The 57,671-nt window shown below is 70.1% G+C and carries 50 protein-coding genes and 2 pseudogenes (2 of these 52 running past the window's edge); 34 read left to right on the forward strand and 18 right to left on the reverse strand.

Annotated elements, in window-relative coordinates:
- The 6 genes from iolD to RWE79_RS31035 form a co-directional block, all read left to right on the forward strand.
- Positions 1–1,606, forward strand: partial view of a 3D-(3,5/4)-trihydroxycyclohexane-1,2-dione acylhydrolase (decyclizing) gene (gene iolD, locus RWE79_RS31010; protein WP_475943390.1) — the 3' portion only. It extends 269 nt beyond the left edge of the window; 1,606 of the gene's 1,875 nt are visible here — the last part of the coding sequence; the start codon falls outside the window, past its left edge; it ends in the stop codon at positions 1,604–1,606.
- Between the two features lie 147 nt (positions 1,607–1,753).
- A complete protein-coding gene (locus RWE79_RS31015; protein ID WP_475943391.1) occupies positions 1,754–2,509 on the forward strand; it encodes a GntR family transcriptional regulator in 756 nt (251 codons plus the stop codon).
- 96 nt (positions 2,510–2,605) lie between these two features.
- Positions 2,606–3,742 (forward strand): ROK family glucokinase, encoded by a 1,137-nt coding sequence (locus RWE79_RS31020; protein ID WP_475943392.1) that lies wholly within the window; start codon positions 2,606–2,608, stop codon positions 3,740–3,742.
- Positions 3,739–4,281 (forward strand): hypothetical protein, encoded by a 543-nt coding sequence (locus RWE79_RS31025; protein WP_475943393.1) that lies wholly within the window; start codon positions 3,739–3,741, stop codon positions 4,279–4,281. The genes RWE79_RS31020 and RWE79_RS31025 overlap by 4 nt, the downstream gene beginning before the upstream one ends.
- Positions 4,282–4,358: 77 nt before the next feature.
- Positions 4,359–4,961, forward strand: a complete 603-nt coding sequence (locus RWE79_RS31030; protein WP_475943394.1) for a DJ-1/PfpI family protein — start codon at positions 4,359–4,361, stop codon at positions 4,959–4,961.
- 78 nt (positions 4,962–5,039) lie between these two features.
- The gene (locus RWE79_RS31035) at positions 5,040–5,594 is read left to right on the forward strand and encodes a GNAT family N-acetyltransferase (RefSeq protein WP_475943395.1); all 555 of its coding nucleotides are present in this window, start codon (positions 5,040–5,042) and stop codon (positions 5,592–5,594) included.
- Positions 5,595–5,675: 81 nt separating this feature from the next.
- Here RWE79_RS31035 and RWE79_RS31040 read toward each other — a convergent pair whose 3' ends face one another.
- From RWE79_RS31040 to RWE79_RS31060, 5 genes are all read right to left on the reverse strand, one after another.
- Positions 5,676–7,442, reverse strand: coding sequence for an RICIN domain-containing protein (locus tag RWE79_RS31040; protein WP_475943396.1), 1,767 nt, complete (start codon positions 7,440–7,442; stop codon positions 5,676–5,678).
- A gap of 188 nt (positions 7,443–7,630) precedes the next feature.
- On the reverse strand, positions 7,631–8,464 hold the full coding sequence (locus RWE79_RS31045) for a carbohydrate ABC transporter permease (protein ID WP_475943397.1): 834 nt from the start codon (positions 8,462–8,464) through the stop codon (positions 7,631–7,633).
- Positions 8,461–9,459, reverse strand: a complete 999-nt coding sequence (locus RWE79_RS31050; protein ID WP_475943398.1) for a carbohydrate ABC transporter permease — start codon at positions 9,457–9,459, stop codon at positions 8,461–8,463. Before RWE79_RS31050 ends, RWE79_RS31045 begins: the two co-directional genes overlap by 4 nt.
- A 67-nt stretch (positions 9,460–9,526) precedes the next feature.
- The gene (locus RWE79_RS31055) at positions 9,527–10,771 is read right to left on the reverse strand and encodes a sugar ABC transporter substrate-binding protein (protein ID WP_475943399.1); all 1,245 of its coding nucleotides are present in this window, start codon (positions 10,769–10,771) and stop codon (positions 9,527–9,529) included.
- Positions 10,772–10,874: 103 nt separating this feature from the next.
- Positions 10,875–12,833, reverse strand: a complete 1,959-nt coding sequence (locus RWE79_RS31060; RefSeq protein WP_475943400.1) for a glycoside hydrolase family 127 protein — start codon at positions 12,831–12,833, stop codon at positions 10,875–10,877.
- 268 nt (positions 12,834–13,101) lie between these two features.
- On the opposite strand from RWE79_RS31060, the gene RWE79_RS31065 reads away from it, so the two are divergent.
- The gene (locus tag RWE79_RS31065) at positions 13,102–14,121 is read left to right on the forward strand and encodes a LacI family DNA-binding transcriptional regulator (protein ID WP_475943401.1); all 1,020 of its coding nucleotides are present in this window, start codon (positions 13,102–13,104) and stop codon (positions 14,119–14,121) included.
- 45 nt (positions 14,122–14,166) lie between these two features.
- A complete protein-coding gene (locus tag RWE79_RS31070; RefSeq protein WP_475943402.1) occupies positions 14,167–14,643 on the forward strand; it encodes a hypothetical protein in 477 nt (158 codons plus the stop codon).
- Positions 14,644–14,747: 104 nt separating this feature from the next.
- On the opposite strand, the gene RWE79_RS31075 is transcribed toward RWE79_RS31070, so the two are convergent.
- Positions 14,748–16,637 (reverse strand): ABC transporter ATP-binding protein, encoded by a 1,890-nt coding sequence (locus RWE79_RS31075; protein WP_475943403.1) that lies wholly within the window; start codon positions 16,635–16,637, stop codon positions 14,748–14,750.
- A 196-nt stretch (positions 16,638–16,833) separates the two neighbouring features.
- Here RWE79_RS31075 and RWE79_RS31080 point away from each other — a divergent pair, with 196 nt between their 5' ends.
- The 4 genes and pseudogenes from RWE79_RS31080 to RWE79_RS31095 all read left to right on the forward strand — a co-directional run.
- A complete protein-coding gene (locus RWE79_RS31080) occupies positions 16,834–17,388 on the forward strand; it encodes a DUF3455 domain-containing protein (protein WP_475943404.1) in 555 nt (184 codons plus the stop codon).
- Between the two features lie 134 nt (positions 17,389–17,522).
- Positions 17,523–18,872, forward strand: coding sequence for a pectate lyase family protein (locus RWE79_RS31085; RefSeq protein WP_475943405.1), 1,350 nt, complete (start codon positions 17,523–17,525; stop codon positions 18,870–18,872).
- Positions 18,873–18,929: 57 nt separating this feature from the next.
- On the forward strand, positions 18,930–19,256 hold the full coding sequence (locus RWE79_RS31090) for a TetR-like C-terminal domain-containing protein (protein WP_475946197.1): 327 nt from the start codon (positions 18,930–18,932) through the stop codon (positions 19,254–19,256).
- A 16-nt stretch (positions 19,257–19,272) separates the two neighbouring features.
- Positions 19,273–19,404 (forward strand): annotated as a pseudogene (locus tag RWE79_RS31095) (lipase); the annotation flags it as partial.
- Between the two features lie 826 nt (positions 19,405–20,230).
- On the opposite strand, the gene RWE79_RS31100 reads toward RWE79_RS31095, so the two are convergent.
- From RWE79_RS31100 to RWE79_RS31110, 3 genes are read right to left on the reverse strand one after another with little or no spacing between them, the layout of a single operon-like run.
- A complete protein-coding gene (locus RWE79_RS31100; RefSeq protein WP_475946199.1) occupies positions 20,231–20,524 on the reverse strand; it encodes a helix-turn-helix transcriptional regulator in 294 nt (97 codons plus the stop codon).
- The gene (locus tag RWE79_RS31105) at positions 20,470–22,713 is read right to left on the reverse strand and encodes a hypothetical protein (RefSeq protein WP_475943406.1); all 2,244 of its coding nucleotides are present in this window, start codon (positions 22,711–22,713) and stop codon (positions 20,470–20,472) included. The genes RWE79_RS31100 and RWE79_RS31105 overlap by 55 nt, the downstream gene beginning before the upstream one ends.
- A gap of 13 nt (positions 22,714–22,726) precedes the next feature.
- Positions 22,727–22,894, reverse strand: coding sequence for a hypothetical protein (locus RWE79_RS31110; RefSeq protein WP_475943407.1), 168 nt, complete (start codon positions 22,892–22,894; stop codon positions 22,727–22,729).
- Positions 22,895–23,706: 812 nt separating this feature from the next.
- Here RWE79_RS31110 and RWE79_RS31115 point away from each other — a divergent pair.
- On the forward strand, positions 23,707–24,513 hold the full coding sequence (locus tag RWE79_RS31115) for a DUF559 domain-containing protein (RefSeq protein ID WP_475943408.1): 807 nt from the start codon (positions 23,707–23,709) through the stop codon (positions 24,511–24,513).
- Positions 24,514–24,997: 484 nt separating this feature from the next.
- Positions 24,998–25,362 (forward strand): annotated as a pseudogene (locus RWE79_RS31120) (transposase); the annotation flags it as partial.
- A 12-nt stretch (positions 25,363–25,374) separates the two neighbouring features.
- On the opposite strand, the gene RWE79_RS31125 reads toward RWE79_RS31120, so the two are convergent.
- The 3 genes from RWE79_RS31125 to RWE79_RS31135 form a co-directional block, all read right to left on the reverse strand.
- Positions 25,375–25,554, reverse strand: a complete 180-nt coding sequence (locus tag RWE79_RS31125) for a transposase (RefSeq protein WP_475943409.1) — start codon at positions 25,552–25,554, stop codon at positions 25,375–25,377.
- 75 nt (positions 25,555–25,629) lie between these two features.
- A complete protein-coding gene (locus RWE79_RS31130) occupies positions 25,630–25,878 on the reverse strand; it encodes a transposase (RefSeq protein WP_475943410.1) in 249 nt (82 codons plus the stop codon).
- A 52-nt stretch (positions 25,879–25,930) separates the two neighbouring features.
- Complete coding sequence (locus RWE79_RS31135; RefSeq protein WP_475946201.1) at positions 25,931–27,373, reverse strand: NF041680 family putative transposase; 1,443 nt, start codon at positions 27,371–27,373, stop codon at positions 25,931–25,933.
- A 359-nt stretch (positions 27,374–27,732) separates the two neighbouring features.
- Here RWE79_RS31135 and RWE79_RS31140 point away from each other — a divergent pair, with 359 nt between their 5' ends.
- From RWE79_RS31140 to RWE79_RS31180, 9 genes are all read left to right on the forward strand, one after another.
- On the forward strand, positions 27,733–31,065 hold the full coding sequence (locus tag RWE79_RS31140) for a helicase-related protein (protein WP_475943411.1): 3,333 nt from the start codon (positions 27,733–27,735) through the stop codon (positions 31,063–31,065).
- Positions 31,062–32,873 (forward strand): hypothetical protein, encoded by a 1,812-nt coding sequence (locus RWE79_RS31145; RefSeq protein WP_475943412.1) that lies wholly within the window; start codon positions 31,062–31,064, stop codon positions 32,871–32,873. Before RWE79_RS31140 ends, RWE79_RS31145 begins: the two co-directional genes overlap by 4 nt.
- 10 nt (positions 32,874–32,883) lie before the next feature.
- Positions 32,884–33,813, forward strand: a complete 930-nt coding sequence (locus tag RWE79_RS31150; protein WP_475943413.1) for a hypothetical protein — start codon at positions 32,884–32,886, stop codon at positions 33,811–33,813.
- Between the two features lie 55 nt (positions 33,814–33,868).
- Positions 33,869–36,865 carry a DUF499 domain-containing protein gene (locus RWE79_RS31155; RefSeq protein WP_475943414.1) on the forward strand — a complete coding sequence of 999 codons (2,997 nt, stop codon included), beginning with the start codon at positions 33,869–33,871 and terminating at the stop codon, positions 36,863–36,865.
- A 126-nt stretch (positions 36,866–36,991) separates the two neighbouring features.
- Positions 36,992–37,285, forward strand: coding sequence for a hypothetical protein (locus RWE79_RS31160; RefSeq protein ID WP_475943415.1), 294 nt, complete (start codon positions 36,992–36,994; stop codon positions 37,283–37,285).
- A gap of 490 nt (positions 37,286–37,775) precedes the next feature.
- Positions 37,776–38,864, forward strand: coding sequence for an IS110 family RNA-guided transposase (locus RWE79_RS31165; RefSeq protein ID WP_475943416.1), 1,089 nt, complete (start codon positions 37,776–37,778; stop codon positions 38,862–38,864).
- 32 nt (positions 38,865–38,896) lie between these two features.
- Positions 38,897–40,150 carry a bifunctional 3-oxoadipate enol-lactonase/4-carboxymuconolactone decarboxylase PcaDC gene (gene pcaDC / locus RWE79_RS31170; RefSeq protein ID WP_475943417.1) on the forward strand — a complete coding sequence of 418 codons (1,254 nt, stop codon included), beginning with the start codon at positions 38,897–38,899 and terminating at the stop codon, positions 40,148–40,150.
- A gap of 106 nt (positions 40,151–40,256) precedes the next feature.
- The gene (locus RWE79_RS31175; RefSeq protein ID WP_475943418.1) at positions 40,257–40,913 is read left to right on the forward strand and encodes an MBL fold metallo-hydrolase; all 657 of its coding nucleotides are present in this window, start codon (positions 40,257–40,259) and stop codon (positions 40,911–40,913) included.
- Positions 40,914–41,083: 170 nt separating this feature from the next.
- Positions 41,084–41,863 carry an exodeoxyribonuclease III gene (locus RWE79_RS31180; protein ID WP_475943419.1) on the forward strand — a complete coding sequence of 260 codons (780 nt, stop codon included), beginning with the start codon at positions 41,084–41,086 and terminating at the stop codon, positions 41,861–41,863.
- Here the strand turns inward: RWE79_RS31180 and RWE79_RS31185 are convergent.
- On the reverse strand, positions 41,830–42,684 hold the full coding sequence (locus RWE79_RS31185) for a hypothetical protein (RefSeq protein ID WP_475943420.1): 855 nt from the start codon (positions 42,682–42,684) through the stop codon (positions 41,830–41,832). The two genes, RWE79_RS31180 and RWE79_RS31185, sit on opposite strands and share 34 nt — an antisense overlap.
- A gap of 100 nt (positions 42,685–42,784) precedes the next feature.
- Between RWE79_RS31185 and RWE79_RS31190 the strand changes: the two genes are divergently transcribed.
- Positions 42,785–43,237 (forward strand): DUF6278 family protein, encoded by a 453-nt coding sequence (locus RWE79_RS31190; protein WP_475943421.1) that lies wholly within the window; start codon positions 42,785–42,787, stop codon positions 43,235–43,237.
- Between the two features lie 16 nt (positions 43,238–43,253).
- On the opposite strand, the gene RWE79_RS31195 is transcribed toward RWE79_RS31190, so the two are convergent.
- A complete protein-coding gene (locus tag RWE79_RS31195; protein WP_475943422.1) occupies positions 43,254–44,150 on the reverse strand; it encodes a helix-turn-helix domain-containing protein in 897 nt (298 codons plus the stop codon).
- 141 nt (positions 44,151–44,291) lie between these two features.
- Between RWE79_RS31195 and RWE79_RS31200 the strand changes: the two genes are divergently transcribed.
- The 3 genes from RWE79_RS31200 (at position 44,292) to RWE79_RS31210 (ending at position 45,615) form a co-directional block, all read left to right on the forward strand.
- Positions 44,292–44,795: an ATP-binding protein gene (locus RWE79_RS31200; protein WP_475943423.1), complete on the forward strand. Its 504-nt coding sequence runs from the start codon at positions 44,292–44,294 to the stop codon at positions 44,793–44,795.
- Between the two features lie 29 nt (positions 44,796–44,824).
- Positions 44,825–45,076 (forward strand): TfoX/Sxy family DNA transformation protein, encoded by a 252-nt coding sequence (locus RWE79_RS31205; RefSeq protein WP_475943424.1) that lies wholly within the window; start codon positions 44,825–44,827, stop codon positions 45,074–45,076.
- 176 nt (positions 45,077–45,252) lie between these two features.
- On the forward strand, positions 45,253–45,615 hold the full coding sequence (locus RWE79_RS31210) for a hypothetical protein (protein ID WP_475943425.1): 363 nt from the start codon (positions 45,253–45,255) through the stop codon (positions 45,613–45,615).
- A 69-nt stretch (positions 45,616–45,684) separates the two neighbouring features.
- Here the strand turns inward: RWE79_RS31210 and RWE79_RS31215 are convergent, their stop codons facing one another.
- Complete coding sequence (locus RWE79_RS31215) at positions 45,685–47,298, reverse strand: CocE/NonD family hydrolase (RefSeq protein ID WP_475943426.1); 1,614 nt, start codon at positions 47,296–47,298, stop codon at positions 45,685–45,687.
- 173 nt (positions 47,299–47,471) lie between these two features.
- On the opposite strand from RWE79_RS31215, the gene RWE79_RS31220 reads away from it, so the two are divergent.
- Positions 47,472–48,374, forward strand: a complete 903-nt coding sequence (locus RWE79_RS31220) for an SGNH/GDSL hydrolase family protein (RefSeq protein WP_475943427.1) — start codon at positions 47,472–47,474, stop codon at positions 48,372–48,374.
- On the opposite strand, the gene RWE79_RS31225 is transcribed toward RWE79_RS31220, so the two are convergent.
- Positions 48,355–49,548, reverse strand: a complete 1,194-nt coding sequence (locus tag RWE79_RS31225) for a low temperature requirement protein A (RefSeq protein ID WP_475943428.1) — start codon at positions 49,546–49,548, stop codon at positions 48,355–48,357. The two genes, RWE79_RS31220 and RWE79_RS31225, sit on opposite strands and share 20 nt — an antisense overlap.
- Positions 49,549–49,552: 4 nt before the next feature.
- Positions 49,553–50,302: a hypothetical protein gene (locus tag RWE79_RS31230; RefSeq protein ID WP_475943429.1), complete on the reverse strand. Its 750-nt coding sequence runs from the start codon at positions 50,300–50,302 to the stop codon at positions 49,553–49,555.
- A 154-nt stretch (positions 50,303–50,456) separates the two neighbouring features.
- Here RWE79_RS31230 and ggt point away from each other — a divergent pair, with 154 nt between their 5' ends.
- From ggt to RWE79_RS31260, 6 genes are all read left to right on the forward strand, one after another.
- The gene (ggt, locus tag RWE79_RS31235; protein ID WP_475943430.1) at positions 50,457–52,241 is read left to right on the forward strand and encodes a gamma-glutamyltransferase; all 1,785 of its coding nucleotides are present in this window, start codon (positions 50,457–50,459) and stop codon (positions 52,239–52,241) included.
- A complete protein-coding gene (locus RWE79_RS31240) occupies positions 52,238–52,978 on the forward strand; it encodes a hypothetical protein (RefSeq protein WP_475943431.1) in 741 nt (246 codons plus the stop codon). Before ggt ends, RWE79_RS31240 begins: the two co-directional genes overlap by 4 nt.
- Positions 52,979–53,051: 73 nt before the next feature.
- A complete protein-coding gene (locus tag RWE79_RS31245) occupies positions 53,052–53,699 on the forward strand; it encodes a CGNR zinc finger domain-containing protein (RefSeq protein WP_475943432.1) in 648 nt (215 codons plus the stop codon).
- 82 nt (positions 53,700–53,781) lie between these two features.
- Complete coding sequence (locus RWE79_RS31250) at positions 53,782–55,245, forward strand: hypothetical protein (RefSeq protein WP_475943433.1); 1,464 nt, start codon at positions 53,782–53,784, stop codon at positions 55,243–55,245.
- A gap of 97 nt (positions 55,246–55,342) precedes the next feature.
- Positions 55,343–56,185, forward strand: coding sequence for a nitrilase-related carbon-nitrogen hydrolase (locus tag RWE79_RS31255; protein ID WP_475943434.1), 843 nt, complete (start codon positions 55,343–55,345; stop codon positions 56,183–56,185).
- 79 nt (positions 56,186–56,264) lie between these two features.
- Positions 56,265–57,584, forward strand: a complete 1,320-nt coding sequence (locus RWE79_RS31260; protein ID WP_475943435.1) for an aspartate aminotransferase family protein — start codon at positions 56,265–56,267, stop codon at positions 57,582–57,584.
- Between the two features lie 16 nt (positions 57,585–57,600).
- Here the strand turns inward: RWE79_RS31260 and RWE79_RS31265 are convergent, their stop codons facing one another.
- On the reverse strand, positions 57,601–57,671 hold the final stretch of the coding sequence (locus RWE79_RS31265) for a VOC family protein (RefSeq protein WP_475943436.1). 313 nt of this gene lie beyond the right edge of the window; 71 of the gene's 384 nt are visible here — the last part of the coding sequence; its start codon lies off the right edge, out of view; it ends in the stop codon at positions 57,601–57,603.

The raw sequence follows: 57,671 nt of genomic DNA on the forward strand, positions 1-57,671 counted from the left end.
GACGACCTCCATCGGCCCCGGCGCCACCAACCTCGTCACCGGCGCCGCGCTCGCCACCGTCAACCGGATCCCGGTCCTGCTCCTCCCCGGCGACTCCTTCGCCACCCGGGTCGCCGACCCCGTACTGCAGCAGCTGGAGCACCCGGTCTCCGGCGACATCTCGGTCAACGACGCGCTGCGGCCGGTGTCGAGGTACTTCGACCGCGTCGTACGCCCCGAGTCGCTGATCCCCGCCGCCCTGAACGCCATGCGGGTGCTGGCCGACCCCGCCGAGACCGGCGCGGTCACCCTGGCCATGCCGCAGGACGTCCAGGCCGAGGCCTTCGACTGGCCCGAGGAGTTCTTCGCCGAGCGGATCTGGCACGTACGGCGCCCGGCCGCCGACCCGGCGGCGCTCGCGGACGCCGCGGCGGCGGTGCGCCGGGCGCGCCGGCCGCTGATCGTCGCCGGTGGCGGCATCCACCACAGCGAGGCAGAGGACGCGCTGAAGGCCCTGGCCGACGCCACCGGCATCCCCGTCTCCTCCACCCAGGCCGGCAAGGGCTCGCTGCGCCACGACCACCCCGCCGACCTCGGCGGGATCGGCCACACCGGCACCGCCGTCTCCGACGACCTGGCCCGCACCGCCGACCTGGTCATCGGCGTCGGCACCCGCTACAGCGACTTCACCACCGCGTCCGCCACGCTCTTCCAGAACCCGGACGTGCGCTTCCTCAACCTCAACATCACCTCCTTCGACGCCCACAAGCTGTCCGCCCTCTCGCTGGTCGCCGACGCCCGCTCCGGCCTCGAAGCCCTCGCCGCGGCGCTGGCCGGCCACCGTGTCGACCCGGCGTACGAAGCCGAGTACGCGGCCGGCAAGCAGCGCTGGGGCCGGGTCGTCGAGGCCGCCTACGCCGCCCCCGACCAGGAGGCCCGCCCCACCCAGACCCAGCTGCTGGGCGCCCTGGACTCCGTCGTCGGCGAGGACGACGTGGTCATCAACGCCGCCGGCTCCCTCCCCGGTGACCTGCACAAGCTGTGGCGCGCCCGGGGCCCCCGCCAGTACCACCTGGAGTACGGCTACTCCTGCATGGGCTACGAGATCCCGGCCGGCATCGGCGTCCGGATGGCCGCCCCCACCACGCCGGTCTGGTCGCTGGTCGGCGACGGCACCTATCTGATGATGCCGACCGAGATCGTCACCGCCGTCCAGGAGGGCGTCAATGTCAACCTGGTCCTCATCCAGAACCACGGCTACGCCTCCATCGGCGGACTGTCCTCGCAGGTCGGCGGCGAGCGCTTCGGCACCGCCTACCGCTACCGGGCCGCCGACGGCACCTTCAGCGGCGAGCCGCTGCCGGTCGACCTGGCCGCCAACGCCGCCAGCCTCGGCATGGACGTGATCCGCGCCGCGACGGTGCGCGAGCTGCGCGAGGCGCTGGCGGCCGCCCGCGCCTCCGACCGTCCGACCTGCGTCTACGTCGAGACGGACCCGGCCGCGACCGCCCCCGCCGCCCAGGCCTGGTGGGACGTCCCCGTCGCCGAGGTCGCCGCCCGCCCGGCCGCGATCGAGGCCCGCAAGACATACGAACGCCACGTCGCCGACCGCCGCCACCACCTCTAGCGAGGGCCGTCCGGCGATCGAGGACAACCGTTTACCGGGCCACGACCGAGTGACCGAGGACACCGGCCATGTACACAAGGAGCAGTATGTTCGGACAATGTGATGTCTGAGTTCCATGACAGCGGCGCGGGCCGATACGCTCCCCCCGTGCCCAAGCCACAGTCCGCTCTCATCGACTTCGCCGTGGACCGCTCCAGCCCGGTGCCGCTCTACTACCAGCTCGCCCAACAGCTGGAAGGCGCGATCGAGCACGGCCGGCTCGCCCCGGGCAGCCTCCTGGGCAACGAGATCGAACTGGCCGGACGGCTGGGCCTGTCCCGGCCCACCGTCCGCCAGGCCATCCAGTCCCTGGTCGACAAGGGGCTGCTGGTCCGCCGCCGGGGCGTCGGCACCCAGGTCGTGCACAGCCAGGTCAAGCGCCCGCTGGAGCTGAGCAGCCTCTACGACGACCTCCAGGCCGCCGGCCAGAGCCCCGCCACCCAGGTGCGGCGCAACGAGACGGTGCCCGCCTCCGCCGAGGTCGCCGCCGCGCTCGCCGTCGCCGAGGGCAGCGACGTCGTGGTCCTGGAACGCCTGCGTTCCACCTACGGCGAGCCCATGGCGTACATGTGCAACTACCTCCCCACCGACCTCCTCGACCTCGCCACCGACAAGCTGGAGGCCACCGGGCTGTACCGGCTGCTGCGCGGCGCCGGTGTCACCCTGCACAGCGCCCAGCAGGCCATAGGCGCCCGCAGCGCCAGCGCCGAGGAGGGCGAACTGCTCGCCGAGCAGCCGGGCGCGGCCCTGCTGACCATGCGCCGGACCACCTACGACGACAAGGGCCGCGCGGTCGAGTACGGCACCCACATCTACCGGGCGTCGCGCTACGCCTTCGAGTTCCAGCTCCTCGTCCGCCCCTGAGAGACCGGACGGCGGAGCGCGACGCGGCGCCGGTGAGGCAGAATCGGCGGGGACACCCGCTTGCCATGCCCCCGACCGGAGAGACGGCCAGACCCGATGACCACATACCGCGACCGGTCGTACCGAGGCGCAGTCACCCGCTCGTCGAGCAGCAGCACGCTGCTGAGCACGGTGGGCCGCCGGGAGCGCCGCTCCCACCTGACCGCGCCACGGGTGCCCACGGTGGGCATCGACATCGGCGGCACGAAGGTGATGGCGGGGGTCGTCGACGCGGACGGCAACATCCTGGAGAAGCTGCGCACCGAGACCCCGGACAAGTCCAAGAGCCCCAAGGTGGTCGAGGACACCATCACCGAACTGGTGCTGGACCTGTCCGAACGGCATGACGTGCACGCGGTGGGCATCGGGGCGGCCGGCTGGGTGGACGCGGACCGCTCACGGGTGCTGTTCGCGCCCCACCTGTCCTGGCGGGACGAGCCGCTCAAGGACCGGCTGACCGAGCGGCTGCGGGTGCCGGTGATGGTCGACAACGACGCCAACACCGCCGCCTGGGCGGAGTGGCGCTTCGGGGCCGGCCGGGGCGAGAACGACCTGGTGATGATCACACTGGGCACCGGCATCGGCGGCGCGATCCTGGAGGACGGCCAGGTCAAGCGGGGCCGTTACGGAGTGGCCGGCGAGTTCGGCCATATGCAGGTCGTGCCGGGCGGACACCGCTGCCCCTGCGGCAACCGGGGCTGCTGGGAGCAGTACAGCAGCGGCAACGCGCTGGTCCGGGAGGCCCGGGAGCTGGCGCTGGCCGAGTCGCCGGTGGCGTACGGGATCATCGACCGGGTCGGCGGGAACGTCGGGGACATCACCGGCCCGCTGATCACCGAGCTGGCCCGCGAGGGCGACGCGATGTGCATCGAGCTGTTCCAGGACATCGGCCAGTGGCTGGGCGTGGGCATCGCCAATCTGGCGGCGGCCCTGGACCCGTCCTGCTTCGTCATCGGCGGCGGCGTCAGCGCCGCCGACGACCTGCTGATCGGCCCCGCCCGGGACGCCTTCCGGCGGCATCTCACCGGGCGCGGCTACCGGCCGGAGGCCCGTATCGCCAAGGCGCAGCTCGGCCCGGAGGCCGGGATGGTCGGGGCGGCCGACCTGGCCCGGCTGGTGGCCCGGCGCTTCCGACGCGCCAACCGGCGCCGGGTGGAACGCTATGAACGCCTCGCGGAGGTCTTCGGCAAGTGAGTACCGTACGGGCCACCTCCGTGCCCCCCAGGAAGCCGCCGCGCTGGGTCCAGTGGACGGTCGTGCCGCTGCTGATACTGGTGCCGATCGGCTATGTGCTGATCTCGGCCGCGCAGAGCCACGACGGCGGCGAGGTCAAGCGGCAGCAGGCCGCCGCGTACAAGATGACGTACTGGTGGCCGACCAGGGTGCAGCGGCGCATCTACGAGATCCCCGTCCCGCACGGGTCGCAGCAGGTCGGCTACCTGGAGACCAACTCCTGGGCCACCAGCACGCTCTACGTGAAGTTCAGCACCAGCCCGGGCGGCCTCGACACCTTCCTGGCCCAGGTGGGCACCAGCCGCGAGGCGCTCCGGGACGGCACCGTCACGCTCACCGCCAAGCAGCGGCGGACCTCGCACTGGACCTTCGGCGAGGGCCACGACTGGGCCGGGGTCACGATCAAGCAGCACGGCGACAAGCCGGACCACCGGATCACCGTCGACCTGGTGAACCCGGTCCGGCCGATGGTCTATGTGGCGTCCACGATGAACTTCTGAGACCGCTGCCCGGCGCTGGGGGCGGGACGGCCCGCTCGCGTCCGCTGCCGGCCGCTGTGGGCTGCTTGGATCAGTTAATGAGTGACGGAGAAGTGCGCCAGATCGGAATCCTGCTGTTTCCGGACGTCGAGGAGCTGGACGCGATCGGGCCGTGGGAGGTCCTGTCGTACTGGACGAGGAACTTCCCCGACGACGGCTGGAACGTGTTCTGCGTCTCCGGCAACGGCGGCCCCGTCACGTGCTCGAAGGGCTTGACCGTCCAGGCGCACCACTCGCTGGCCGACATGCCTGCGCTGGAGGTGCTGCTGCACCCGGGCGGCAGGGGGACCCGCCCCCAGCTCAAGGACGCCCAGCACCTGGACTGGGTTCGCGGCCAGAGCCGGACCGTGCCGCTGATGACAAGCGTGTGCACCGGCGCGCTGGTGTTCGCGGCAGCCGGGCTGCTGCGCGACCGTCCCGCCACCACGCACTGGGGCGCACTTGATCTGCTCGCGGAACTCGACCCCACGATCGACGTGCGCGAGGAAGAGCGGTTCGTTGACGACGGTGACGTGATCACCTCTGCCGGTGTCTCGGCCGGCATCGACATGGCTCTCCACCTGGTCGGTCGGCTGGCTTCGCCGGAGCGCGCGCGTGAGGTCCGCCGGGGCATCCAGTACGACCCCCGGCCCCCGGTGTGAGCCCCCGGTGTGAGCCCCCGGTCTGAGCCACCGGACAAAGCCACGCCGTCCGGCCCGCGTCCGTGGCAGAGTTATGGCATGGACCTGCCGCTCCACGTTCCTCGGATGGCCGCCGGTGACGATTTCGTGTTGCGCGCCTGGCAGCTCGGTGACCTGCCGCTGGTCCGTGAAGCGGCCGGCGACGACTACATTCCGCTCATCACGACCGTCCCGGCCGTCTACTCGGACGAGGCCGGGACGGCTTTCATCCGCCGCCAGTGGAAACGGGTGACCGACCGCACCGGCTATCCGTTCGTGATTGTCAGCGTGAAGGCCGACCGGCCTGTCGGGACGGTCGGCCTGTGGTTGCAGGAACGGGGCCAGGGCCGCGCCTCTCTCGGCTACTGGATCGTTGGATCCGCTCGCGGCCGAGGGGCCGCGGCCGCCGCGCTCGGCGCGGTATCCACCTGGGCACTGCGTGATCTGCGGATCCCTCGTCTCCAGTTGCTCGTCGAGCCGTGGAACACCGCTTCGCTCCGCACGGCCAAGCGTGCCGGTTTCCAGCGCGAGGGACTCCTGCGCGACTGGCAGCGGATCGGAGACGGACGACGGGACATGATCATGCATTCGAAGCTGGGCTCGGACGCCGACTGAGGTGCTCGCAGCCCTGTCCATGACGGACGGACCCCGTGCCCGCCTCGGCGGGCAGGCACGGGGCCGTTCGGATGGGGGCGCTCAGCGGGCGGTGAGGGTCCACAGGTGGTCGGCGGTGCCGTTGTCGGTCCACTGGAGGACCTGGGCGCCGGTCGCGGTGCTCATGCCGTTGACGCCGAGCAGGAGGCCGCTGTTGTAGTTGGCGATCTTGTAGTAGCCGTTGCCGTCCGGGATGAGCTGCCAGAGGTGGTCGGCGGTGCCGGTGTCGCCCCAGATGAGAGCGGTGCCTCCGTCACCGGTGCTCATGTTGGTGATGCCGAGCAGCAGGCCGCTCTTCTGATTGACGATCTTGTAGAGGCCCGAGCCCGCGGCAGCCAGGGTCCAGTTCTGGTCGGTGCCGGTGCTGGAGGTGGCCTGTACGACGGCGGTGCCCTGTGCGGTTCCGGCGCTCAGGGTGTCCAGGGCGAGGCCGCTGTTCTTGTTGGTGATCTGGTAGCGCCCCGCCAGCGAGGTGGACGTGCCGCTGGGAGTGACGACCAGGTGGTAGCCGTCGGAGGCGTTCATGGCGACGGGGACGGTGATGGAGCCGTTGCTGACCGTGTAGTCGGCGTCGGAGATGGTGATCGGGGCGGAGACGGCGGTGGTGCGGCCCTTGGAGGGGGTGTACTCCAGCTTGACGTGGACGGTGCTGCCGAAGGACGACAGGGAGCCGAGGCCGTTGACGGTGACCGCGTTGGAGCCGGTGCCGCCGCCGGCGATGACGCTGATCTTCTTGCCGTCGCCGCTGAGCGAGGCGGCGCCGTCGATGCCGGTCTGGGCGGGGGGCGTGGTGGTGAGCATGTTCCCGGACATGTCGCCGTACCACTTGTAGAGCCAGTAGGAGCCGTTGGGTGATCCGCCGGTGTCGGTCAGGGTGTCGCCCAGGGTGCCGTAGTGGTTCCAGAAGGCGAGTTCGGCGTCGTGGACGCCGGCCCGCTCGAACTTGGCGACGTAGCCGACCAGCGGTCCGGGCACACCCACCTCGGTGGGGGTGGCGTACTCCTCGATGGAGATGGGCCGCGGGCTGATGCCGAGGCTGCTCTCCAGGGAGCGGTATGCCGAGACATGGGCGGCGATGTCCTGGCTGCCCCCGAGTTCGTGCCAGGCGATGATGTCCGGGACGGTGCCGCTGGCCTTGGCGTCGGTGAGGAACTGGCTCATCGAGCTCTGGTTCCACCCGGCGTAGCTGGGGCCCTGGACGGGGGTGGTGGTGTCCTTGGTGCGCACCTCCTTGAACGTGCGCGCCCAACCCGCGTCGAAGGCCCCGGCGTTGGTGGTGTCCCAGGTCCAGTCGGGCTCGTTCCACAGCTCGTACGCGCTGATGTTGGTGGCGCCGGACGCCTTCACGGAGGCGACCTGGGTGTCGACGGCGGACAGCCAGTTGCTCCAGCTCACCCACTTGTAGGGGAAGTCGGGATACCAGTCGGGCATCCGGACGACCACCTTGGCCCCGGCGTTGGCAGCCTTGGAGGCGACGACCAGGGCGTCACCCGCCGGTGCCGGTTCGCCGTTGGGCAGCTGCGATCCGCCGGGTGCCATCTGGACGAAGGTGTTCGGCTTCAGCGGCTGGACGAGACTGTCGGCCGGGGTGGCGGCGGTGGCGAGCCCGTAGAGGCTGCCCGTGGCGACATGGGTGACGGACCGCAGGGTCTGGGCGGCGTTGACGACCAGGGTCGTCGACGAGGTGGGGGCGGCGTTGGCGGGTGCGCCGGTGAGGACGCCGGCGGTGGCTGCCAGGGCCGCGACCACAACGGCGGCGGTGCCGCGGCCATGGGGCCGGGTGCGGTGACGGGGGCTCAGGTGTGACATCAGCGGCTCTCCTGAGGATGGGGGCTTGGGTGCGGCGCAGTGGTGGGGGGAGCTGTGGCTGGGTACCGGTGGGCCGGTTGGTCGGAGACCGGACAGCCGTGAGCGTGGCGGCCTGTGCTGTGCGCGGGGCGGGGCCCGGGCGGGGCGCGTTCCCGCTCCGCCGGCGGTTCGGTGGCCGGCATGCCCGGTCAGTCCTTGACCGCGCCCGCGGTGACGCCGGCGGCGACGTAGCGCTGCGCGACGACGAGCAGGACGGTGGCGGGTACCGAGGCGACGACGGCGGTCGCCATGATGGCGTTCCACTCCTGGTTGTTGTTGCCGATGTAGTGGTAGATGCCGAGGGTGATCGGGCGCATTTCGCCGCCGCCGTCGAGGGTGTTGGCGAAGACGAAGTCGGACCAGGCCCACAGGAAGCTGAACAGGGAGACGGTGACGGCGGCGTTGCGGCTGACCGGCAGGACGACGGACCAGAAGGTGCGCCAGGTACCGGCGCCGTCGATGCGGGCGGCCGCGATGAGTTCGCCGGGTATGCCGGACATGAAGGCCGTGAAGATCATGACGGCGAAGGGGACGGCGATGGTGGAGTCCGCGATGATCAGTCCCCACCAGGAGTTCAGCATCCCGCCGCTGAGGAAGACGGCGTAGAAGCCCATGGCCATGACGATGCCCGGGATCATCTGGGCGACCAGCAGGACGAGACTGAGGATGCCGCCGCCGACCGGACGAAGCTTGGCCAGGGCGAAGCCGGCCGGGGCGGACAGGGCGAGGGTGACGACGACGGTGCCGACGCCGATCAGCAGGCTGGTGGCCAGATAGGGCAACTGGTCCCGCAGAACCGCGTGGTAGCCCTCGAAGGTGGGGTGGAGCGGGAGGAGGTCGGGCGGGCTCTTGCGCATGTCCTGCTGCGGGGTGAGGGACACGTTGACCATCCAGTACACCGGGAAGAGCATCAGTGCGGTGAGCAGGAGGGCGATGGCGGTACTGCCGGGCGAACGCCGGACCCGGTTGGTGTTCGAGGTCATGATTCCTGCCTCCTCTGGACGCGGATGTAGAGCAGTCCGAAGACGAGGGCGATGAGGATGAGGATGTTGCCGACGGCCGCGCCGGGACCGAACTTCGGGAGCAGCGAGCCGAATCCGAGCCGGTAGGACCAGGTGGCCAGGGTGTTCGAGGCGTCGCCGGGGCCGCCCTTGGTCATGATCCAGATCAGGTCGAAGACCTTGAGGGTGTAGATGAGGCCGAGCAGCACGGTGATGGCGGAGACCGGTCGCAGCAGCGGGAAGGTGATGTGTCGGAACTGCTGCAGGCGGCCGGCGCCGTCCAGCGCGGCGGCCTCGTAGAGCTCGGCGGGAATGTTCTGCAGGCCGCTGTAGAGGATCACCAGGTTGAACGGGATGCCGATCCAGATGTTGGCGATGATGACGGACGTCAGCGCCCAGTCGGGTGAGGTGAGCCAGTCGACCTGGCCGACGCCGGCCAGGTGCAGTGCGTAGTTGATCACCCCGGACTCGCTGTTGAACATCCACGACCAGGTCGACGCGGAAACGATGAGCGGCAGCAGCCAGGGGATCAGGAACAGCGCTCTGAGGGTGGCCGCGAGCGGGAAGCGGCGGTTGAAGAAGACCGCCAGGCCGAGGCCGGCCGTGTACTGGAACAGGATCGACGCGAGCGTGAACACCATGGTGTTGCGCAGCGCCGGGCCGAACGTGGGGTCGTCCAGAACGCGCGAGAAGTTGTCCCAGCCGGAGAAGGCCGCGTTGTTGTCCACGAACGACCGGACCGTGTAGTCGCGCAGACTCAGGTCGAGATTGCGGTAGAGCGGATAGACGTAGAAGGCGGTGAGATAGACGGCCAGCGGTGCGATGAACGTCCAGGCGGTCAGCCGGCTCTTACGCTGCTGGCGCCGCCGACGCGACTGCGCGTCGCGCCGGTCGGCACCGGTGTCCGCCGCTTGGCCGTCAGTGGTTCCGGACACGGCCTCGGACCGCTGAGCACGGTCAGCATGGGCAGTGGTCATGCGGGGACTCCTCAGTGGGACACGGGGTGGCGATGTCCGGACAGCACGTACGGCAGCCGCGGCGGCGTCAGCCGGTGTGGGCGGCCTGCTGCGCGGCGTCCAGGGCCGCCTGGGGGGTCTTGCCGCCGGACAGTCCTGCCTGTACCGCCGCCCACAACTGCTGCGAGATGACGGGGTACTTGACGCCCAGTCCGCCGCTGGTGCGGCCCCGGGCCGCCGCCACCGCTGTCACCCAGGGCTTCAGCTTCGCGTTCTGCGCGACCTGCTGGGCCTGCACTGCCGCGGTCGGGGCGATGTACGACAAGGTGGTGTCGGTGGCCAGCAGGTTCTTCGCGCTGGTCAGGCAGGTGACGATCTTCTTGCTCACGGCGTAGCGCGAGGTGTCCTTCTGCACGGGGACGGTGACGAACTCGCCGCCGGTGGGGACCGGGGCGGCGCCGCCGCTCCTGGCCGGGATGCTGATCACGCCGTACTTGAAGCCGGCCTTCTCGGCGTTGGCGAGCTGCCAGGTGCCGTTCTCGCCGAAGGCGTAGTCGCCGGTGGCGAACTCCTGCCAGCTGGTGGTCTGCGTGTTGTTCAGCACGTCGTGCGGCGCGAGGCCGTCGGCGACCCATCCCTTCCACAGCGACAGGGCGGCCACGCCCTGGGCGGCGTCGAGCTTGGTGAGGTCACCGCCCGCGCCCCAGAACCAGGGCAGGAACTGGAAGCTTCCCTCCTCGGTGCCGATCGCGGAGAAGGTGATGCCCTTCTTGCCGGCCGACTTGACCTTCTTCAGGGCGGCGGTGAGCGAGGCCCAGTCCTTGATCGAGGCGGGGTCGACGTGGGCGGCCGACAGCACGGACGCGTTGTAGTACAGCGCCAGGGTGTTCGCGCCGATCGGCACGCCGTAGGAGGCACCGTCCACCGTTCCGGCGCCGATGACGTTCTTCTGGATCGACGTGGTGTCCAGCCCGATGTCGCTGCTCTTGGTCAGGATCCCGGCCTCCACCAGGGTGGAGACCACGGGGTTGTCCACGAGCATCACGTCGGGCGCGTTGCCCTGCTGGGCGGCGAGCAGCGCCTTGTTGCCCAGGTCCGTGGTGTCGTACCCGGTCCGCTTGACCGTGACGCCGGCCTGGGTGCCGCACTTGGCCACCTGCTTGCCCCAGGCGGAGGACGCGTCGAACTGCGGGTAGGGGTCCCAGAAGGTGTACCGGGCGGACTTGCCGGAGGACGTGGTGCCGGTGCCGGAACCACCGCTGCAGGCGGTGACGGAGGCGAGGGCGCCGACGGCGACAGCGGCGGCGAGGAGGTTACGACGGGTGTGTCTCACGGGGATGACCTCGTTGTCATGAGTGCGATTCGTCCCGGAGGAGCCGGGGCGGGGTGACAGGGGGTGGCGCGATACCGACGGGTCGCGCCGGCTGATGGGTCGTTCAGGAAGTGGGCAGCCAGACGCGCATGCTGCCGCTGCGCCGGTTGGCCCAGTGCGAGTAGGGGATCGCGGTGAGTTCGACGGGCTCACCGGACGGCGGCGCGGTGTCGGGGCCGCCGCCGGTGGACCGGTAGGGCCACCAGTCGGCGGCCGGGAGGTGCCGGCGGTGGCCGGCGGCCACCACGGTGGTGACGCCGCCGAGCAGATCCGGTCGGTGCTTCACGCCGAGCGGGCGGGTGGTGTCGAGGACGATGTCGTCCAGTCCCCCGCCGGGGTGGTCCACCTGCTCCAGGCAGTACACCAGCGGGCCGCGCTCGATGGCCACGCAGCCGCGTACGGCATCCGCCCTGGGGTCGGCGGCGGTGAACCGGGGCTCCATGTCGAGTTCCAGGAAGACCTGCTCGCCCGGCGCCCACGGGCGCTCCAGGCGCAGCCAGCCCTCCGTGACGGGGGCGTCCGTCTGGTCGTAGGTCCGGTCGCCGCACCGGACCCGGTACGTACGGCACCACTGCGGAACGCGCAGTGACAGGGTCCAGGGCCGGTCCGCCGGGCTCTCCTCGACCGTCAGGGTGATCGCGCCGTGCCAGGGGTAGTCGGTGCGGGCGCTCACGGCGACGGGGGCGCCGTCGAGGTCACCGCGGTAGCGGCCGGTGACGTACTGGTGGATCTGCAGGCCCTGCCCGTCGGCGGAGGACAGGTAGTGCTCCAGGCCGGCCAGCAGCCGCATGGCGTTCGGGGGGCAGCACGCGCAGCGGAACCAGCGGGTGCGGCGGGCCGACTGGTCACCGCCGGGGTCCGTGTGCCCGTCGCGGACCTGGAGGGGGTTGACGTACAGCCAGCTCTCCCCGTCCAGGGAGACACCCGCCAGGAAGCCGTTGTACAGGGTGCGCTCGATCAGGTCGCTGTAGCGGGTCTGTCCGGTGAGCAGGGCCATGCGCCAGCTCCACTGGATCGAGGCGATGGCGGCGCAGGTCTCGCAGTAGGCGCGTTCGGTGGGCAGCTCGAACGGGTCGCCGAAGTCCTCCTTGTCGTGGTGGGCGCCGAGCCCGCCGGTGATATGGGTCTTGGTGGTGGTCATCGCCTGCCACAGCCGCTCGGTGGCCGCGCGCAGTCCTGCGTCGCCCGTCTCGGCGGCCAGGTCGGCCGCGGCCGCCAGCAGGTAGAGCTGGCGTACGGCGTGGCCCTCGACGTCGACCGCGTCGCGCAGCGGCACGCGGTCCTGGCAGTAGGCCTCGCCGCCGAGCAGGCCGTGGCCGAAACGGTCCACGAAGTAACCCGCCAGGTCCAGGTAGCGGCGTTCGCCGGTCTCCCGGTACAGCTCCACCAGTGCCGTCTCGACCTCGGGGTGGCCGTCGACGCCGTCGATGGGCTTGCCGCTGCCCGGCGGCCCGAAGACCGAGTCGATGTGGTCGGCGAAGCGGCGTGCCACGTCGAGGAGTTCGTCGCGTCCGGTGGCCCGGTGGTGGGCGACCGCCGCCTGGATCAGGTGTCCCGCGCAGTACAGCTCGTGGCCCCAGCGCAGGTCCCGGTAACGCTCGCCGCCCTTGACCAGCTGGAACCAGGTGTTGAGATAGCCGTCGGGCTGCTGGGCGGCGGCGACGAGGGCGATGACGCGTTCCACGTCGGAGGCCAGTGCGTCGTTCTCCGACGGGTCGTCCCCGGGCTGGGCGAGCTGCCAGGCGGCGGCCTCCAGCCACTTGTAGATGTCCGTGTCCACGAACGGGTACGCGCCCTGGAACTCGCCGTCGGCCGTGCCCGCCGCCAACCGCAGATTGTGCAGATTCCCTGCGGACTCCAGCAGTTCCGGCCCCTGGGGTATGGAGGTGCGCGCGTTGACCTCGCGGCGCGTGTGCCAGAAACCGGCGCGCACCTCCGCGGCGGCGGGCCGCAGCGTCGTGTGGGCACCCGGACCGGGACGGACCGGACCGGTGACGGGCGAGGTGGAGCGTGTGCGGGGCATGGCTCTCCGAAGAGGTCGGGGGTCGGCGACTCGACGAAGTCCCGGCGTGTCGGGCTGTCGGTGCGGCTACCCGTCGCTTCCTGCAGCCTGTTCGGCCACCTGTGCGACTCATTGAGCAAACGTTTTTCTGGTGGAAACGTAGATAGCCCCCAGGTGCCAGTCAAGACGTGCACCCGAGGTATTTTCTGTTTGTGGCCCGGGGCTGGTCAGCGCAGGGGAACGCTGTCAGGATGTAGCTCGCCACCATCACCAAGGAAAAGGATTGCTCGTGGCCCACGCTCCACGTACTCCCATCTCAGGCCGGGCGAAGCTCGCCGATGTCGCCACACTGGCCGGCGTCAGCGTGGGGACGGCCTCGAAGGCGCTGAACGGGAGCGGCAGGATGCGCCCCGAGACGCGGCAACGGGTCCTGGCCGCGGTGGAGACGCTCGGGTTCCGGCCCAACCAGCACGCGCAGAGCCTGCACACCGGCCGGAGCTGGACGGTCGGGCTGATGACCACCGACGGCATCGGCCGCTTCAGCACCCCCGTACTGCTCGGCGCCGAGGACGCGCTCGGAGCCGGGAAGATCTCCGTCCTGCTGTGCGACACCCGTGGCGACGCCATCCGGGAACAGCACCACCTGACCAACCTCATGGACCGTCGAGTGGACGGCATCATCGTCACCGGCCGCCGCACCGACGCCCGCCCTCCCCTGAAGGGGGTGGAGCCCATCCCCACGGTCTACGCCCTCTCCCCGTCCACGGACGAGGCCGACATCTCCGTGATCTCCGAGGATCGCAGCGGAGCCCGGCTGGCCGTCGAGCACCTGATCGCCACCGGCCGTACCCGGATCGCGCACGTCACCGGCCCGGCACACCACGCGGCCGCCCGGGACCGCGCCGGCCACACGGTCGAGCTGCTGGAGAGCTCCTCGCTGAGCCTGGCGACCGGGCGCGTCCACTTCGGCGAGTGGAGCGAGGCATGGGGACGCCGTGCCGCCGACGCGGTCCTGCGCACGGCGCCGGACACGGACGCCTTCTTCTGCGGCAACGACCAGATCGCGCGGGGCGTCGCGGACGCCCTGCGCGAGCGAGGCGTGAACGTCCCCGGACAGGTCGCGATCGTCGGCTACGACAACTGGGACACCATGGCCCTGGCCTCCCGCCCGCCCCTGACCACGATCGACATGGACCTCGGCGAGATCGGCCGGACGGCCGCCCTGCGACTGCTGGATGCCATCAACTCGGAGCCCGAGCCGGGCCTGCACACCGTTCCGTGCCGCCTGGTGGTCCGCGAATCCACCTGAGCCGTCGCCCGGCTCATCCGGCCGCGAGAGCGGTGGCACGAGAGCGTGCGGGCCGGTTCGACGACGTGCGCCCTCCGCGGGGCCGTGGTCCGGCCCTGGAGCATCGCCGCCGGGCTGGCCCTCGGCACCCCCCTCATCGCTTCCCCCCGCATCCGCCCGTACGTCACCACGGCCGGCATGCTGTGGCTCACCGTCAGCGCCGCCGCAGTCCAGGCCATCCACCACCACCGTCCCAGCGACGTACTGGGGGCCACAGTGCTGGCCTGCGCCTGCTACAGCCTCGCGGAGCGGCTGCTGCCCCCCGCCACCGCACCAGGCATCACGCGGCGCCCTCGTGCGCTGCCGGCCATCACCCTGGCACTGTCAGCAGCCGGCGCGCTCGTCGCCGGCGCACGGGACGACTCCGTCACGCAATCGCTGGTCTACGCGGCAGTGGCCTTCCTGTGCGGGGTCCTGTTCTGGATCACCGCAGCGGAGAGGCCCGCACCCACCGCATGCCGCACACGCCCCGCACCGAACTGATCACCCGCCCGGCTCCGGGCAGAAACCGCCGCATCCTGGCAAAGCGGCGGTCCGACACCACCGCCCGGTCGTAGACGCCGTCGACGCCCGAGCGGGCAGTTGGGTCAGCGGGCGGGCTGCGCCTCCTCCGTCTGCGGGCGCTCGAACTGGGTGCGGTAGAGCTCTTCGTACCGGCCTGCGGCGGCCAGCAGTTCGGTGTGGGTCCCGCGTTCGACGATCCGGCCCTGCTCGATGACCAGGATCAGGTCGGCGGCCCGTACGGTGGAGAGCCGGTGGGCGATCACCACGGCGGTACGGCCCTCCAGCGCCTCGCCAAGGGCCTCCTGGACGGCTGCCTCGGAGGTGGAGTCGAGATGGGCGGTCGCCTCGTCGAGGATGACGACCCGCTGGCGGGCCAGCAGCAGCCGGGCGATGGTCAGCCGCTGCCGCTCGCCGCCGGAGAGCCGGTAACCGCGTTCGCCCACGACGGTGTCGAGGCCGTCGGGCAGCGAGGCCACCAGCCCGTCGAGGCGGGACCGGCGCAGGGCGTCCCAGATGTCGTCCTCGGTGGCGTCGGGGCGGGCCAGGAGCAGGTTGGCGCGGACGGACTCATGGAAGAGGTGCCCGTCCTGGGTGACCATGCCGAGGGTCTCGCGGATCGAGTCGGCGGTCAGGTCGCGTACGTCGACCCCGTTCAGGCGTACGGAACCGGTGTCGGCGTCGTACAGCCGCGGCAGGAGCTGCGCGATCGTGGACTTGCCCGCGCCGGAGGAGCCGACCAGGGCGACCATCCGTCCGGGTTCGGCGCGGAAGGAGACGTCGTGCAGGACCTCGGTGCCGCCACGGGCGTCGAGGGTCGCGACGCTTTCCAGGGAGGCGAGGGAGACCTTGTCGGCGGAGGGGTAGCCGAAGGAGACCCCGTCGAACTCCACGGACACCGGACCGTCCGGCACCCGGCGGGCGTCCGGCTTCTCGGCGATCAGCGGTTTCAGGTCGAGGATCTCGAAGACCCGCTCGAAGCTCACCAGGGCGCTCATCACCTCGACCCGGGCGCCGGCCAGTGAGGTCAGCGGGGCGTAGAGGCGGGTGAGGAGCAGGGCGAGGGCGACGACGGCTCCCGGGTCGAGGCTGTCGCGCAGCGCGTAGTAGCCGCCGAGCCCGTAGACCAGGGCCAGTGCCAGGGAGGACACCAGCGTGAGCGCCGTGATGAACGCCGACTGGGCCATGGCGGTACGGATGCCGATGTCGCGCACCCGGCGGGCGCGGGCGGCGAATTCGGCGGACTCGTCGGCGGGGCGTCCGAAGAGCTTGACGAGCGTCGCGCCGGGGGCCGAGAAGCGCTCGGTCATCTGGGTGCCCATGGCGGCGTTGTGGTCGGCGGCCTCGCGCTGCAGCCTCGCCATCCGGGAACCCATCCGGCGGGCGGGGACAACGAATACCGGCAGCAGGACGAGGGCGAGCAGGGTGATCTGCCAGGAGATGCTGAGCATCACGGCGAGGGTCAGCAGCAGGGTGACGAGGTTGGAGACCACGCCGGACAGGGTGTTGCTGAAGGCCCGCTGGGCACCGATGACGTCGTTGTTGAGCCGGCTGACGAGCGCCCCGGTCCGGGTGCGGGTGAAGAAGGCGACCGGCATCTTCTGGACGTGGTCGAAGACCGCCGTACGCAGATCGAGAATCAGCCCCTCACCGAGAGTGGCCGACAGCCGGCGGGTGAGCAGTCCGAGCCCCGCCTCCGCGACGGCGATGACGGCGATGAGCAGCGCCAGCCGCGTGACCGTGCCGCTCTCCCGGCCCTGGACGATCGCGTCGACGACGCGGCCGGCGAGCACCGGAGTGGCCACCGCGAGCAGGGCGGTGACCACGCTGAGCAGCAGAAAGCGGTACATCTGGCGGCGGTGCGGCCGTGCGAAGGAGACGATGCGACGCAGGGTGACCCGGGAGATGGGCCTGCGCTCCTGTTGGGCGGTCATCACGCCGTGCATCGATGTCCACGCGGTGGCTTCCATGTCCATGGGGGTTCCTCCGGAATTCTGGCGTGCCGACGCTCGGTTCCCGTCGGCCGACGTGGCCCGGGGCGCACGCAGAACGTTAAAGCCTTAACCGGACTTGAGGTCAATGAATTTGTCCCGGACCCGGCGAGATCAGTACTTCGGCCGCCGCGCCCGTAAACCTCCCGGAAGAACGATCACGAAACGGGAGACCACCACCATGAAGCACGCCAAGCGCCTCGCCCTCGCCGGCGCCTGCCTGGCCACGGCCGGAGCGGCCCTCCTCGTGACGGCCACCTCGGGCCAGGCCGCCGCGACCGCGCATCCGCTCCCGCCACTGACCGGCATCCCCGCCGCGCTCCAGGTCCCGGACGGCAACCAGCGCGTCGCGGTCCTGGACGCCAAGGGTGTCCAGACCTACACCTGCGTCAACGGCGTGTGGACCTTCCTCGAGCCCGCGGCCACCCTCTGGGAGAAGGCCGACCGCGCCAAGCAGCCCGTGGCCCTCCACTCCCGTGGTCCCGTCTGGATATCCACCCGCGACGGCAGCGCCGTCAACGCCGCCGCCGCGGCCAGCGTCCCCCGCGACGGCGCCGTCCCCGAACTCCTCCTCAAGGCCACCGCCACCCGCGGCAAGGGCCTCTTCAACGATGTCTCCTACATCCAGCGCCTCCGCACCCGCGGCGGCCTCGCCCCCACCACCTCCTGCACCGGCACCGACCAGATCGGCGTGCCCTACTCCGCCACATACGCCTTCTACGCCCCGGCGAGCTGAGCCCGACCTCGGGGATCGGGTCCGGACGGTGGGTCGATGTCGCACAAATATGCTGGTGGGCGGCAACCTTTCGGCGCGCGGTGACTACTGACGAGTCAAGAAGATCGTTCGCTCCACCGTAAGGACCCATCCCCGTGGCATCCCGCACTCACCGCCGTTCGCTGCGCACCCGGCGTACCGCTCTGGTCGCCGCCGCAGCCGTGGCCGCCGCCGGACTCGGCGCGATCCCGTTCGTCATGCAGGCGAACGCCGCGACCGACCTCGCCCACCAGGTGCTGCCCGCCAAGGACGGCTGGGCGGCCAGCGGCACCGGCACGACCGGCGGCTCGACGGCCGACTCGGCGCATGTCTACACGGTGTCGACCAGGGCCCAGCTGGTAGCGGCGCTCGGCAGCTCCACGAACACCACCGCGAAGATCATCCAGGTCAAGGGCACGATCACCGCGAACACCGCCACCTGCGACAGCTACGCCTCCGGTACGGGTTACAGCCTGGCCTCCTACCTCAAGGCCTACGACCCGTCGACCTGGGGCCGTTCCAAGGTGCCGTCCGGCACCCAGGAGACCGCCCGCGCCGCCGCGCAGGCCAACCAGGCGAAGAGCGTCGTCTTCACCGTGCCGTCGAACACCACCATCGTGGGCGTCCCCGGCACCGGCGCCACGATCCTCGGCGGCAGCCTGCAGCTGAAGAACGCCGACAACATCATCGTCCGGAACCTGACCTTCAAAAGCCCCGAGGACTGCTTCCCGCAGTGGGACCCCACGGACGGCTCGACGGGCAACTGGAACTCCGCGTACGACGCCGTCACGCTGCGCACCACGACCCACGTCTGGGCCGACCACAACACCTTCACCGACGGCCCGGTGCTCGACAGCGCCAACAAGACCTACTTCGGCCGCGAGTACCAGGTCCACGACGGCCTGCTGGACGTCACCAAGAGCTCGGACCTGGTGACCATCGAGCGCAACCGGTTCACCAACCACGACAAGACCACGCTGATCGGCAGCAGCGACAGCGAACCCTCCGGCAAGCTGCGGGTCTCCATCCACCACAACGTCTATGCCGGGATCGTGCAGCGGGCTCCGCTGACCCGCGTCGGCCAGGTGCACATCTACAACAACTACTACGACACGACGAAGCTCAACGGCTACGCCCACAGCTACACCGTCAACTCCCGGGCCGGCGCGCAGATCGTGCTGGAGAACAACTACTGGAAGCTCTCCGCCGACCGCAAGGTCTCCCTGCTCGTCAACGGCGACGGCACCGGCGCCATCGCGGGCAGCGGCAACCTCGTCAACGGCACGGTCACCGACGTGGCCGCCGCCTACAACGCCGAGGCGAGCTCCTCCAAGAAGCTCAAGACCACCGTCAGCTGGGCCCCCCACCTGTACGCGGGCCGGGAGTCCTCCGCCAAGAACCTGCCGACCTCCCTGGCGACCACCACGGGCGCGGGCGTGCTCAACTCCGCCGGCACGGTCGGCTGACGCCTCGTCACGCCGCACGCCGTGGCACAGGACCTCGTACGGTCCTGTGCCACGGTCATGTTGTGGCTCGCTTTGTACTCCGCGCTTACGGTCCGGATCACACGGGCGTACAGACGCGGGGAGGCATCTGCCGCCGACCAGGCAGCCGGAGTTGCTGCCGGCGCTGCTGCGCGCCTGCGGGGTCGGGCTCCGTACCCGGAGACGCGACCGAGGCCTGGGGCCGGCCTGCTGACCGGACTCCAACCGCACGTCTTCCACGGCTACGTCAGCCTGGAGATGGCGGGAGGGTTCAGCCACAGCACCCCCGACGCGCAGGAGAGCTGGTCACGGATCCTGGACGCCCTCGACGCCCTGCTGCGGAACTGGGCCCGCACCCTGATGTGACCAACAGGCGGAGACAATGCAGACCAAGCACAACTGGATCACCACACCCGTCACCGCGGACCTCCTGCGCGGTGCCCTCGACCTGGAGCACACCGCGCACGGTGTGCTGCCGCGCCGGCTGCCCGCCCGGGCCCGCGCCCAGTGCGCCGGCCCGGTCGACCCCGCGAGGATCTCCGAACTCATCGGCTCCCTCGGAGTCCGCCCACCGCGCCGGGCGGGCTGAGCGAAGTACTCAGCGCCTACGCTCCGGTCGTTCAAGTCTCTCCAGGCCAAGGAAAAGCTGGCCCTCGGGCCGGATTACATTGACTCCGGCTACGTCCTGGTGGACGAGGTGGGGGAGGTCCGGAACATCAAGCAACTCCGTCGGCGGGCATATCGGATCATGGCGCTTCCGGGGCTACGTCAGGTGCGCCTGTACGACGCTCGGGCGTCCTGCTTCACCTACCTCGCCAATATGGGCGTGCCGGACCACCTGTTGGCTCGATGGGCGGGACACACGAACGTCCTGACCACCAAGAGGTGGTACGTCAAGCCGGGCGTGGAGGATCTTCGTGGAGCTGCCACAGTGTGGGGTGGGCTGCATGGGTCCGGGGACGACATACCGCGCGGTCGTGAGAGATTGTGAGATATGAGAGCGTGAGGCGGATGAGCGAGACGACGCAGCAGACCCTCCAATACCGCTTTGACGGGCCAGAAGACGCCCCGGTCCTCGTGCTGGGCCCCTCACTGGGTACCACCTGGCACATGTCGTAGAAACCGTCCACGGGCGTCCAGTTGGTCCAGGGCGAGCGTGTAAGTCCAGGTCAGGGCCTTGTGACGCGACAGCGTCTGCGGGGTTGGTGACACGCCTGTGATCGCTCGTGACACGTGAGGACCCCCCGTCGGCTTGCTCCGGAGGGGGCCCTGCGTAGACGGGGACCTGATACGACGACGCCCCGCCGGCTTGCTGCGGCGGGGCGTCGTCGTGCAGTTGGTCATGACAGATTGGGGCTTGCACTGGAGGCTCCGTTGTACTCCGGCTCGCCGCTCTCGAGTACGCGGAGGAGTGAGGCGGTGACGACGCGGGCGGCGCGGCCTAGTGGTAGCACGCGGCATGGGAATTCTCCGCGGCGAACGAGGTCGTAGCTCTTCGATCTCGAGAAGCCGAACGCCTCGGCGGCGTCCTTGACGCTCGCCGTTCCACTCCACCTCGGGCCCCGCCGGACGAACTGCGTCAGACGGGTTCCGTCATCTCCTCCATGAGCTCGGGCAGTCTGCGCAGCCTGGATAGCGTCTGGTTCAGGAGGCGCACGGTCCTATCGGCCTGGTGTCGGCCGATGGGTTGGGCGACAGACGCCGCCCGGCTCTGGTCGGCGAGGTAGCCGAGGAGTTCGCCGACTTCGGCGGAGGCCGCGTGCAGGCCACGGATTCGCTCCTCGACCCGGGTCACCAGTGTCTCAAGGGTTAGCGGTTCCTCGGGCGAGGGCATGGGGCTATCGGCTTCGTCAGTCTCATCGGTGGCGGGCGCTTCGGACTGGGCCGAGACTGCAGGGGCGGGCGGCGCCGCGGTGGGTTGCACAGGGGCTGATGTCACGAGTGAGGGCGTTGGTGTCATGGGTGAGAGCGCGGGCAGTGTAGGCGAAGGGAGGGGGGTGGGCACCGTCGCCGTGGTGAGCAATGGTGGTGCAGAATGCACTGTCTTGCGGGGCCGGGTACCGGTGTCCTTGGGGAATTCGCTGTCGAACCAGAGCGGTGTCATCTCCCGCCCCACCATCTCCTTGCCGGAGCTGCTGACGCGCCAGGGCCGTCGGTCTCCGTCGTCCATGGCTGCGGCCAGCGACTTCAGTACGCCGACTGCCATCATCCGGCTCTTTTCGTGCCGCAGGGCCTGCAGGCAGTTCATGACGGTCCTGCGAGATCGGCGAATCCGTTCCCCTGCGTCGCCGATCGCCTCCTGGCCGTCGAGTGAGCCTCGGTCGGCCTCGATGATGCCGAAGGAAGCCAGCCAGTGCGCCGCCCGATAGGACACCAGTTCGTCGAATGCGTCGTCATCGGTGTCCGCTGCAGCGAGCAGATCTGGCAGCCTGCGTCCGGAGAGGACGATTCCCTCCCGGGACCGGGTCGAGAAGACCTGACCCACGCGTGGGTTCCATGGTGCCGGGTAGCTCTCGGAGGTCAGTGCGGACCACGTGCGGGCCCGCTGGTTGATTTCCCCCGACTTGAGCTGAGATGGTGGGTTTTCGCTGAGCGCCCGCCGCAGTAGATGACGTTTCCGCGGATCCACCGGAAACAGTTCCTGCAGCAACCTCATGGAGCGCAGGTCTCGCAGCTCGGAGACCGTCATGTCCGCCGACGCGCCCGAGAGTTCACGGATCGGCGCGAGCCCGGAAAGGACCTCTGCCGTTTTTTCGTCCATAACCTGTTGCGCCACGTACATCCCGAGAACGCTCCGCCCCAGCGCGCGCGAGCGGTCGAGGGCGTCGAACTCCAGCGGCGGGTGGACGTGATCGCGCCGGTTGTTCATCTGCACGATGCGGTAGAGCCGCTGCGGAGTGGGGGTGCCGATCACCAGATGCGCGTCCACCACGGCGATGGCCGCGGCGCGTCGCGCCCGTGAGCCGTTTGTCGGATCCAGTTCACCGTCGCCCGTCTCCGCGAACTCCCTGTTGAGTACGGCGGAGAATTTAGGGAGCCAGTCACGAGGGTCGCAGATGATCTCGTCCCCCTCTCGCTCCAGTTTCTCCGCCGGGACACCGGCCAGCACTTCACTGGATGTCAAACGAAAGATCGACTGCCGCTTCTGTGTGCGATTATTGCCTCGAACTGCCATCCACCCCCAATAGGCGTCCGGGTAAAGAGGGTTGCCGTCAGATCCCCTCTCCGGGTTCTTCTCGATCCTCACCTGCTGGGGAACGTACATCCCGGGGTCTTGTTGCCCGTTGAGGACGAGGTCTTCCTCAAGGTCGTAAGGGCGGACGCGGTCTCGCCTCTTCAGTTCGTCCGCCGCGTCCTCGGCGTTCATGATCAACATGCGCCGGTTGGCCACGACGCTTTCGAGTGCGGCGAAACACTTCTTGCGTCCATCGTCGTCGACACCCATCCATGGCCGGACCGAAGCCAAGGTCCTCTCGGTCTCCCGGCCGACCGTCGGATCCGCGACGGAGCGCCAGATTGAGCTGATCCGTTCGTTGTGTCCCCACTGCACACCGCCGACGCCGTGCATCCGGACGACGGCGACGACCATGTCACCGGCGTCTGTGCGGATACGCCGGACCGCGCTTGTCTTGAGCGTGCGCACACCGTGGGCGTCGGGCTCACTCAGCGTGTCATCGGGATCAACGATGAAGGGGGCGACGTTCTCCAGTGCACCACGGGGCAGATTCACCCCCTCGGTCGCCAGCACGGCCTTGATCCATGCCTCTTGATTCTCACGGGATACCGGAATCGGAAACGGTCCATCGACATTGACCTCGCTCATGCTCTACCTCACATCACTCGGATTCTCGGAAACGTTCCATGGCCCACTGGGCGCAGCTGGCCGCCCACCGGTAAGCCGGGTTGCCTGTCGCGAGCGCGACCACCGAGAAGAACACCTGCAGGATTCGCAGCCGGTTCACAATCCGTTCGCGGCGCGCCAACTTGACCTCAGCTTTGGCCATTTCCCGCTCCTTTCGTCGGATCTCCTCGGTGGATTCGTCGAGAGGACGGTCGGATTCCGGGGAAGATGGCATGGCTGAGGCCCTTCGGGAGTCGCGGCCGTACGTCGACCCATCGGCCAACAGACGTCCCGCATCGGCACACTAGGAACAGGAAGCATCTTGGCATCAGGAAGCTGAGGAGCGACATGCTTATCCGGTACATACTCGCTTCGAGTGAAGAGGCGTACTATTGTTCCTATTGAGAGACGGCGAGCTCACGCTCTAATGGTGCGGTTAGCAAAAACAAGTTGCCGGTCGGCATGCCGCGCGCGGAGGTGCCGAACTCGCGAATGATGGGCTTCGAACAAATAAGCTGGATTGACGAATTGGCGATTCAGCGCTAAGGAGCCCGGTGTGCCAGCTAAGTCGCTTATTGCAGGTGAATCTGATGGCGACGAGCATGACCAGTACGCCCCCTCCCCGAGTGCGGGCCGCCGTGCAAGTCGAGCAGCAGGTCCAGACCGTGCACCCGCCATCTCTCGACGAGGCCCAGCCGCGTGAGAGCTTCAAGGATCTGGTGCAGGCAATACGTCGACGTCGTCCCGCACCAACGCGACGGCCGCACCATCCGGTAACGGACGTGATCAAACCCCGGACGGACAGACCACCCCTGTCGTACCGTCACACCACAGACCAGCGCCAACCCGCCCGGGAGCTCCAATGCCGTCCATCTATCTCGCCGGAAAGATCGGCCCAGGCGACTGGCGTTACGACCTGATCGGCTACCGGCTCCGCGGAGCCTGGGAGGTCGACGATGACCACCCCTCCGAGCCGTGGCCCGTCCTGAAGCGAGCGTTCTTGGCCTCTTCGACTACGTTGGCCCGTACTTCGTCAGCGACGACCACGGCTGTGGACACGGCCCCAATACCCACGGTTGCGGCAACGACGGTGCTGTTCCCTGTTTCACCTACGAAAACCTGCCCAAGAGGAATCAGGTACGGGAACTCTGCCTCTCGGCCATCGACACAGCAGACATCGTGTTCGCCTGGCTCGACGACCTCACTGCCTACGGCACGCTCGTCGAGATCGGCTACGCCAAGGGGCGCGGCAAGACCATTGTCATCGCAGCGCCCGAGACACCCCAGACCTTCGGATGGTTGTCGGAGGCCAGCGAAGTTGGTATCGGGATCGTGGACAGCGCCATCAACGATCTGTGGTTCGCCTTCTCTTGCGCCTCCAGCACCATCGTCGCCGCGACTCCCCTTGAAGCCCTCAAGGAGGTTGTGCGCTTATCCCCCAACCTTGAGTCCCCTATTGAGCAGGCGTTCTGGGGAGCCTACGTGCAACAGACGCCACGTGAGTTGAACGGCCTGGAGGCTCAGCACCCAGTCTTCGGCGGTCGGTACCGCATCGACTTCGCTCTGCCCAAACAGAAGATCGGCATCGAAATCGACGGGTACGCATGGCACTCCAGTCCCGAAGCCTTCACCCGAGACCGGGCCAGGCAGCGCGAACTCGAACTCGACGGCTGGCGGATCGTGCGCTTCAGCGGCTCGGAGATCAACAAGGATGCCGCCGACTGCGTCCGTCAGGCCGCGGCATTCGCCGCCAGCATCGAACGCGACCGACCAACCCCCTGAAGATGCGGGACGGCAGGGTCGTCGCCACAGAGCCACGCCGTGTCACCAAGAAGACCAGCGTGTTCCCCTACGCCGAAAAGCCTGGACAAGGCGAGCCTCTAAGGTTGATACGTCGCGTTGGCGGAGTCCACGGCTTCAGCCTTGCGTGCGGTGGCGAAGAGAGCCCTGCCGGCACTGAACGGGTCGTGGGTCGTGGGCAGCCAGGGGTGGGTCGCCCGTGCGGCGGCCAGTCGCCTGCACTCTTCCTGGGCTGCGAGCAACCGCTGTCGGTCTGCGTGCGTGATGTCGATTCGTCCCGCTGTGATGTCTGCTCCCGCTGGGAGGGTGTCGGCGAGTGCTTTCAGGTGCTGAAGGGCGGAGTCCAGCGCCAGCCTCGCCGCCACTACATCGCCGGGTCCCAGCCGTCCGGGCGGCGGCTCCTTCGACAGCCAGTCGGAGGCATCGATGGGATCGCCACTGTCGCGGGGACGCGCGAGTGCCGTGCGAATCCCGGTGTCCTCGCTTGCTCGACGTGGTGGGGGTCGGTCCGGACACGGCCGTCGCCTTGCTGATCACGGTGGGGGACAACCCGGAACGCCTGGACATTGAGGCGTCCTTCGCTGCCCCTGCGCGGGGTCAGTCCTGTCGAGCGTTCCTCGGGCCGCCGGCAGTTCTGTCGCCTCAACCGTGGTGGCGATCGTCAGGCAATGCCGCGCTCATCGCATCGTGTTCACCCGCCTGCGGGTCGACCCGCGCACTCAGGACTACTACGAGCGCCGGATCAAGGAGGGCAAGACCCGGCGCGAAATCGTCCGTTGCCTCAAACGCTATGCTGCTCTGGAGGTCTTCCACCTGGTCAAACAGCTATAGCTAGGACCCCGCTTATAGGGGCTGTCCGTCCGCGACGACCTGGACGGTCAGGAGCAGGCCCAGGGTGTCGGTGACGATGAATCTCTTGCGGCCCTTCACTTTCTTGCCCGCGTTGAAGCCTCTGGTGGCCGCGGGGACCATGTCGGCCGTGCGGACGGACTGCGAGTCGATCTGGCCCGCGCTCGGCTCCACGTCGCGGTCGTCAGCTTTACGGACCTTGCCGCGCAGGGCGTCGAGAATGTGCTCGACGGTGCCGTCGTCGTGCCGTCAGGTGAAATATCCAGTACATCGTCTGCCACGGGCGAAGTCCTTCGGCAGCTGCCGCCAGGCACAGCCGGTCCGCACCACGTAGAAGATCGCGTCCACGATCCGCCGCCGCGGATGCTTCTCCCGGCGCCCGCCCTTCGGTCCCACCCATGCCGACGGGGGAAACGGTTTCACCAGCGCCCACTGCGCATCCGTCAGGTCCGACGGATACCCACCCCCACCACCGCTCACAGCGAGCTCAACGAACACCTCAGCAACGGGACACGACAGATCTCAAACACGCTCTCAGCTTGATCTTTATCTACCAGGATCTTCCAGGCTTGCCGATGGCCTTGAGGGTCTCGGGGCGTTTGACAGTCTTGCCGACGTCGTAGCGGGGTGCCCTGCGTTTGTTCTTGGCGCCGGGTGGCCGTCCGGGCCCAGTGCCTGTGGGTTTGGGAACACGGGTCGGGCAGGCGAGGTGAGCGCGGATGTTCCTGAACCCCCGGCGGACCCGGGCCGGGGTGATCCGGTCGGAGGCGGTGGGTTTCTCCCACGGCCGGCGGAGGTCTGCGGCGAGCGGCCGGGCAAGCCGGAGCTGGGTGTGGGCGACGATCAGAATCCAGGTCCAGCGGTCCGCTGCCTCCGGAGTGCGGAGTTTCGGGGTCGTCCAGCCAAGGGTCTGTTTTGCGAACCTGAACGTGTGCTCAAGGTCGAATCTGCGCAGGTAGACCTGCCAGCAACGGTCGATGTCGTCCGGGGCGGCGCCGGTCTTCGAGGACCACAACCACACCGGCGGAGCGTCCCGTACCTTCGACAGATGCTCGACCTTCAGCCGGACCAAGGTGCCTTCGATCAGGGGAAGTTCGCCTTCGTGGTCGAGCCAGGCGGAGCGGTGTGTGAGCCGGGGGTGGACCCGGTCCCATGCCTGGGTTTCGGCTTTCCCGTAGTTCGTGGTCGCGGTGGCGGTGGTGATCGCGGGTTCGGGCCAGGTCTCCGGCTTGGCGAAGCGGAACTCCGGGCCGTGCTTGGGCGGCCGGCCGTTGACGCCGTGCGTCCGCGGTGGCCTCGGCAGGCGCATGACGCGGTCGGAGCGGACGCGGCCGACCATCTCGACGGGCAGGTCCCGCAGCACCCAGGCCAGGCGGGTGACGTCGTAGCCGGCGTCGGCGACGATGGTGATGTCCGGGTCGCCGGGTTTCCACTGGCCCGCAGTGATGAGCCGTTCGACGACGCCTCGCAGCTGGCCGGCGGTGACGGCGGTCGCGTCGTCCGCCGGGCCGAGCCGGACCACGTCCAGGATCGCGGTCCATGACGTGGCGCCGGACTCCAACACGGCGACGAAGGAGTAGGGCCAGCCCGGAATGAACTGCGACGCCGTCTTCGCCCTGCCGTAGACGTGGCAGAACAGCCGCTCGGCCGAGCACGGCGCGTCCGAACGAAGCCACGGTGACACATCGACCGCCAGGACCAGGCGCCCGCCCTCGAAACGCGGCAGCGGCAGCCCGGCCAGCACCGTCCGCAGCCGATCGACGTCGATCCGGCCGCGATTCAGGCCGCCGTACATCGCTCCGTGCCCACGACGATGCTCGGGCAACAGGGTCAGGTCCACCGGGGACTTCACCGCACCGTCCGCACACAGCACCGCGTCCACCAACTCGAACAACTCATCGCGCCGAGCGGTCAGACACTCGTAGAACTCACCCCGGAAGCGTGACGCCTCCGCGAACGCTTCCCGCCGGACAGCATCAGGCAGCAGACTCACCCTCACGGCCTTCGTCTTGGTCACGTGCATTCCTTGGTCGGAACACACGATCAGACGAAGGCCGCCCGCACGTCCGGCGAATCCCCAGGTGAGCGACTCAGTTCGAGGTGCTGTTCGAGGCCGGCAGATAAAGAACAAGCTCAGGGTCCAGTGTCTCCTGTGTGTCGGCATCAAGGGTCAAGGCCCTTTTCACCTCCCTGCGATCTGGCTCAACTTGGTCGTGACAAGGCCCCCAGACTATGCAAGACACCGATGACGCAAGTTGTACCTGCCACGCTTACCTAGGCCCATGTATTGGAAACCCGCAGGTCGTGCGGTAACTTGACGGTTCGCTAGTCGGCCGGGTTGGGGAACCGCAGGTGGCCGAGGGGGAGGGACCGGGACATGTCTTGTCCACGTCCAGTGAGTTGGCATGTGGCCATTCTCGGCAGATGGATATCAGTAAGCCTCGGGGCAGACGCGTAAGCATGCAGCCCCAAGGCTTATTCAACCGCGGCCAGAGAGTAAGAGTCCGAGTCGCCGGCGTGCCGGAGTTCGCCACGATCCGCTTCGCGCTGCCCGGTGATGAGTCCGGTTCATGGGACCTCATCCTCGTCGATGACGACGACCGACGCCACGAGGTGAATCTGGCGCCTGGAGACACCGAGACCGTGCGGCCTCTCGTTAAGGACGGCAAGGCCGACTCGGCTCGCGTACTGGCCGCCATGTGGACGCAATGGATGAATGCTGCGGCGACCAACGCCGAGTCCAGCGCAATGGCGGCTACGCCGCTGAAGCCGTACGCGCACCAGACCACTGCCGTTTACGGAGCGATGCTTCCGCAGCCCCTGCTGCGCTTCCTCCTGGCCGACGAACCGGGCACCGGCAAGACGATCATGGCGGGCCTGTACCTCCGTGAGATGCAGCGACTCGGCCTGATCAAGCGGGCGATCATCGTCTGCCCAGCAAACCTCGCCACCAAGTGGGTGGACGACTTCCAGAGGCTCTTGGGCGGCGGACTGCGTCAGCTCACCTCGGCCACGGTGCGTGAGGACGCCCTGAACTCCAACGACCTGTGGGTGGTCTCTCTCGAGCTCGCAGCGGTGAACCCCGCCGTGCAGGACGCGATACGCCCGGACAAGGCCGGCTGGGATCTGGTCGTCTTCGACGAGGCCCACCGGTTGACGCCGACTGCTGCCGGCTTCCACCAGGTTGGACGGCTTCTGGCCAAGAACACCCCGCGGGCACTGCTGATGACGGCAACACCGCACCGGGGCAAGGAGTGGCTCTTCCGACACCTGCTGCACTTGGTCGACCCCGAGATCTACCCGGATCCGGGTAGCGACCCCAACGTCGAGCTCAGTGCACTGCGTCCCGGGCCTATCCACTTCCTGCGGCGGATGAAGGAGGACTTGGTCGACTACGACGGCACGACCCGGTTGTTCAAGGGGCGCACCGCGCACAACCACCGTGTCCCGCTGTCGCAGACCGAGTACGGCTTCTATCAGGCTGCGCTCGACATGGTCGACCGGTTCTTCCCTCCCGTGGCGCAGCCGCTTGCCCGAATGGTCTACGGCAAGCGAGCAGCCTCCAGCCTCTACGCGCTGGCCGAGACCCTGCGGCGGCGTCACGAGCACATGGGGGTGATGAGCGAGGCGGAGGCGGCGCTCATCGCCGATCGCGAGGACCACGGTGACGAGGCCGAGGTCGATGAGGCGAAGGTGATTCACACGGTCTCGGCCTCGACCAGGGCTGAGCGGACCGCGATCAACGGCCTGGTGCAGCAGATCGAGGCAACGATCACTGATCCCCGCTGGCAGCCGTCAAAGTGGAAGCGGCTCACCGACGACTGTCTGGCCGCCCACGGCATCCTGCCGGGAAACAGTGAGCAGGCCGTTATCTTCACCGAGTACGCGGACTCGGCCGAGTGGATCGCCCGGCGGCTCCAGGCCGAGGGGTACTCCGCCGAGCTGTACTCCGGCCGTCAGAGCAAGGCCGAGCGCGACGAGACCCGCAAGTCCTTCATGCGTGCAGAGTTCCAGGTCATCGTCACCACCGACGCTGGCAACGAGGGCATCGACCTGCAGGCCGCGCATGTACTGGTGAATTACGACATCCCGTGGTCCCTGGTGCGCCTCGAACAGCGGATGGGACGCATCCACCGCGTCGGTCAGCAGCGTGACGTCTACCTGTACAACCTGGTCGCCACGGACACTCGGGAAGGCGCGACCCTGCTCCGTCTCCTGGACAACTTCGTCACGGCCGCGAACGAGCTGCGCGGCCAGATGTTCGACAGTCTGTCGGCCGTCGCAGAGATCACGGGTGTCGACTATGACAAGTGGCTGTCGGACCTCTACGGCAACGACGAGGTGAAGAAGCAGCAGGCCATCGACGCAGCCCAGGCAGTCCAGGCCCAGGAACTCACCCGGGCGGCCCGGAAGGTACGGGACAACGAGCGCCGCCTCGCCAGCCAGGTGGACGCGGTCGCCGCACTGACGTTGCTCCAGCGCGACCTGTTCGCACGCATCAACCCCGCCATCGTCGAGGCATACCTCGACCGACTCGCAGCCGCCGGCGTGCTGGAGTCCGCACCGACCGCGGCCGGCCCCGGGTTCCGGCGGCTTACCTTGAACGGCAACACCGGCTTTCCTGCCACCCTGGGCGGACAGCGCGAAGTTCACGTCGCGACCAGCGGCGACGCCGTACGCAACGCCTCCGAGAGCATTGACGTCGGAGACACCATCACCCTCGGCCCCGGCGAGCCCGGCTTCAGCGACCTGATCCACATGGCTGAGCACACCCTGGCCGAAGACCTGTACCAGTCTGGTGCCGCAGCCGACCCCACCAGCCTCACTCCGTACGACCTGTACGCGTACGAGGCGACGATGACGGAGAGCAACGGCAAGCGCGCCAGCGTGTGGGCCACCCTGATCAAGGTGGACGACAGCGGCAACGCCCGGCCGGTCCGGTGGGAGTCCCTGGCCAACCTTGTCCCCACCAACCAGTACGGCGGTGAACCACACCCTGCCCGGGAGGGCCACGCGCTCACAGCGGCCCGCGAAGTGGCCGCCACGACCGTCGCAGAGCACCGAAAGGTGCGCGCCGACTGGTTCGCACAGGCCCGCCGCGACCTGAACAACCTGCCCCTGAGTCTGACGGACCGGATCGAGGACCGCGCTGCCCGCCTTGAGCTGCGGCATCGGCTTCAGGCCCAGACCGCCCAGCGGCTCCAGGAACTGCAGCGGCTCGCGGACGTGCATCTGACCGAACCGAAGCAGATAGGTCGGATCCGCGTCCTGGCCACAGCGGACACCCGCGTTCAGGCTGAGGTCGATGCCGAGCTCGTCTCCATGCGACACGTCCAGCAGCTTCTCGAGGACGACGGCTGGACAGTGGCCGACGTCCACACCGAGGGCCGCGGATACGACCTGGAGGCCCACCGCAACAGCCAGGTCCGCCACGTCGAGGTTAAGGGCGTGCTCGGCAGCGCGGCCAGCGACGGCATCCGCATGACCGGCAACGAAGTCCTCATTGCGACCCAGCACCGCAAGGAGTACTGGCTCTACGTCATCGACCACTGCGCCGACGGCAAAGGCCGCTTCTTCGGCGCCTACCAGGACCCCGCCACCCTCTTCGCGAACGTCATGACCGGGAACGCGGTGTTCCGCGTCCCCGGCAGCAGCCTCAAGAACGCCCCCGGGAGCAACGCATGACCCGAATGATCGAACGCTGGTTCCCCTGTGCCGAGGTATCGGCGAACAGCTCAGCAGGATGGGGCAGCGGGTCGACGGAGATCGGGCTGTTCCCGTGGTTCGCGAAACGTCCTGTCGCCCAGGCGAAGGCAGCGGTCGTCTGCTCGCTGCTGCCCTGGCCCGAGGACGAGGCAGAACAGCAGCGCCTTCAAGAGCTGGTGCAGCAGGGCATGTCCGGACGCTACGGCGCCTGGCAACTGCTCCACGATGAGATCCTGAAAGCCAACCCTGAGGGTGCGTCGGTCCTGGACCCGTTCAGTGGCCGCGGCATGATCCCGCTGGAAGCAGGCCGGCTCGGGCTGGAGGCCCACGGCGTCGACTACAGCCCGGTCGCGGTGCTGGCCAGCACGCTCCTCACCGACTTCCCCTTCCGGGACTGGTCCCAGGAACCGCGTCTGCCCTTCGCCGAGGAGAGCAACGCCCTCTACGACGACCGACCCCGGCTGCTCGTCGACGTTCGCGCCACCCTTGATGAGGTGGGCCGTCGGTGGACTGCAGCAATGTCGGACTACTACCCCGAGGTCAACGGCAAGCAGCCATGGGGGTACCTGTGGGCCATCGCCATCCCCTGCCAGGAGTGCGGCAACCGCTTCCCCCTGACCGGTTCGTACGAGCTGCGGCGACCGGGTAAGAAGCGAGGCAGCAAGAGTGCTCCGCCCGTGATCGACCCTGGCCAGTCGTTCTACATAGAAGCCGACCCGGCTACAGGCACGTGCGCGACGGTTGTGCACGAGGGTCCTCCGAGGCGTACCCCCACGCTGACGCGTGCTCGCACAGCCGAGGGCCGCACCTTGGCGGGAAAGTCGGCGATCTGCCCGTTCTGTAGCCATGTGCACCCGCTCGACGTGCATCGGCGGCTCACCGACGAAGGGCGCGCCACGGACATGCTGCTCGTGGTGGCCGATCACTCGGACGGCAGCGGGAAGGAGTACCGGGAGCCCACCGAAGTGGAACTCGCTGCTGTCGCCGCAGTGCCAGCGGCACTACGCGATCTGTCCGATCCGAGTCCCTTCCTGAGTGCCGTGCCCGACGAACGGATCGCACCGGGCAACAACAACATCATCGGACCATCGATCTACGGGGCGCGCACCTACGGGGACTTCATGTGCGATCGGCAGACCTTGGCCTTCGCCATGCTCGCCCAGTCCATCTCTGCGGTAGCCGACGAACTCATGAACAAGGTAGGGGTGAGCCCTGACTACGCGCGGGCGCTGAGCGGATACGCCGGGTCGGTCGTGGCTCGGAAGCTTCGCCGCGCTACCCGCGGTTGCACGATCGACATCAGTCGCGCAGGGGTTCACGACATCTACGCCAATCAGGGATCAATCACCTTCTCCCAGGACTTCTTCGAGGTGGGGATCGGCACCGGCGCCGGCTCGTGGTCGTCGTTGTGCAAGAGCAGCATGTCGACGCTCTCGAACCTGATGACCGACATCCAAGGAGCACCAGTCAGCGTGACCCGGGGGTCGGCGACCGCCCTGGGCCTGCGGGATAAATCCATCACTGCCGTGGTGACCGACCCGCCGTACGACGAGATGCTCGCGTACGCCGACTCCTCCGATCTGATCTACGCGTGGCTGAAGCGTGCCCTGCACAACACCTGGCCCGAGTTGGTGATCACGTCCGACGAGTACGGCTGCCAGGAAAAGCATGAAGAGATCATCGTCAAGCGGGTCCGGGGAGAGGCACCCAACGAGCATCGAACGCGCGAGCATTACGACACCAAGATCGCCGAGGGCGTTCGGCGAGATGCGTCGAGTGGTCCGTGACGACGGTCTGGTGACCATCGTGTTCGGGTCCGGAGACCCGGAGGTCTGGCAGCGTCTGCTCACGGCCATCGAGCAGGCCGGCTTGGTGATGACCGGGTCTTGGCCTGCGAACACCGAGGCTGGCAGCCACCAGGGCAAGGCGAACATCGAGACCACGTTGACCATGACGTGCCGTCCGAAGGCGCCCGGGCGATCTCCCGGGCGCAAGGGGGCGGTCGAGGCCGAGATCAGGGCTGAGATCAAGCGGCGCTACCCGGACTGGGAGCGGTGGGGATTGGCCCCGGCCGACATGCTGATGGCGGCTGCGGGGCCGGCCATGGAGGTTGTCGGCCGGTACAGCGAGATCCTCGACGCCAAGGGCGAACCGGTCGACATCTACACGTTTCTGCCGTTGGCCCGAGCCGCGGTCCAGGAGGCGATGGCGGTCGAGATCGACCACCAGCCGCTGGAGACCTTCGACGCTCGCACGCGGTTCGCGCTGTGGTGGGTGACGCTGTACAACCGTCAGGCTCGGGGGAAGTCCGAGCTGCGCTGGCAGGCTCTGGCCGCCACGCTCGACCTGGCGGCGATCCGCGACCTGGTGCCCGACGCGGACGGGGGTGTCCGGTTCGTGGCATCCCGCGACTTCAAGGGCAAGATCAACGCGGATTCGACGGTCATCGACATCGCCCTCGCGCTCACAGCGGCCTCGGAGGATGGCCTGCAGGCCATGGGCCAGGTGCTCGCGGCTGCGCAGCATTCGGCCGACGACACCTTCCTGTGGTCCGCCATCCAGTTCCTCGCGGACCGGCTGCCCAACAACGACCCGGACTCCGTCCGCTTCACCCGGGTGCTACGCAACCGGGCCGGCGTCGTCGGAGCCGCCGAGTCCATCTCCGCGAGCGCCCTCGACAACCCTCAGCTCGAACTTATCGATGACGACGAGTTGCGGCGCTTGTGATGACGATCCGCAGCACCCCGGCGACCTTTGTGTCCAGCAGCCCAGGAGAGCAGCAGTGACGACCAGCGTGACGCCTTGGTGGAAGGCGCTCAAGCTCCGCAAGGAGATCCTCAACGCCTCCGGGCAGATCGACGACGTACAGATGTCGCTGTTCCGGGCCGTTCACGCGACCGGATCCGATCGCCCGCCCTACGCCGACGCGGGCTACTACGGGGACATCACGCACCCGACCGAATTGCTCATCGACCTGCTCACCGAGGTCGCGGTGCGTATCGGTGGCGGTGACGACTACTTGAAGGCCCGAGCGGTAACCCGGCTCGCCCAGGGCATGGGCGGCGGTAAGTCGCACGCGTGCATCGGCGCCTATCACCTGGCCGCCAATCCAGCGGCACTGCTGGGTACCGAACTCGGCCAGAAGGTCGCTGAGCGGGCACAGGCCAGGATCGGGCATCCGCTGACCGACGACCTCGGGCGTCCGCACGTCGTCGTGCTGCCCTGCGACAACATGACCCCGGGCGCCGGCGTGCAGGAGCTCGACGGCCCCGCCGTCACCCTCTACGAGCGTTTCCTGTGGCGCGTGTTCTCCAAGGACTACACCCTCTACGAACGCTATCGGCCTTTCTGGAGCGACAAGCACAAGATCGCTGAGGCCATCAGTGCGGTGAACCGGCCCGTGCTGATCATCGTCGATGAAGTGCTCGACTACATCGGCAACGGACTGGACGGCGCGAACAAGACCGACCTGGCGGCGCAGGACATGGCGTTCCTGCGGGCAGTGCTCGATGTCGTCAACGATGTCCCTCACGTCGCGATGCTGGTCGTGATGATCGCCCCCGACGTCGACAAGACCTCACTGTCCGGCGCTGCGCAGGGCCGCCGTGATGACTTGAATAGCCAGCTCGACCGCAACGGCCTGCCGACCACTGTGACCGGCGTGGGCGACTTCGCCGACATCCTCCGCCGGCGGTTGTTCGACGCCGAGCCCGCCGGGGAGGTCCTTGCTGCGACTGCCGCACTGCACGAGAAAGTGCTGATGGACAAGGCGTGGGCGAAGCAGGTCTGGGACCCGATCAATGCCACCTGGCGTCGCAACTGGCGCACGGAGATGGCGACGTGCTACCCGTTCCACCCCATGCTCATCAAGCTGGCGCAGGACGAGTGGGGCAAGATCACCGGATTCCAGCGGGTACGGTCCACGATCCGCATCTTCGCTGCCACGGTCTACGCCCTCCAGCAACGCGGCAAGGCCGGCGAGTGGGTGCCGGCCCTCATAGGCCCCGGAGACCTGCCGCTGTCGGACAACACCGTCCGAGAGGCGCTCCTGGGCAGCGGTCTGGTGGAGGACGACCGGACCATCGCCAATTACCGGAGCCTGGCCGAGATCGAAGTCGTCAACCACGACGCCTCATCCGGGGCCGCGCGCCGCCAGGACCTCGAACGCCCGTCGAGCACCTGGTCCTCGCACAACCCCCGCGCGGCCGAACGAGCGGCCACCTTCATCTTCCTGGCCAGCGTCGTCGGCACCCTGCGGCCGGGGCGAGGCCGCGGGGCCAGTGCTCCCGAGGTCAAGGCGGCCACCAGCGTCCCGGAGACTACCTACACGATCACCGACGCCGACGGCGTCGTCGACGAGCTGGTCAACCCGAACCGAGGGATGAGCGCACTCGACATCACGCCTGGACAGGGCAACAACAAGCCGGCCCGCTACTTCCTGTCCACCCGGCTCACCCACCGCATGCTGGTCAAGAACATCCGGCGGACCATCACCGACACGGAGCGCGACCAGGTCCTCTTCGACTTCGCGAAGAGGCTGACCAGCAGCGGACCGTTCCGTGACGTGAAATACGTCTCGGCGGACCTCCAGCGCAGCGCCGCCGACGTCCTCGCCACGGCCGGGCTGGACACCGCCCACACCATCCGGCTCATCGTGCTCGACCCCGCGCAGTTCAGTCTGCGCAACGGCATGGAGAAGCCGACCCTCGAGGCGCTCAACGTCGCCATGGGACTCGGGCAAGGTTCTCAGCAGCTTCCCGTCCAATGGGCCAGCAGCGCGGTCTACGCCGTGGTGAACACGCAGCAGCGAGCCCTGGCACGCAACCTGGCGGTGGAGTACCTGGCCAGGCAAAAGGCTCTGCAGGCGCCCGAGATTCAGAACGACGACGAGCTCAAGACCATCGGGGCGAAGGAGCTCAGCGAGGCCAAGACCCAGCTGGAGAGGCAGATCAAGCGGGCTTACCAGCATGTCGCCTTCCTGGCGCAGCCCGACCCGGATCGAGAGCGGTACCTGGACCAGCTCACGTTCGACAAGGACAACATCACGGCCCTCGACGGCTTACTCGTCTGGAAGGGTCTCGCCAACCGGGACAAGGTCTTCGACACCGGCCAGTTCAGCGCCAAGGCCCTCCTGCACAACCTCCGCGACAACGACTACGGCAAGACCCTCTCCGACATCCGGGCCGCCTTCTACAGTGCCCCCCGGCTGCCACTACTGTACGGCGGCGACCGCGATCTTCAGCAGGCGATCTTCGACGCCGTAGGCCAAGGGCTGCTGAGCATCGTCGACGGAACGGGAACCGAGGTGGCAGTCACGGCTCCCGGCCAGGTCAATCTCGCGAGCACGGGCCTGCGCCTGGCCAAACCGCAGGCCAAGACATGCTCCACGTGCGACCAGCCGGCCCACGAAGGCCCGTGCGCCGGGGGTGTCGGCGACACCGCGGGTGGTGCCTCGTCACCCGTGTCCGCAGGGCCGGTGGGTGATGCGGCCGAGACCCGTCCGCAGCCGGCTGGCGGTGAGGAGCCGGATAGCTCACCGAAGCCGGTACCCGTCAAGGAGCGGCAGGTTGCCTTCTCCTTCACCAAGAACCTTCTGGCCAACGCTGACAGCGCCGACGGCTTCGCCGCGCTCTTCCGGGCGTTCTACATGACCCTGGACGAGAGGCAGATCAGCTACCTGCAGGGCACCCTCCAGTTGGTGATGCAGGCTGACGCGGCAGAGGAAATCCAGCAGCACCTTGAAGAACTCGGCATAAACGGGACGTTCAAGGAGATCTGACAGGCCACCTGCCACCGGCTGTGGCGGAGACTGCCCGGGGCTGGCACGGCCCTGATCACCACGGGACGATCCATGTTCTGCCGCGAAACGGCAACAGCCCGGTGGCAGAGGGCATGTGGGAGTGATGTGGAGTACGAGCACCGCATGATGGCCGACGGCATGGCCGAACCCGGCCGCCCCGCACCACCCCGGGCCGACCGCGCCGCCACGTTCGGCTCCGGTGGCATGGTCTTTGTCGGCAGCCCCGACCAGATCGCCGACCGCATCCTCCACCTCTACGGGCTGCTCGGCAACACCCGACAGATCCTCCAAATGGACGTCGGTGGCATGCCGCACCGCGACTTCCTCCACGGCATCGAACTGCTCGGCACCAAGGCGCTCCCCCAGATCCGCGCCGAACTCGGACAGCCGCAGGCGTAAGGGGGCGTGTGTGATGGAAGACGTGACGCCCGCCATGCTGCGAGCGCAGGCGGAAGAGGCGCTTCGGCCCGTCGCGCAGCGCCGGGTACGGCCCCTCGAAGAGCTCTTGGCGTGTGAGGCGGGCCACACGTCTGTCCGTCAATACCGGTCACGAGTGGGCGGGAAGCCGACTCCATGCCAGCTCGTCCAGGGCAGTTTGCGTGCCGGTTCGGACGGTGCCACCCGGCTGTGATCGGGTTACGCCGTTGTGCCGGGAACGGTGGGACGGTTGCGCAGTGCCGTCCCGTTCGGGGGTCTGACTCTTGAGATCTTTGACCGCAGTGTCCAGTCACGGGCCTGTCGACTGTCGTTGCGGGATGGTTCCTGCTGTCACCGAGCCACAGGGCGTGTCCCCATAAGGGCTTTGCCGATGATCAGGCGCCATCACAGTTCAGACCGCCCGGGCCAGTGTCGGCTACTCAGCACGTCACGACGCGGAAGGTGAACCACCATGACGAGTAGAAAGCACAGCTCCTCCTCCAGTACGGATCCGCCCGTTCGGCGGGAGATCGTCCTGGGCGTGGACAAAGTCCATGTCGCGGCCGTGATCTCCCCGCTGGGAAAGATCCTGGGCACCGAGTCCTTCCCAGCGACGGCGGCCGGCTACCGTCACCTGCTTGTCTGGGCCCGCAAGCGGGGGACGGTGCGCCGGGCTGGTGTGGAGGGCACCGGCACCTTCGGTGCGGGTCTGTCCCGCTACCTGCTGGCTCAGCACGTCCAGGTGTTCGAAGTGAATCGGCCCGACCGGTCGGCCCGCCGTCTGCTCGGCAAGTCGGACCCGCTCGACGCGCAGGCCGCAGCGCGGGCCGTGCTCAGCGGTCGCGCCCGGGCCCGGGCCAAGTCCGGCGACGGACCGGTGCACAGCGCCCGGGTCTACAAACTTGCCAAGGACTCCGCGGTCAAGGCCCGCACCCAGGCGATCAACCAGCTCAAAGCCGTCCTGGTCATCGCCGACCCCGCCCTGCGGGAACGAATGTCCAGCCTGGGCGACGCCGAGCTGTTCCGCACCTGCGCGCGCCTCGCCCCGCACGACGGTGGGGGAGACGAGGATGGAGTGGTCCAGGCCACCCACATTACGCTGCGCATGCTCGCCGAGCGCAGCGAACAGCTCACCGCGCAGATCGACGAGCTGAACCAACGCCTGACCCGGCTCGTCGAACACCATGCCCCGCAACTGCTTGTACCGGTGGGTATCGGTCCGGACAGCGCAGTCACTCTCCTGATCACCATGGGGGACAACCCCGAGCGACTGAACACTGAGGCGTCCTTTGCTGCCCTTTGCGGAGTCAGCCCCATCGAGTACTCCTCTGGCCGTCGGAGCACGCGCCGGCTCAACTACGGCGGCGACCGGCAGGCCAACGCCGCCCTGCACCGCATCGTCTTCACCCGGCTGCGCCACGACCCGCGCACCCAGGCGTATTACGAACGTCGCACCCAGGAGGGCAAGACCCGACGTGAGATCATCCGATGCCTCAAACGGTATGCCGCTCGCGAGGTCTTCAACCTGGTCAGACCGGTTTCCCGCACCCCCGCGTTATAGGGGCGTCTGTGAGACGTGAGAGGGTCTGGGGCGTGAGTGAGACACCGTCGAACAACCTGCAATACCGCTTTGACGGGCCAGAAGAGGCTCCCGTCCTGATCTTGGGTCCCTCACTGGGTACCACCTGGCACATGTGGGACCGTCAGGTCCCGGCGCTGGCCGGCCAGTGGCGCGTGCTGCGCTACGACCTGCCGGGTCACGGCGGCGCCCCCGCCCACCCCGCGGTGTCCACCGCCGAGCTCGCCGGGCGGCTGCTCGCCACCCTCGACCGGCTCGGCATCGACAGCTTCGGCTACGCCGGCTGCGGGATCGGCGGCGCCGTCGGCACCCAGCTCGCGCTGCACGCCCCGCACCGGCTGGCCTCGCTGGTCCTGATCTCGTCCGCCGCCCGCTTCGGCACCCCCGACGAGTGGCGCCAGCGCGGCGTGATGGTCCGGGCCAACGGCCTCGGCCAGATCGCCGCCGCCACCCCGGAGCGCTGGTTCGCGCCCGATTTCCGGGCAGCGCAGAGCGCCATAGTGGAGTGGGCGGTGCAGATGGTGCGCACCACCGACCCCGGCTGCTACATCGCCGCGTGCGAGGCGCTGGCCGCCCACGACTGCCGTGCGGAACTGGTCCGCATCACCGTGCCCACCCTCGTCCTGGGCGGCGCCGAGGATCCGGTCACCCCGCCCGCCGACGCCAGGACACTGGTCGCCGGAATACCGGACGCCCGGCTCGCGATCGTGCCGGGCGCCTCGCACCTCGTCCCCGTCGAGCAGCCCGTCGCCGTCACCGAACTGCTCGTCCGGCACTTCGGCACCGCCTGGTCGGGCCAGCAGCCGGCCGCCGCCGTGGAGCCGGCCGTCCCGGCCGCTCCGGTCGCGGTGGCCGCCAAGCCCTCCTCCGCCCGCGCCGCCGACGTACGGCCGGACCCGTACGACGCCGGTATGAAGGTGCGCCGCGAGGTGCTGGGCGACGCGCATGTGGACGGCGCCGCGGAGGGCGCCGACGAGTTCACCGAGGACTTCCAGGAGTTCATCACCCGCTACGCCTGGGGCGAGATCTGGACCCGGGACGGCCTGGACCGCCGAACCCGCAGCGTCGTCACCCTCACCGCGCTCGCCGCCCGCGGGCACTTCGGCGAACTGGCGTTCCACACCCGGGCCGCGCTGCGCAACGGGCTCAGCCCCGCCGAGATCAAGGAGGTGCTGATGCACACCGCCGTCTACTGCGGGGTGCCGGCAGCCAACTCCGCGTTCGCGGTGGCCCAGCGGGTTATCCAGGAGGAAACAGCACCACGCTGACGATCACCGGGCGGCCCCGGGTCGGCCATCATGGAACCATGCTGCTTTCCCCCGGAGAACGACTCCCCGTATCCCGACGAAACGCACCCGCGCGAGGTGAGAACCGGTGAAGCTGACCAAGAAGGGCCACGCCTGCGTCCGGCTGGAGAAGGACGGGCGCACGCTCGTGATCGACCCCGGCACCTTCAGCGAGGAGGACGCCGCCGTCGGCGCCGAGGCCGTGCTCGTCACCCATGAGCACCTCGACCACTTCAACGAGGACCGGCTGCGCGCCGCGCTGGAGGCCGACCCGGCCACCCGGATCTGGACCCTGGGCAGCGTCGCCGAGAAGATCTCGGCGGCCTTCCCGGGCCGCGTGCACACCGTGGGGGAGGGAGACACCTTCTCCGCCGCCGGGTTCGACATCCAGGTGCACGGCCAGCTGCACGCGCAGATCCACCCGGACATCCCGCGCATCACCAATGTGGGGTACCTGATCGGGACCGGCGCCGGCAGCGTCTTCCACCCCGGCGACGCCCTCACCGTGCCGGACAGCCCCGTCGACACCCTGCTGCTGCCCGTGCACGCCCCGTGGAACAAGGTGGCCGAGGTCATCGACTACGTACGCGAGGTCAAGCCGCAGCGCGCGATCGACGTCCACGACGGGCTGCTCAGCGACATCGCGCGGATGGTCTACGACAACATGCTCGGCCCGAACGGCCCCGGTGTCGGCGGCGCCGATCACAGCCGGCTCACGCCGGGCGAGAGCGTCGACCTGCGCTGAGAGCCGGGGTCCGGACTGCAGGGGGCATGCGGGCCTGGGGGCACTCCCCCAGCCTTCGGCCGGGGGGACCCCACCCGGCCGTCGGGCTGGGGGAGGGGCGGGCGCCCGGCCGGGGTCCGGACACCGGCTCTGCGGCGGCACTGTCGGAGGCGGGCGGTACATTCGAGGGCATGCGCATCGCCACCTGGAACGTCAACTCGATCACCGCCCGCCTGCCCCGGCTGCTGGCCTGGCTGGAGGCCTCCGGCACGGACGTGCTGTGCGTCCAGGAGACCAAGTGCTCGCAGGAGCAGTTCCCCTTCGACGAGCTGCGCGCGCTCGGCTACGAGGCCGCCGTCAACTGCACCGGCCGGTGGAACGGGGTGGCGCTGCTCTCCCGCGTCGGCCTGGAGGACGTGGTGGTGGGCCTGCCCGGCGGCCCGCTCTACGAGGAGGCCGAGGAGCCGCGCGCGGTGTCGGCCACCTGCGGCCCGGTCCGCCTCTGGTCGGTCTATGTGCCCAACGGCCGCGAGGTCGGGCACGACCACTACGCCTACAAGCTGCGCTGGTTCGAGGCGCTGCGCGCCGCCGTCGCCGATGACGCGGCGGGCGGCCGCCCCTTCGCGGTCCTGGGCGACTACAACGTCGCGCCCACCGACGAGGACGTGTACGACCCGGCGGTGTTCGAGGGCCTGACCCATGTCACCCCCGCCGAGCGGGCCGCGCTGGCCGCGCTGCGCGAGGCCGGGCTGAGCGATGTCGTGCCCCGCCCGCTGAAGTACGACCGCCCGTACACCTACTGGGACTACCGGCAGTTGGCCTTCCCCAAGAACCGGGGCATGCGCATCGACCTGGTCTACGCCAACCAGCCGTTCACCAAGGCCGTCGGCGACGCCTATGTCGACCGTGAGGAGCGCAAGGGCAAGGGCGCCTCGGATCACGCCCCGGTCGTCGTCGACCTCGACGTCTGAGCCGCCCGGGGGAAGCCCACGGCGAAGCGCCCGCCCACCCGGCGCTGGAACTCCACGTGCCCGCCGCGCAGCGCGGGCGGGCACGGCAGATGCATGGTGGCCGGGGCCCGGACCTCCCGCAGGTCGACCACGAGCGCCTCGTCCGGCAGCGCCGACAGCACCGCGGCCAGCTCCTGGTCGGCGCCCGCCTCGGCGTGTGCGCGGGCCAGCGGCACGGGCGTGCCCCGCAGGTCCGGGCGGTACGAGACGACGTGCGAGGCTTCCGCGAGCCGTTCCAGCAGGGCTTCGTCGTCGGTGTCCCGGCCGGTGCCGGTGCCGGTACGCCTGCCGCCCGCGTCGCCCGGCGTGCCGCCGGCGGTCCGCACCGCCGCCAGCCCGGCCCGGGCCAGGCCGGTCACCCAGGCGACCAGCGACGGCGCGACATAGGCCCAGGTCTCGTGGAAGACGCCGGTGGCGGCGAACACCCGGCCCCACGCACCGCTGGCGGCGTCCACGTCCACGAACAGCGCGTCGCCGTGGGCGTCGTGGACCAGATGGGCCGAACCGGGCGGCCCCGTCGCCCACCCGCCCGACGCCAGTCCGTGCTCGGGCGCCAGGGTGTACACCTCGCTGTCGGTGACCCCGGTGATCCGGAACGACCTCACCCGGCACACCAGTTGCCGCACGTCGGCGGGCAACGGCACGCCCCAGCCGTCGATCTCCCGGTCCGTCGCCCCCGGCGACAGCCGGACCCTCCCGGGCGCCCGCGAGGCCAGCTCCGCCAGCAGCCGCCAGGCATGATCGGCGGCCATCTCGCTCTTGATGGACGTGGTGTCCCGCATTGCATGCCCCTTCGTCCGCCGGGCATCCTTACGTAACGTATTGTGCGGCAACGGAACGTATACAGGGCGCTGTTCCCCCGGCATGTGCCACGCTGAGCCCATGGACATCCCGTTCCTGGACAAGTGGCTCAAGCGGCGCACCCCCCACGGCCCGGCGGCGCACGGTGTGGCGGTGATGGGCCCGGTCGCCGACGACCCCGCGGGGGTGGCCGAGCTGCTCTCGGAGTGCGGTCTGCTGCGCGAGCAGGCCTCGGCCGCCGGGGTCGGACTCGACGACACCGCCGTGTCGTTGGAACGCCTGGACCAGCTGCTGCCGCGCTGGCGTGACGACCCGGACGAGCTGCCGTGGCTCGGCAACGACGCCGGCCTGTATCTGGGCACCGTCATCATCCGCACGGTCCCGGGCGCGGCCTGGCGGGTGTGGCCGAACGGCCGGCCCGTGGTGGTGCTGGGTTCCGGACGGGAGGTCGATGTCGTCGGCGCCGGCCACGACTGGGCGGCGAGCGGCTCGCCGGAACTGTCGCAGGTCTACGCCGAGGTTTCCGAGAGCTAGCCGGTGGGCCCGCGGGTCAGATGACGCGTTCGCCGCTCTCCCGCAGGGCCTCGAAGTGGCGTTGGAATCCCGATACGAGGGAGGCCGGCGGGGTCGGCGAGAGCCGGTGGACCTGCGTGGCGTGCGGATCGCTGCGGCCGCCGATCAGCTCGACGAACGCCGTGTCGTCCAGCCGGACCAGCCGCCAGACGGGCGGTGCGAGGTAGCGGTAGACCTCCAGCTTGAGGGTGCCCTCCTCGGCGAGCTCCGCGAGCAGTTCCTCGGCGAAGCGCAGGCTCGCGGAGAAGAAGCGGGCCGTCTCGCCGACCTCCTGGGCGATCCGGGGCACGGCCGGGCTCTCGTGGTGCAGCACCAGCACCCGTAGCCGCGGCACGCTCTCGCGCTCCGGCCGTGTCAACGGCCCCCGCAGCAGGGAGTCGCCCATGGCGACCATGCCCAGGGCGCGCACGCCGATCACATCCACCGACTCGGCGCCGGCCGCCGCCTGCCGGATCTCCTGCACCGCCTCCGTCTTCGTCCGGGACACGGCCGCGATCTGCGGGTGTTCGAGCAGGGTCCGGGGGGTGGAGCCGGTCAGACCCCTCGGTGCGAGCCCCATGAGCATCCGTGCCTCGTCAGGCATACGCAGCCCGGTCGCGATCCGTTCAAAGACGTCGAAGCGGACCACCACCCGCCGGTTGCGCACGATTTCGTTGACCCGCCCCTGCAGCAGCCCGGTGGCGGCGGCGATCCGCGACTGGCTCGCGCCGCCGTACTGCTGGGCGAAACGCAGGATGGCACCGGCGTCGCGGCTGCGCAGGGCCTCGCGTATCTCCTCCCGCTGCCAGGCCCAGTCGGGGACGGTGACGGCCGGATCGCCCGGCAGCGCCGGGGAGGGTGAAGACGCAGAAGACGGTGACGACGAACCGGACATGGGTGAACTCTCCCGCCCCGCAGACGGCCCCCAGTCGAGTTACCAGGGGGTATATCGCCGTGAGAATAGCGCGGGGGTATCGCTTTCACAGGGCCTTCACGGAATGCTCGGCGCCACCTGCAGCACAATTGAGGTGGACATATGCGTGAAAACCTGACCGCACAGGCGCCAATCGCCCGCGATACCGGTGAGGCCGCCCCCCTCGACATACCCCGGGACGCCTCCGCCGAACCGGTCGAGCCGGTGGACTACCCGCCGATCACCCTCCTCGTGGGTGAGGTCTTCCTGCCCTGTGACGACCAGGCCCCGCGGCAGGCCCGCCGGATCCTCGCCGCGACCCTGGACGTGTGGGGTCTCGGTCATCTGCTGGAGACGGCCGGCCTGGTCCTCGCCGAGCTGGTCACCAACGCGGTACGCCACGCCGGTGGCCGTCAGATCGGCCTGACGCTGTGGCGCAGACTCACGCTCGTGCACATCTCGGTACGCGACTGTTCGCGCTCGCTGCCCTGCCTGATCACGACCGGGCCGTTCCCCACCACCGCCGAGAACAGCCGCGGACTTCAGCTCGTCGCGGCCTACACCTTCCGCTGGGGGACCGAGATCCTCCCGGGCGGTAAGCGTGTCTGGGCCGAGATCGCGGTCTGACGGACCGTCCGGCGGTGCATGATGTCGGCATGGACTCCCTGCAGCAGATGCCGAACATCGGAGCGGTGCTCGCTGAGCGACTGCGCCGCGGCGGTGTGACGGACGCCGACGAACTGCGCCGCCTCGGCGCGGGCCGAGCCTTCGAGAGGATCCGGGAGGAGCTTCCGGAGGATGCCTGCACCCACACCCTGCTCGCCCTGGAGGGCGCGATCCGCGGGACCCGCTGGACCGCCATCCCCAAGCCGGAACGGGACACCCTCGTTCACCGCGTCCTGGGCTGAGCGGCCTTCCCGGCTCCTCCTCCGGCCGAACCTCGCCCGCCCGAACGGGCCTTGGCCAAACACACACGGCAATCACAGGCCGGTCACAGCGTCGGCATACGTGGGTGGGATTGGCTCACAGGTCAAGGGATACCCGGGCGTCGTGTGGCGCCGGACCACTGAGGAGCTACTGACCCATGACTCGTGTCCTGACGACTCGCCGCCGCCGTACGGTGCCCGCCGCCGTCGCATTGCTGGCCGCCTCGACCCTGTTGCTGGCCGGATGCGGTTCGGACTCCTCGTCCAGCGGCAGTGCCGGATCCGGCAGCACGGCCTGTCCGAGCGGCGGTCCCGGCGGGGCCGGCGGCTCGGGCCGGCCGTCCGGGATGCCGAGTGGCGGCCCGTCCGGGATGCCCACCGGCAAGATGAGCGGTGCCCCGTCCGGCATGCCCAGCGGCGGCGCGTCCGGCGCCCCCGGTGGTCAGGGCGGTCAGGGCGGTCAGGGCGGCTGTGGTGGTGGCGGCCAGGGCGGCGCCGCGCCGCAGGCCTCCAGCTCCTGACGGAGTGAGCGTGCGAGCCCCCGGTCCCGGTGGACCGGGGGCTCCGCCGTGTCGGCCGTGTCGGCCGTGTCAGCCGACCGGCACCGACAGGGTGGACGGATCCGCGGCCGGGGACGAGAAGGTGATCGTCGACAGCAGCGGGTTGTGGGTGATGTAGAGCGGGTCGACGGTGTCGAGCACCAGGGCCAGGTGGTGGCCCTTCGGCACGTCGTACGCCGTGGAGAACAGCTCCAGGTCGACCCCGAAGGCCTGGCCGGCCGTGCGGTCGGTGAAGGTGTAGGGCGCGTGGGTGACCAGCTTGCCGACGCCGAGCGCGTTCACGTCGTAGAGGTAGGCCACGAAGGTGCCGGTGGCGGCCGAGGGGGTCACGGTGGTGTGGAGCTCGACCGTGCCCCGGACGGGCTGCGCGGAGCCGTAGGTGCCGGACTGCCAGACCGCCGCGAAGGCGCGCGGCAGCAGCGGCACCGAGACGACCGGCGGGCTCTGCGCTATCTGGTCGAGCAGGCTGGTCAGGAAGATGACGCCGCAGTCGGCGCCGGAGTCGATGTTGGTGCCGATCCGCCGGGTGCCGCCCAGGTCGAGGGTGCGCCGGTCGGCGACGACCGAGGACCAGTCGGCGTAGCCCTCGTAACCGCCGGAACCGGTACGGGACTTGAGCTGCACCGGCGATTCGCTGTCGATGCCGTTGTGGTCGCCCTTGAGGTAGTGGTCGAACCAGCGGGCGGTGTCGGTCCACACGTCGTTGGGCAGTCCGAGCAGCCCGGTCGCCTCGGCGGTGACATGGTCGCCGGGCCGCAGTTCGAGCCGCTTGGGGACGGTCAGCCGGTCGTAGAAGTCGGCGTAGCTGTTGGGCGGGAAGAGCGAGTCGCCCCAGCTGTTGGCGAGCAGGACGGCGGCGCCGTTGGCGTTGAGCCGGTCCAGGTAGGTGGCGGGGGAGCGCAGCTTGCCCCAGGCGCGCATCGCGTCCTCGCGGTCGTAGCGGGAGGACAGGAAGTCGGAGAGGATCTGCTGGAGTTCGTCGCCGGGCCGGCCGGTGAGGTACGCGGCTCCGCCCAGCAGTGCGGTCGCCTGGAGGTGCTGGGTGCGGCCGGAGAAGATCGAGTCGACGAGGTCGGCCCAGCCGCTGAGCGAGGCCACGGCCTTGATCCGGGGGTCGAAGGCCGCGCTGAGCAGGCTGATCCCGGCGCCGTACGACGCGCCCGCGATGCCGATCCGGCCGGGATCGGCGGGGGTGTCGGCCAGTGCCCAGTCCACGACCCGGGAGGAGTCGGCGATGTCCTTCGGGCCCGCGACGTCGATCTCGCCGCCGGACTGCCAGAAACCGCGCGGGGTGTAGCTGACCACGACATAGCCGGAGTCGGCCAGGGCCCTGGCCTGCGCGAGGTACTCCAGGTCGTTCAGGCTCCAGCTGCTGGGCAGCACGATCAGCGGGTAGCGCTGCGAGCCGTCGTAGCCGCCGGGGGTGACCACATTGCCCTTGAGGGTGATTCCGCCGGACCCGGGGATGTCGGTGAACCGCACGGTGGCGGTCGCCGCGCTGCCGGCGGCCGCGGTGCTGCTCACGGCTGCCGTGCGGGTCGTGGCGGTCGAGGCGTACGCGCCCGGTGCCGCCGACAGCCCGAGGGCGGTGGCGACGAGCAGGGCGACGGAGACGGAGGCTGCTGTTGTGGGGGGTGTCTTCATGGTGCGGCTCCAGTCACGCCGGATGAAAGTGACTGGAGAGTAACCACGAACTCTTACCGCTGGTAATACTCGTGAGTGTTACGCACGAGTAACGATCGGCTGTCCGGACCATTGACAGCCGCCCCCACGGCACCGAACCTGAGCCAAGTCACCGTAGACACAGAGGGGTTCACATGCACAGACGCATGCTGGTCCGGGGGGCCGCCGCAATCGGCGCCACCGTCGCGCTCACCGCCGGTACGGCCCTTCCGGCCGCCGCCCACGATCACGGCCACGGGGGCCAGGGTCAGGGCGGCGCCCGCAGTTATGTCGCCCTCGGCGACTCGTACACCTCCGGCCCGCTGATCCCGGATCAGGTGGACGCCAACTGCCTCCGCTCCAGCAGCAACTACCCCTCCCTGGTGGCGAAGGGGCTCTCCCGCACCAGCCTCACCGACGTCAGCTGCAGCGGCGCCACCACCGCCGAGATGTGGCAGGCCCAGGGCACCAACCCGCCGCAGCTCGACGCGGTGAACCGGAAGACCGACCTGGTCACCCTGCAGATCGGCGGCAACGACGTCGGCTTCGGCAGCATCATCCGCACCTGCGCCGGCGTCGCCTCCGGCGACCCCACGGGCAGCCCGTGCCGCGCGTACTACAACGCGAGCGGTACGGACCAGTTGCAGGCCAACATCAAGGCCACCGTCCCCAAGGTCGCGGCCGTCCTGGCCGGCATCCGCAAGCGGGCCCCGCACGCCCGGGTGCTGGTGGTCGGCTACCCCGACCTGCTGCCCGACAACGGTGTCGGCTGCCGCCCCTCGGTGCCCTTCGCCGACGGCGACTTCGCCTACCTGCGCGACATCGGCAAGGCGCTCAACGCCATGCTCGCCCGGCAGGCGTGGGCCTACCACGCGACCTACGTCGACACCTACACCCCGACCGTCGGGCACGACATGTGCACCGCCCCCGGGGTGCGCTGGATCGAGCCGCTGAGCCCGGCCTCGCCCGCCGCCCCCGCGCACCCCAACGCGCTGGGGGAGCAGGCGATGGCGGCGGCCGTCCTGGACCGGCTGTGCGTCAGGGCGCCGAAGGGATAGCCACCGCCGCGGGCCGGGCGACGGCCTCCGACACCGCCACCAGGGCCGCCAGCAGCAGCCCGGTGGCGAGTACCGGGGTCCCGGTGAACGTCAGGGCCAGCACCACGGCGGCCGTAACCGGTATCAGCAGCGCGTGCGCGGCGCTCACATGGTGCGGCCGGACGTGCAGCACGTAGAGCACCAGCAGGAACACCGCGACCGGCACGGTCACGGCGGCCGCCGCGACGGCGTGCGCGATGTGGGCGTGGTGGGTGGCGTAGTCGATGTTGACCGCCAGCCCCGCGCCCACCGCCGCCGCCGAGGCGAAGATCAGGTAGTGGCCGTAACCCCAGGGAATACCCGTCCGGTTGGACGTCAGGAACCGGGCCGCGGGCTTGGCGAAGTACAGCCACCACACCGACAGTACGATCAGCAGCCCGCCCCCGGCCACCTCGAACAGCGTCACCGGGGTCTGCCGTTCGTCCAGCGCCTGCTGCACCGCCAGGGTCGCCGCGAGCACCGACTCGCCGAGGACGATCAGGGTGAACAGGCTGTACCGCTCGGCGATGTGGTGCGGATGCCACGGTGTGTTCCCGGCGGCCTCCGCCACGACCGGTACGCAGACCTCCAGCAGGGCCAGCGCCGCGAAGGCCGGCGTCCGCCATGCGTACGGCACCCAGAGCCAGCCCACCCAGGCGCACTGGACGACCACGATGCCCACGGCGTAGCGCAGGGCGGTTCCGCGCCCCAGCGGATGCGAACGGGCCGCCCGCAGCCACTGCGGGACCAGCCCGGCGCGCATCACGACGTAGCCGACCACCGGCAGTGTGAAGTCGTGCTCGGTGAAGGCCCGCGGCACCCCGGCGGCCAGGATCAGGACGCCGGTGATCTGCACGAACGTGGTCAGCCGGTACGGGACGTCGTCGACGTCGTACGCCGAGGCGAACCAGGTGAACCCCATCCAGGCCCACCAGATGGCGAAGAAGACCATGACATAGCTGACCACCCCGGACCCCACGTGGCCGGCGGACAGCGCGTGGTGCAGCCGCGCGGCCACCTGGGCCACGGCCACCACGAAACACAGGTCGAAGAGCAGTTCCAGCGGGGTCGCCGCGCGGTGCGGCTCGCCCGGGTCGCGGGCCGTCATCCGGCGCAGCCAGGGCGGTCTGGGGACGGGCGTGTTCGGTTTGCTCACGCCGTCATTCTGCCGTCAAGGCCACCGGTCGGATGATCGGTGCGGCCGCCGCGCGGGTGACGTCGGCGACGACTTCCACCACGTCGGGGCCGTACGCCTGGGAGTTGGTCACCTTCAGCAGCAGGCAGAACGAGCCGTCGAGGCCGTACTTGCGGGCCAGCCGGACGTGGTGCCGGGCCAGATAGCGGACGGCGGCCTGGTTGCTGATCGAGGTCTGGCCGGAGGAGAGGAAGACCGGCCGGCTGTTCCCGGTGTTCTCGTCGGCGGCGAGGCGGGCGAGGAGTACGTGCTCCACCGTGCCCTTGTCCAGCCGGTAGGTCTCGCCGCTGACGGTGAACGCGCCCCGGTCCGGGCCGACATTGTCGAGGTTGACCTCGACACCCGGCAGCTTGGAGCGCAGATGCGCCGCCATGCGGTGGTTGGAGACCGGGCCGCCTATGCAGAACTCCGTACGGGCCCCGAAGCCCTGCCAGGCCGTGTCGTGCGGCAGGATCTCGGCGTGCGCCCGGCAGTCCTTGATCAGCGCCGACAGCTCGATCAGCGCGAAGACGTCGTGGCGGGCCACGCTCCAGTCCCGCGAGCCGGGGTCGCGGTTGACCACGAGCAGGCACTCCGAGCCGCTGGGCAGCCCGAAGAAGCGCTGCTGGCGGCCGAGTCCGCGGCGCCACAGGTAGGTGCGGACGAACCAGCCCAGCCCGGCGCTGATGGCGCTGGCGGCAAGGCCCAGGACGATGTTGCGGACGTCGTCGCTCATGCGCTCGGGGTACCTCCCGGTCGAGGACTGGTCAGGGGACTGGGGGCCGATGGTAGCGGTGTTCGAGTCGTTCGCACTGACGTGTTCCTGACGATGCGGTAGGGATCCCGTTAGGCTGCGGAAGGTTCGCGGTCGCCCAAGTGGAGGTCCACGCATGCGTCGTCGCACTGTGTCCCTGCTCGCCGTCGGTGCTGCCCTGCTGTCGGTCGCCGCAGCACCCCCGACGCGGGCGGCACCGGCGGCCGCCGCCAAGGTCCCGGTCGCGGTCGGCTACGGCGGGGCCGTGGCCAGCGTGGACGCCGACGCCTCGGCGGCCGGCATCGAGGTGCTGCGCCACGGCGGCAACGCGGTCGACGCCGCGGTGGCCACCGCCGCCGCGCTGGGCGTCACCGAGCCCTACTCCTCCGGCATCGGCGGTGGCGGCTACTTCGTCTACTACGACGCCGCCACCCGCAGGGTCTCCACGATCGACGGCCGCGAGACCGCCCCGGCCAGCGCCACCGACCAGCTCTTCGTCGAGAACGGCCAGGCCATCCCCTTCGCCGACGCCGTCACCAGCGGACTGGGCGTCGGCGTCCCCGGCACCCCCGCCACCTGGTCGACGGCCCTGCGCACCTGGGGCTCGCGGTCCCTCGAACAGGTGCTGCGGCCCGCCGAGGCCATCGCCCGCGAGGGCTTCACCGTGGACGACACCTTCCGCAGCCAGACCGAGCTCAACCAGGCCAGGTTCGCCGACTTCCCCGACACCGCCAAGCTCTTCCTGCCCGGCGGCCGACTCCCCGCCGTCGGCTCCACCTTCACCAACCCCGACCTCGCCACCACCTACGAGGAACTGGGCCGCGAGGGCGTCGGGGCGGTCTACGACGGCGACATCGGCGCCGACATCCTCGACACCGTACGCAATCCGCCCGTCGACCCGGCGTCGAGCCGCGTCGTGCGGGCCGGCGACCTCACCACCGCCGACCTGACCTCCTACCGGGCCCGACGGCAGGCCCCCACCCGGGTTTCCTACCGGGGCCGGGACGTGTACGGCATCGCGCCCTCCTCCTCCGGCGGCACCACCGTCGGCGAGGCACTCAACATCCTGGAGGGCACCGACCTCGCCAGGCTCAGCGAGACCCAGTACCTCCACCGCTACCTCGAAGCCAGCCGCATCGCCTTCGCCGACCGGGGCCGCTGGGTCGGCGACCCGGCCTTCGAGGACGTGCCGACCGCCGGGCTGCTCTCCCAGTCCTACGCCGACTCCCGGGCCTGCCTCATCAAGGACGACTCCGTCCTGACCAGCCCGCTGGCCCCCGGTGACCCCGCCCACCCGGCCGCCTGCTCCACCACGGGCACCGCCGCCCCCACCACCTACGAGGGCGAGAACACCACCCACCTCACCGTGGCCGACCGGTGGGGCGACGTGGTGTCGTACACCCTGACCATCGAGCAGACCGGCGGCAGCGGCATCACCGTCCCCGGCCGCGGCTTCCTGCTCAACAACGAGCTGACGGACTTCTCCTTCACCCCGGCGAGCGCCACCGTCCACGACCCCAACCTGCCAGGCCCCGGCAAGCGTCCGCGCTCCTCGATCTCCCCGACCATCGTCCTGCGCCACGGCCGCGTCGACTTCGCCCTCGGATCCCCCGGCGGCTCGACCATCATCACCACCGTTCTGCAGGTCCTCCTCGAACACGTCGACCGGGGGCTGCCGTTGGTCGACGCCATCGCCGCGCCACGCGCCAGCCAGCGCAACACGACCACCACCACGGCCGAGACCGTGTTCCTCGCCACCGCGGCCGCGGGCCGGCTCGCCGCCCTCGGCCACACGTTCACCGAGACCGCCGAGATCGGTGCCGCCACCGGCATCCAGCGTCTGCCCGACGGCCGCTGGCTCGCCGCCGCCGAGACCGTCCGGCGCGGCGGCGGTTCCGCCCAGGTGGTCCGGCCGGGATGACGGCCCTGCTCTGGCCGCTGCTGTTCCTGCTCGGCGCCGGGGCCTGCGTCGGATGGCGGCTGCACCGTCATCCGGGAGGCTGGGCGTACGCCTTCGGCCAGGCGTACGCCCTGGAACGGCGGGACCTCGCCGGAGCCCGCCGCCGGCTCCGCACCCTCGAACGTGAGGCGCGCAGGGAGCGGTCCCGGGCCCGGGACCTGCTGCGCGGCGAGGAGTCACGGCACCGGGGACTCGTACGTGCCGCGCAACAGCGGCTGACAGACCTGCGCCGCCCCGGCCGGGGCGAACTCCTGGCCTCCCTCGGCGAGGTGGCGCTGCACCGGCACGTACTGCGCGTCGCCGCCCAGGACCTCGCGCTGGCCGGGGTGACCGTCCGCTACGAGCAGACGCCCGACGAGTACCGCATCCATGTGACGGCCCCGGGCGGCAGGAAGCGGCCGGTGCGCTACCCGCGGGCCGATCACGAGGAGGCCGACGTACGGCGCCTGGCCGGGCGGATCGAGGACGCGGCCGAGGAGGAGAGCGCCTTCCGCAAGCGGCGCCGCAGCCTCATCGCGGACGCCGAGGCCGAACTGCGGCGCGTCCGGGCCGACACCGCCGCCGCGGAGGCCGCCCGCACCGGACTCGCCGAGCTCACCGAACGTCAGCGCGCCGACGGACGCCTCGCCTCCGCGCGCACCGACCTGGACGCCGCCCGGGCCCGCTGGCAAGCCCTCACCGGCCACCTGTCGCCCTGACCCGGGCCCTCAGGCGGCGGCGCGTAGCATTGCCCCGGGCCCGCGGCGGCAACGGAAGGTGAGGGGCCGAGCCATGGAAGACCATCCGGCCCTGGAACTGGCGGGCACGATCCGCCACGACGGCCACGACGGCATCACCGACGACCTGGCCGACCCCGAGGGGCTGACGGTGTGGCTCCGGGAGCGGGCCGCCCGGCCGGGGGCGCAGCCCTTGGGGGAGACCTTCGAGGCCGACGAGGCGGCGCGGCTGGCGGTGGTGGCCGTACGGGACGCCGTACGGGCCCTGTTCGCACGGGCGGTGAGCCCGGGGGCGCCCAGCCGGGCGGACGCCGACCGGCTGCTGCCCGCGGCCGAGGCGGTGGCCCGGCTGAACGCGGCGGCGGCACGGCAACCGGTCACGGTAACCCTCGACTGGCCGCCGGAAGCCGGGGCCGCGCCCGTCGCCCGGCTGCGGCCACTGCCCGTGCCCGCGCCTGCGGGCGCGCCCGCAGGCGCGGCCGATCCGGCCGTGGCGCTGGCCGCCGCGCTGGCCCGGGCGGCCGTCGACTTCCTGGCCGGACCCCGGCGCGAACGGCTGCGGGCCTGCGCGGCGCCGCGCTGCGTGCGCTACTTCGTGAAGGCGCACGCCCGGCAGGAATGGTGCAAGCCGTCCTGCGGCAACCGCGCCCGCGTGGCCAGGCACTACCGGCGCCACCGTGCGCCGTCTGAAAACTCCCTGTAGCCGCTCCGTAACACAACTGGTGTCCAATGCCAGCGGACCACACGCTTCCGCCGCCTCGCGCGGCGGTCTGGGAGGTGCGACCGTGGATGGCAGGGCGGGTGCGGAAGTCAGCGGCGCCGTAGGGGAGTTCACGCAGTACTTCCGCTCCCTGGTCGCCGCGCTCGGCGACCCGCCGGGCTGGTACGGAGTCTTCGCCGCCCGCGATCCGGACGGCGTACGGGCCTATCTCGACGGCGCCGACCTGCCCCCCTGGGACGTGCTGCTGGCCGTTCTGCACGATGTGGCCGCCGGGCGCGGCGCCCCGGTCACCGGGGAGGTCCTGGGACGGGCGCAGCGGCTCTACACCGCCGCGGTCGCGCAGTTGGACGCGGCGCCCGGCAGCGAACCGGCGCTGCGGGAACGGCTGGACGACATGCAGCGGGAACGGCAGTACGCGGTACTGCGCGAACGCGACACCGCCCGCGCGGTCCAGCTCGGCACCGCCGACCCCAACGACCTCGCCTGGGCCCGGGACGACCGGGAACGCGCCGTCGCCCGCTGCCTGGAACTGCAGGGCCGGCTGGACGCGGTGACGGCCCGCCCGCCGGCGCCCGGCCACTGGTTCCGCGAGGCCCGGGTCCCCGCCCCGCGGGAGGCCCGGCAGACCCCGCGCCCGGCGGAACCGGCGCCCCGGTCCACCGCCGAGCCCGCCGCCGAGCCGGCACCGGCTCCCGCACCCGCCGGCACTTCCCCCGCCGCCCCCGCCGCCCCCGCCGCCTCCGCCGCCCCCGCCGACCCGCCGCGCAAGCCCGCCGGCCGGAGCAAGCGGGAGCGGTCGCGCGGCGGGGCCCGGTACGGCGGCGCGCGCTTCGCCGGCGCGCCGGACGCCGAACCGGCCGAGCCCGCCGTGGAGCCCCCGGCCGTACCGGCGGCCGCGCCCGCGACGGCCCGCGGCGCCCGTTTCGCCGGCGCCCCCGAGGCGGCCGGCGGCCGCCGGGAGGAGCGCCGGGCCGCCGAGGCCCGGGAGCGGGCGGAACACCGTGCCGCCGCCCAGCACACCGCCGACCGGCTGGGCGAGCTGCGCCGCTCCGGCCGCAGCGGTGAGGCATACGTCCTGATGAGCGAGGCCGCGGCCGCCGCCGTCGGCCAACTGCCCCTTCTCGCCGAGGCCCTGGAGCGCTCCGGTCTCTCCGCCGACGTCCAGACCCTGCTGTGGGAGATCGCCGCCCAGCCCCCCGCGCGGCTGGCCGCCGTGGCGGTGGCCCTGGCCGAGGCCGGCCGCCCCGAGCACTGCCTCACCCTGCTCAACCAGGCCGCCGCCCGCCCCGCCGCCGAGATCGCCCTGACCGCCGCCGCCCTGTGCGACGCCGGCCACCGCCCCGAGGCCGTCTCCCTGCTGGCCGGGGTGGCCCGCGCCCGTACCCCGGAGACCGCCGCCGGTATCGTCCGGGAACGCCACGACCTGGCCGGCCCGCTGCTGGACGCCGCCGGCCTGCACTCGGTCTCCCGGCGCCGCGACGTGGCCGCCGCACTGCGCCGGGCGGGTCTGCCCGACCGCGAAACGTGATCCCTTGCGTTGAGTAACGGGCGCGGTGTTGCCACAGTGGGTGAGGGCTCCTACGGTGCCCGTACAGCGAGGATCTACGTGCGTAGAGGAGCTGGTCATGCCCAACGTCGTACGCGCCGCGCTCGTCCAGGCCACCTGGACCGGCGACACGGAGTCGATGATCGCCAAGCATGAGGAACACGCCCGCGCCGCCGCCGCGCAGGGCGCCAAGGTGATCGGCTTTCAGGAAGTCTTCAACGCACCCTACTTCTGCCAGGTGCAGGAGGCCGAGCACTACGGATGGGCCGAGCCCGTCCCCGACGGCCCCACCGTAGGCCGGATGCGGGCCCTCGCGCGCGAGACCGGCATGGTGATCGTCGCCCCCGTCTACGAGATCGAGCAGGACGGCTTCTACTACAACACCGCCGCCGTCATCGACGCGGACGGCTCCTACCTCGGCAAGTACCGCAAGCACCACATCCCGCAGGTCCACGGCTTCTGGGAGAAGTTCTACTTCCGCCCCGGGAACCTGGGCTGGCCGGTCTTCGACACCGCCGTCGGCAAGGTCGGCGTCTACATCTGCTACGACCGCCACTTCCCCGAGGGCTGGCGCGCCCTGGGCCTGGCCGGCGCCCAGCTGGTCTTCAACCCCTCCGCCACCCACCGCGGTCTGTCCTCGTACCTGTGGCAGCTGGAGCAGCCCGCCGCCGCCGTCGCCAACGAGTACTTCATCGCCGCCATCAACCGCGTCGGGGTGGAGGAGTACGGCGACAACGACTTCTACGGGACCTCGTACTTCGTGGATCCGCGCGGCCGGATCGTCGGCGGGACGGCCTCCGGCAAGGAGGAGGAACTCGTCGTCCGCGACCTCGACTTCGACACGATCAGCGAGGTCCGCCGGCAGTGGGCCTTCTACCGCGACCGCCGCCCCGACGCCTACGGTCCGCTGACGGAGGCATAGCCCGTCCCGCCGCCGCGCCCCGCTCTCCGGAGCCGCGCCGCACAGCCGCCGACCGACCATCCCCAGCGAAGGAACGATCATGGGCACCGTGACGGAAAACAGCCACCGCGCGCTCCACGCCCGCCACCGGGCCGTCCTTCCCGACTGGCTCGCCACCTACTACCGCGAGCCCATCGAGATCACCCGCGGCGAGGGCCGTCACGTCTGGGATGCCGAGGGCCGCCGGTACCTGGACTTCTTCGGCGGCATCCTCACCACCATGACCGCCCACGCGCTGCCCGAGGTGACCGCGGCCGTCACCGAGCAGGCCGGCCGGATCCTGCACACCTCGACCCTCTACCTCAGCCGTCAGGCCGTCGACCTCGCCGAGCGCGTCGCCCAGCTGTCCGGCATCCCCGACGCCCGGGTCTTCTTCACCACCTCCGGTACCGAGGCCAACGACACCGCGCTGCTGCTGGCCACCACCTACCGCGGGTCCAACCAGATCCTCGCCCTGCGCAACAGCTACCACGGCCGTTCCTTCACCGCGATCGGCATCACCGGCAACACCGCGTGGTCCCCGACCAGCCTCTCCCCGCTCCAGACGCTCTACGTCCACGGCGGCGTGCGCGGCGAGGGCCCCTTCGCGCACCTGAGCGACGCCGGGTTCACCGCCGCCTGCGTGGCCGATCTGGAGGACCTCCTCGGCCAGGCCAACGGTCAGGTCGCCGCCCTGATCGCCGAACCCGTCCAGGGCGTCGGCGGCTTCACCTCCGGCCCGGACGGGCTGCTGGCCGCCTTCAAGCAGGTCCTCGACCGGCACGGCATCCTGTGGATCACCGACGAGGTGCAGACCGGCTGGGGCCGCACCGGCGAGCACTTCTGGGGCTGGCAGGCCCACGCCCGGTCCGGGCCGCCCGACATCCTCACCTTCGCCAAGGGCATCGGCAACGGCCTCAGCATGGGCGGTGTCGTCGCCCGCGCCGAGGTCATGAACTGCCTCACCGCCAACTCGATCTCCACCTTCGGCGGCAGCCCCGTCACCACCGCCGGCGCCCTGGCCAACCTCAAGTACCTGCTCGACCACGATCTCCAGGGCAACGCACGCCGGGTCGGCGGACTGCTCAGGTCCCGGCTCGAAGCGATCGTCGCGGGCAACCCGGCCGTCCGCGAGGTGCGCGGCCGGGGCCTGATGCTCGGCGTCCAGCTCGCCGACGCCCCCACCGCCGGCCTGGTGCTGGAAGCGGCCCGGGAGAACGGCCTCCTCATCGGCAGGGGCGGCCGCGCCGGCGACGTCCTGCGCATCGCGCCACCGCTGTCCCTGACGGTCAGCGAGGCCGAGGAGGGCGCCGCGATCCTCGGCACCGCCCTTGAGCAGGCCCGGCAGCAGCCGTCGGCCGTCGGCCACGCGACCCGGTGACGTCGGCGGCCACGCACTAGCCGCCGTACGGCCGGGTGATGATCTCCAGATAGTGGCCGGACGGATCCAGGAAGTACACGCCCCTGC

The organism is Streptomyces sp. RLA131, from assembly GCF_056270125.1.

Bases quoted from the DNA above. Each gene is read 5' to 3' on its own strand.
- RWE79_RS31020 (WP_475943392.1), top strand. From the start codon at position 2,606: ATGACCACATACCGCGACCGGTCGTACCGAGGCGCAGTCACCCGCTCG.
- RWE79_RS31030 (WP_475943394.1), top strand. From the start codon at position 4,359: ATGAGTGACGGAGAAGTGCGCCAGATCGGAATCCTGCTGTTTCCGGAC.
- RWE79_RS31035 (WP_475943395.1), top strand. From the start codon at position 5,040: ATGGACCTGCCGCTCCACGTTCCTCGGATGGCCGCCGGTGACGATTTC.
- RWE79_RS31040 (WP_475943396.1), bottom strand. From the start codon at position 7,442: ATGTCACACCTGAGCCCCCGTCACCGCACCCGGCCCCATGGCCGCGGC.
- RWE79_RS31045 (WP_475943397.1), bottom strand. From the start codon at position 8,464: ATGACCTCGAACACCAACCGGGTCCGGCGTTCGCCCGGCAGTACCGCC.
- RWE79_RS31050 (WP_475943398.1), bottom strand. From the start codon at position 9,459: ATGACCACTGCCCATGCTGACCGTGCTCAGCGGTCCGAGGCCGTGTCC.
- RWE79_RS31060 (WP_475943400.1), bottom strand. From the start codon at position 12,833: ATGCCCCGCACACGCTCCACCTCGCCCGTCACCGGTCCGGTCCGTCCC.
- RWE79_RS31075 (WP_475943403.1), bottom strand. From the start codon at position 16,637: ATGGACATGGAAGCCACCGCGTGGACATCGATGCACGGCGTGATGACC.
- RWE79_RS31080 (WP_475943404.1), top strand. From the start codon at position 16,834: ATGAAGCACGCCAAGCGCCTCGCCCTCGCCGGCGCCTGCCTGGCCACG.
- RWE79_RS31090 (WP_475946197.1), top strand. From the start codon at position 18,930: ATGTTGTGGCTCGCTTTGTACTCCGCGCTTACGGTCCGGATCACACGG.
- RWE79_RS31105 (WP_475943406.1), bottom strand. From the start codon at position 22,713: ATGAGCGAGGTCAATGTCGATGGACCGTTTCCGATTCCGGTATCCCGT.
- RWE79_RS31110 (WP_475943407.1), bottom strand. From the start codon at position 22,894: ATGGCCAAAGCTGAGGTCAAGTTGGCGCGCCGCGAACGGATTGTGAAC.
- RWE79_RS31145 (WP_475943412.1), top strand. From the start codon at position 31,062: ATGACCCGAATGATCGAACGCTGGTTCCCCTGTGCCGAGGTATCGGCG.
- RWE79_RS31165 (WP_475943416.1), top strand. From the start codon at position 37,776: ATGACGAGTAGAAAGCACAGCTCCTCCTCCAGTACGGATCCGCCCGTT.
- RWE79_RS31180 (WP_475943419.1), top strand. From the start codon at position 41,084: ATGCGCATCGCCACCTGGAACGTCAACTCGATCACCGCCCGCCTGCCC.
- RWE79_RS31185 (WP_475943420.1), bottom strand. From the start codon at position 42,684: ATGCGGGACACCACGTCCATCAAGAGCGAGATGGCCGCCGATCATGCC.
- RWE79_RS31190 (WP_475943421.1), top strand. From the start codon at position 42,785: ATGGACATCCCGTTCCTGGACAAGTGGCTCAAGCGGCGCACCCCCCAC.
- RWE79_RS31195 (WP_475943422.1), bottom strand. From the start codon at position 44,150: ATGTCCGGTTCGTCGTCACCGTCTTCTGCGTCTTCACCCTCCCCGGCG.
- RWE79_RS31200 (WP_475943423.1), top strand. From the start codon at position 44,292: ATGCGTGAAAACCTGACCGCACAGGCGCCAATCGCCCGCGATACCGGT.
- RWE79_RS31205 (WP_475943424.1), top strand. From the start codon at position 44,825: ATGGACTCCCTGCAGCAGATGCCGAACATCGGAGCGGTGCTCGCTGAG.
- RWE79_RS31210 (WP_475943425.1), top strand. From the start codon at position 45,253: ATGACTCGTGTCCTGACGACTCGCCGCCGCCGTACGGTGCCCGCCGCC.
- RWE79_RS31215 (WP_475943426.1), bottom strand. From the start codon at position 47,298: ATGAAGACACCCCCCACAACAGCAGCCTCCGTCTCCGTCGCCCTGCTC.
- RWE79_RS31220 (WP_475943427.1), top strand. From the start codon at position 47,472: ATGCACAGACGCATGCTGGTCCGGGGGGCCGCCGCAATCGGCGCCACC.
- RWE79_RS31230 (WP_475943429.1), bottom strand. From the start codon at position 50,302: ATGAGCGACGACGTCCGCAACATCGTCCTGGGCCTTGCCGCCAGCGCC.
- ggt (WP_475943430.1), top strand. From the start codon at position 50,457: ATGCGTCGTCGCACTGTGTCCCTGCTCGCCGTCGGTGCTGCCCTGCTG.
- RWE79_RS31240 (WP_475943431.1), top strand. From the start codon at position 52,238: ATGACGGCCCTGCTCTGGCCGCTGCTGTTCCTGCTCGGCGCCGGGGCC.
- RWE79_RS31245 (WP_475943432.1), top strand. From the start codon at position 53,052: ATGGAAGACCATCCGGCCCTGGAACTGGCGGGCACGATCCGCCACGAC.
- RWE79_RS31255 (WP_475943434.1), top strand. From the start codon at position 55,343: ATGCCCAACGTCGTACGCGCCGCGCTCGTCCAGGCCACCTGGACCGGC.
- RWE79_RS31260 (WP_475943435.1), top strand. From the start codon at position 56,265: ATGGGCACCGTGACGGAAAACAGCCACCGCGCGCTCCACGCCCGCCAC.